We start from the raw sequence: 57671 nt of genomic DNA on the forward strand, positions 1-57671 counted from the left end.
CGATCGGCGTCGATCTACTGGCCGTGGCGGATCGTAGGGAGTCCGCCCGGGCGATGGTGGAAGAGGCCGAAGACGACCGCCCCGGTGGAAAGAAGATCAACTTGAGGTTCAACGCAGAGCAAAAGCTCATAAACAAGATGGGCGTTGTCACTTCCTTTTGTGAGGGCATGATTCGGTGCCCGGAATGGGTGAACAAGGCCAATGGTTGACATTGCTGAAGGGCTTGGCCGGATAAGAGCGGTTCTCGCGCGTGCGTACTATGACGACAGCTTCACGAGGCACATTCACGAGGTGCGAAATGAGGCGGACGCGGTCGTGGTTGTTGTTGATGCCGACCCGGGTGACCGGTTCAGTGGGCTTGACGTCGTGTTGGAGGTGGTCTCGCCGAACCCAAGAGTGTTGACGGCTTTCGACGAGCTCTGGAACGAGGTTGTGTACGATCTCTTTGCTTACACCGAGCCGCTGTCCAGCATGGGGAGACAGTTGGGCTACCAGAGGATCTCGCGCTTGGCAGACACTGTTGTCGTGGTCGTCACGGATGGTCGCAGGACGAAGTCGTACGTGATTGAGTTGACCGACTTAGGTGTCGGCTATCCGGACGACTTTGCGACCGATTTCCTCACCAGTTTTCCTGACGGCGAGGGATGAGTAAGTGCCAGGCTTCCCACTCCGAGCCCATCGAACGTGGTGAGGCCCGCGATTGGCACCCGCCTCTCGGGACCTTTGATGCGGTTCGGTCAAACTGACAACATCGGAATCAAGAGGGGGTTCACCGGTTGGTGACGTTTGACGAGGTCTTCGCTCTCGCCGTCGAGCTGGGATACGCGGATTATCAGTTGCCGAAGGAGGGCGGCAATCTCGACGCGCAGTACAAGCAGTTGAGTGCTGCTAAACACAACCTCGAGTCCTACTACGCATCGGCGTCCGGCCTCCTGCAGGAGCTCCGTGCCCTTGGTATCCCGATTCCCGAGTGGATACAGCAGGTAGCCCTTCATCCAGACCGTCGTGCCGTGCCGATCCTGATCAGGTGGCTCCCACGCATTGACGATCGCCGCGCAAAGTCCGAAGTCGTCGTGTTGTTGGGGGAGAAGTGGGCGCAGCCGGAAGGCAAACAGGCCCTCCTCGAGGAGTTCGAGCGAATCCGACCCGAGGACGACCCCGACCCTGATTCGACCCGATTCCGGCTTGTCTCCACGTTGGCTGCTCTGGCCAAGGAGTCGGACACGGACTTCTTTGTTCGCGTCGCCTCGGACCCAGCGAATGGTTCCGCGCGCCTGCCCGCAGCTGAGGCCCTGGGGCGCTGGAAGAGGCAACGGGAGAAGAGCGTTCCTGTGTTGATGGAATTGCTCCTCGATGACTCCGACTCCGTGTATTGGTGGGCGGCCCAAGCTCTGGGGCTTCTGCGTGAGCCCAGTGCAGAGGCCCCGATCCAGAAACGGTTGGATGCGGAACAAGACTCGTACAAGCGTCAGAAACTCAAGACAGCGCTCAAACGCATTCAGGCAGCTCAGTGAATCGGGCGCCCCGTTTCGATACGAGCCGAACAATCGGTTACGACCAGTGCGATCGCTATCTCGTCTCGAGCACCGGGCGGACCAACGATCACATACTGGACTGACTGGATTGGGGAATCGCGTGAAGCCGCCCGTCGCCAACACCGGACTCGCCGGGGGAGTAGCCCTCGGGTTGCTGAGATCCGTCCTCCTATGGGTCGTCGTTCCGGTCGCTTTCCTTTTGTGGCTAGTCCTCCTTCTCTGGCTTTGGGCGAAAGTTCCCCTACGCGGGTGGATCAGATGGGTCGACTACAACATGATTGTGACGCTCTGTCGAACCGTCTTGTCGCCCCTCATGCGTGAGCCCACGCTCAAATGGCTCCCGCCGAAGTACATCAATGAGATCGACACAAGGGTCGGCTATTGGGACTTCTTTTGAGTGGTCTTCGCGTGAGGAAGCTAGTACGGAGTCTCCTTGGGGCGGCCGTCTTCATTGCGGTCGTGGGAGTAGTCGTCTGCGTGGTCTTGTCAGTTTGACGCGAACGTCCCGGTACGGGTCGGTCACGCACCTAGACAGCCAAGGCGGCACCACAACCTTGGCCGAGCCAGACGGGGCTGCACGGTGAGCCTGACCCGGTTTCCCGGACACCTGAGTTGAGGCGATGATCGTCTCGGAAGGAGTCCGTGAGATTCCTGCTGCCCAGCCGCCGGAGTTCCGACCTCGAGCCCTGGATCTCGTTGCCCAGGGAAACCCTGTCGGTCCGACCGCGCATGACCTCGGGATCAGCGAATCCTGCTTGCGGAACTGGATGGTCATGACTCCGAGCCCGTCAGCAGTATCTTCGCTCGCCGAGCGGCTATTACAGGCGGCTATTACAGGCGGGAACTCATCCGCGAATTCGGGCTCTCGGCATCTTCCCGCGTTTGAGCATGCAGCGAGCGCTGATCATTGTGGGCGATCCGATGCACTCCGTGCACGATCGAAAGAGACTGCGCTGGTTCCGATTCGCGACATTCGTTGGGACACTCGGGACCAGCGTTCCGTTCGCCCCACCGGTCACCTCGACGGGCCATTCGTCTCTCCGGGACGGGGTACCGCGATCACCTGCACGTCGTCCTCGTGCACGATGCGGCCCGGGTCCGACGTCTCCACCCGCTCCCACGCCACCTGATGTGCGTCCAGGAGCTCGGCGTAGAGTTCGGTCCTCTCGATCAGATGGACGGCGGAGAGCTTGAACCAAGCGACCGCTCCGGGATTCACCGAACGGTCGTAGGCGGACGGGTCAGTCGCCGTCGGCTCCGGATAGGCTGCTTCGAACCAGTCATTGCTGCGTCTCCAGTGCGCATACTCGTCCTCACTGAGCACCCCGGCGCGCGCGAGCCCGTTGGCCAGTGCGAAGACTCCGACGTGCACACCCTGAGCATTCGGCGTCGTCGAACGGAATCGCACATACTGAGACCGCCACACGCATTCACTCTAGGGCTGAGGGCGGTCGGGAGGGTTGTTTCTCCCTCTCGCCGAACTGAACAGCGAAGCCCCCGCCGCCGTCACCAGCGCGGCGGGAAGACTCCCTGCAGCGCGATGATGTAGTTCATTCCGAGCGACGGCTGCATGTTGTTGTGCGGCTGCCCGCCGCCGGTCACCGCGAAGGCCGTCGGTGCGAGCGGGATCGTCCCGGTCGTGCCGTAGGCGGCCTCGGTCACGCGGCCGACGCGGGGGATTGCCGGCGATGCGCTGGTCGGGTTGCTGGTGGTGCCGGGGGTCGGAGCCACGAGGACGCCGTGCGTGTGAGACGGGATCTCGGTGGTCAGGAGGGAGACCGCCTCGGTTCCCGCGGTCGTGCCGACCGGGAAGGAGTCGTTCTGGTCTGTTCCCATGACCGTCTTGTCCTGCAGGTCGGGCAACGCGAACGTGGACTTGCCGTCGCCGCCGTACTGGGTGCCGAGGATCGAGAACAGGGCGGTGTTCTGCGAGATCGGGATGAGCTGGCCGCGGCAGAACGCCCAGCCGGTCGGGGCGAAGGCGAATCCGACGAGACGGATCTCGCCGACGAAAGCGTCGGACATGCGGGCCTCAGTTCTGTGACGGGAAGATGCCGGTCAGGGCGATGATGTACGACACCACGAGGTACGGCGCCATGTTCTCGTGCGGCTGGCTCTGGCCGGTGGTGGAGACGGCGGCGGCGGCGAGGGAGGTGGTGGGCGTCGGGGCGAACGCCGCCTTTCCCGGCTGCGCGAGGTATGACGAGCCGGTCGGCGTGGTGATCGTGGCCGAGGCCGCGACGGCGGCCGGGTGCGTGTGCGGCGGCAGCTCCGCCGACGTGAGTGCGTGCGCGGTCTCGCCGATAACCATGCCGGCCGTGTACTTCTGACCGATGCCGACGGGCACCCGCCCGCGCAGGTCGGGCAGTGCGAACGTCGTCTGGCCGTTGCCGCCGTAGTTGGTGCCGAGGAGCGCGAACAGCGCCTGGTTCTGGTTGATCGGCAAGAACTGACCGTTGCAGAGCGCCCAGTTCTTGGGGGCGAAGGTGAAACTGGCGAGGCGGATCTCGCCGACGAAGGGATCGGACATCGCGGCTCCTGGCTCAGGTCTGGGACGGGAAGACGCCGTAGAGGCTGATGATGAAGCTCACAGCGACGTAGGGTTGGCGGTTCTCGTGCGGCTGCGAACCGCCCGCGGGGCCGAGCTGCTGCGGGGCGAGCGCGACGGTGGGCGCGGCCGACGTGTACGGCGCGTCGGCCCATCCCGCGAGGTAGGCGCCGGACGCGCTCGGGGTCGTCGGCGAGGCCGCCGCGACCGGGGTGTGGGTGTGATTCGGCATCTGCGGGATGCTCACCGTCGCCGCGTCGACCCCCGCCGTCTCGCCGATCGTGAAGGAACGGCCGTTCAGCGTCCCCTGGTGCACCGGGAACCGGGCGCCGAGATCGGGCAGGCAGAATGTGTTCACGCCGTCGCCGCCATACGTGGTGCCGATGAGCGCGTACAGGGTGTCGTAATCGGAGATCTGAACCTGCTGACCGCGGCAGAACAGCCAGCCGGCGGGCTCGAAGTTGCCGGCGAACATGCGGATCTCTCCGACGTAAGGCTGGGACATCAGCTCTCCTCCTGCGCACGGGGCGCGGCCTGGGCGAAGACGGCCTCGAGCGCGAGCCCGTCCGCGGTGCGCCCGGTCGGGACCAGGAACACGGGCTCGGCGACCGCACCGGCGACGATCTCGTAGGTCTGCTGCTCGGGCGGGAGGTCGGGTCCGCTCTCGAACCGGACCGTGTACGCCACCCAGCCGTCGGTCTCCCGCGCGGGGGAGACCTCCACGAGCCGCAGGTCGAAGCCGGCGCCGTCGGGGGCCGTCGCGCGCACGGGCCCGCCGGCCGCCGCGGCCCAGTCGGCGTGGGTCGCGCTCATCCGTCGACCTCGGTCGCCATCAGGAGGTAGCCGAACTGCTCCGAGACCACCTGGAAGCCGAAGCGCTCGTACAGCCGGCGCGCGCCGGTGTTCAGCCGCCAGACGGTCAGCGTCGCGTGCTCAGTCGTGCGGACCAGCTCGCCCAGGATCTCGGACGCGATGCCGCGTCCGCGGTGGGCGCTCAGGACGGCGATGTCGACCAGATGCATCCGCCCGCCGTCGCGGTCGACGGTCACCGAGCCCACCGGTTCGTCCGCGGAGGTGATGACGAAGGTCTCGGCCCGCGGGTGGCGCGCGCGGCGGTCGGCGGCGTGCGCGCGGTACTGCATCGCGAGCAGCGGGTCGAGCTGGCTCTCGGGGAGGCCGGTGAACTCGGCGCGCCGGCTGTCCAGGAAGAGGTGCCGCAGGAACGGGTCGTCGGCGGGAGTCGCCGCGCGCAGCCCGGCCGTGAGCAGCGCCATCACGCCGTCCGGTCGACGACGGCCTGCAGCGTGCGCGAGAGTCCCGGGCGGCCGATGGGGGTGACGAAGAGCGCGACGTCCGGAGCGCCGGCGCGGCTCAGCGTGACGGTGCCGTCCACTGCCGCGTAGCCGTCGGTCGAGAAGAGCAGCGCGAACCGGTGCTCGTCGCCGGACGCGGCTCCCGGGAGGTCCTCGACGGCGGTGAGCACGAGACGCAGGGTCCGGTCGCCGTCGGCGGCCGTGAACGCGTGACCGACGGCGGGCGAGAACAGCGAGCGGACCGGTTCGGCGAGGCCGGAGGCACCGGTGCCGCCTGTGGCGGACGAGGCGATGGTCCCGGAGACGGAGTGCGCGAACGCGGGAGCGGCAGGGGCCAGCGCGGCGAGGCCGATACCGCCCAGGGCGGTGGCCATCACGGCACGACGCGACACCTCGGGCACGGCTGTCCTCTCTGGATGCTGAGCACCGGTCGGGTGGCGCGCAGCCTGGATGCGAGCTTAGGGCATCCCCGTTGCGCTGCTCTGGCCCTTAGAGAGGGGACAACGCGCGGTATGGGCTGCCCACTAGCATCGAGAAAGCCTGATCTCCCGAGCCCGGCGAGGAGCCCGAACCCGATGCATCGCCCGTCCGCTCGTCGTCTCCCTCTCGTCGCCTCCGCGACGGTCGCCGCGGTGATCGCGGCCCTGCTGGGCGTCGGCATCGCCGCTCCCGCGCAGGCGGCGGATCGCACCTTCGTCGTGGCGAGCAGTGCGGACGCCGACGTCAACGACGCGTGCACCACCCCGAGCGTGACCGACCCGGGCAGCCCGATCACCCTCCGCGCCGCGCTCTGCGTGGCCTCGAACCTCGGCGGCTCGACCGCCGTCTCCCTCCCGGACGGCACCTACGCGCTGCCGGACGGTGCGCTGGAGGTCGGCTCCCAGCCGGGCACGAGCGTCACGATCTCGGGTCAGTCGACGGGCGGCACCGTCCTCGTCGGCTCGGGCACGGAGCAGGTGATGACGCTCGACCCGCAGCAGGTCGGCGGCATCGCGGTGGCCCTCGACCACGTCACCATCCGCGGAGGTGTCGACAACGTCTACGGCGGCGGGGCGATCATCGGCGGCTCCGGCAACGCCGCCGTCGCGGACTCGCTGGCCGTCACGAGCGTGCTCTTCACCGGGAACCGCGCGAACACGGATGCCGCCGTCGCGTCCACCGCCAACCCGGGAGGGGCCGTCCAGTTCATCGGCGGCTCGCTCGACGTGCGCTCGACGACCTTCGACGGCAACTCGTCGGGCATCGCCTCGGGCGGGGCCCTGTTCTACCAGGCCACCGGCGCGGCCTCCGGCGAGACGTTGAACATCCAGGACAGCACGTTCTCGAACAACACCGCCACGTCCTCCGGCGCCACCGGCGGCGCAGCCGTCGTCGTGAGCGACCCGCACGGCGGAGCGGCCATGTCGATCTCCTCCACCCGGTTCACCGGCAACGCGCCGACCGGCACGGCAGCGTTCACGGGCGCCGGTCTCTGGCTCGACAACGGCGCCCTCTCGGTGACCGGATCGACGTTCAGCGGCAACGGCAACCCGTCGGGCACCGGGTCGGCGATCGCCGTCTCGGGAGGCTCGCTCACCGGCCACTACAACCGCATCACCGGCAACACGGCGCCCGCGGTGAAGCAGCTCAGCGGGACCGTCGACCTCAGCCGCAGCTGGTGGGGGTGCCCGGGCGGCCCGGCCGCCGCCGGATGCGACGCGGTGAGCGGAACGGTCTCCTCCGCCCCCTACCTGACCCTGGGGGTCACGGCCTCCCCGGCGGCCATCGTCCCGCCGCAGAGCACGGCGGTCGTGACCGCGAGCCTGCTCGCCGACTCGCAGGGCGGTGCGGTGGCCCCGGCCGACCTCGGCGCCTTCGACGGCGCAACGGTCGCCTTCTCACGCACCGGGACCACCGGCGGCATCAGCCCGTCGAGCACGGCGATCTCGGGCGGCACCGCCACCGCGACCCTCACGCTCCTGCAGCCCGGCACGGCGACCGTCTCCGCGACCCTCGACGGCGGTACCGCCTCCACCGCCGTCGCACGGTACGCGCCGCCCGCGTTCACGACCGGCGCCACCGCGACCGGCGTCGTCGGCACCGCAGGCAGCTTCACCGTCGCGACGACGGGGTACCCGGTACCGGCGCTCTCGCTTCTCGGCTCCCTGCCTACTGGTGTCGCGTTCGCCGACAATCACGACGGCACCGCCACGATCTCCGGCACCCCGTCGGGTGCGGCGCAGGACTACGCCGTCACCGTGCGCGCCACCAACGCCGGCGGCACCGTGGACCAGGCGCTGACCTACGTGGTGAACCAGTCGTCCGCGATCACGAGCCCGGACACCGCGACGTTCGTCGCGGGGACGGCCGGATCGTTCACCGTGACGACGACCGGACGCCCGACCCCCGACCCGATCACGCTCACGGGGCAGCTGCCCTCCGGCGTGAGCTTCACCGACAACCACGACGGCACCGCCACGCTCGCGGGTACGCCCGCCGCGAAGACCGGAGGCGTCCGCACCCTCTCACTGAGTGCGGGCAACGGCATCGGCCCTGCCGCCGCGCAGACCCTGACGCTCACGATCGACGAGGCGCCCGTCCTGACGAGCAGCGCGATCGCCACCGCGACCATCGGCCAGCCCTTCGCCTTCACCGTGACCACCGACCGGGGCTACCCCGTTCCCGCGGTTTCGGTGACGGGCAGTCTCCCGGCGGGCCTCTCCTACGTCGACAACGGCGACGGCACCGGCACGATCTCGGGCACCCCGACCGGCACGGGCGGCGTCGCGACTCTCGGTGTCGCCGCGGCCAACGGCGTCGCACCCGCCGCCTCGGGCAGCCTCGCGCTGACCGTGCGCGAGGCCCCGGTCGTCACGACGGCGCCCGCCGACCAGAAGGTCGTGGTCGGCGCCCCGGTGGTCTTCACCGCGGCCGCCTCCGGCTTCCCCGCGCCCGGCGCGCAGTGGTGGGTCTCGATCGACGGAGGCATGTCCTGGGCGCTCATCGCGGGCGCGACCTCCCCCAGCTACTCGTTCACCGCGGCAGCGGGCGACGACGGCAACCGATACCGCGTCACGTTCTCCAACACGGCCGGATCGGTCTCGGCCGACGCGCGACTCAGCGTCGGCACGACGCCCGCGTTCACCAGCGCCGCCGGCACCACCTTCCTCCTCGATGGCGCAGAGCACAGCTTCCCCGTGACCACGACGGGCTTCCCGGGAGCGGCGATCACCGCAGCGGGCCTCCCGGCCTGGCTCACGCTCACCGACCACGGCGACGGGAGCGGCACCCTCGCGGGCACCGCTCCGGCGGGATCGGCCGGCGTGCACTCGTTCGCGCTCACCGCCTCCAACGGCTATCAGCCCGACGCGACGCAGGGCTTCGCCCTGACCGTCGCCGAGTCACCGGTCATCACGAGCGCCGCGACGGCCGGGTTCACGGCGGGCACCGCAGGCTCGTTCACGGTCGCCACGGCCGGCGGGTACCCGACGGCCGTCGCGCTGACCGAGAGCGGAGCGCTGCCGCAGGGCCTCTCCTTCACCGACACGGGCAACGGCACGGCCGTGCTGAGCGGCACCCCCGCCGCCGGGTCGGGCGGCGAGTACAGCCTCCAGATCACGGCGAGCAACGGAGTGGCCCCGGCCACGACGCAGACACTCGTCGTCACCGTCGTCGAGGCCGCCGTCTTCAGCGGGCCGGCGAGCGTCGGCGTCACCCGCGGCGTCACCGTCGACGTGTCGTTCGGCACCGGGCACAGCTACCCGGCCGTCACGGCGGTCACGATCTCCGGCCCGGTGCCCTCCGGACTCACGCTCACCTCCGGGGCCGGGGGCACGGCGCGCCTCACGGGCACGACGACCGACCCGGCCGGCTCCGTCTCGCTCACTCTCACCGCGCAGGCGCCGGGGGCGCCGGACGTCACGCGCCCGCTGACGCTCGTCCTCGCCGATGCGCCCGTGCTCGCGCTGCCGCTCACGCCGCCGACGGCGGACGCGGCGCTCGCCGGAGTGCCGTCGAACGTGAAGCCGGGACAGACGGTGACCCTCGTCGCCGATGGCTTCGCCGTCGACTCTCCGGTGACCTTCGGCCTCTACTCGCTGCCGGTCACGCTGGGTGTGGTGCCTGCGGACGCGCAGGGCACCGCGAGCCTGACCGTGGTCATCCCGTCCGGATACGAGGGCGCCCACTCGCTGGTCGCGCTCGGCACGGCCCCGGACGGCAGCACGCACGTGCTGCGCACCGACATCCTGCTGCCGACGGCCGGGGGAGGCACCGGCAGTTCGGGAGGCTCCGGCAGCGGTTCCGGCTCGGGCGGCTCCACGGCCGGGAGCGGAGGGTCGGGTCTCGCCGACACCGGGCTCGACGCGACGCCGCTGCTGCTCTTCGCGCTCGGCCTGCTCGGCCTCGGCGCGGCGCTGGTCGTCCGGCGGCGCGTGCGCGGCGTCTGAGCGCGGCCCGACAACCAACCGCACGCGACGGCGACGCCGGAGCGGCTCGCACGCGGGGCGTAGGCTCGTCCCATGCGCGCAACCGTTCTGCACGGGGAGCGAGACGTCCGTCTCGAAGAGGTCCCCGATCCCGTCCTCTCCACCGGCGGAGACGCCCTCGTCCGGGTCGTCGCGGCCTGCGTGTGCGGTTCCGATCTGTGGGGCTACCGCGGCATCGCCCCGACCCCGAAGCCCCGTCGCATCGGTCACGAGTTCGTGGGCGTCGTGGAGGCCGTCGGCCCCGACGTGCGAACGATCACGCCCGGCGACTTCGTCATCGCGCCGTTCTACGACTGCGACATGACCTGCGTGAACTGCCGCAACGGCGTCAGCACCTCATGCCTGCACGGCGGCTGGTGGGGTGCCAACGACCAGGTCGGCGGCTTCGCCGACGGCGGGCAGGGCGAGCGGGTGCGCGTGCCGCACGCCGACGGCACTCTCGTCGCCACGCCCTCCTATCCCGCTGAGGAGCTCATCCCGAGCCTCCTGACACTCTCGGATGTCATGGGGACCGGCCACCACGCGGCCGTCTCCGCCGGTGTCACCGCGGGCAGCACGGTCGTCGTGGTCGGCGACGGTGCCGTCGGCCTGTGCGCCGTGCTCGCGTCGGCACGGCTCGGCGCCTCCCGCATCGTCGCCATGTCGCGGCACGAGCCGCGCCAGGCGCTCGCCCGCGAGTTCGGCGCGACCGACATCGTGGCCGAGCGCGGCGACGCCGGCGTCGCCGCCGTGAAGGCTCTCTTCGACGGCGTCGGCGCGGACTGCGTCCTCGAGGCGGTCGGCACCAAGGCGTCGATGGACCAGGCGATCCGCTCGGCGCGTCCCGGCGGCATGGTCGGCTACGTCGGCGTCCCGAACGGCGGCCCCGAGCTCCCCGTCCGCCCGCTGTTCAACGCCAACATCGGGGTCAACGGCGGCGTCGCCCCCGTGCGCAACTACGTCGAGGAGCTCCTCCAGGACGTCTGGTCCGGCGCCATCCATCCGGGCAAGGTCTTCGACCTCGAACTCCCCCTCAGCGACATCGCCGAGGCGTACGCCGCCATGGACGAGCGCCGCGCCATCAAAACGCTGGTGCGCCCCTAGCCCCGCCCCCGCCGCGCGCCCCCTTCCGCCGAAGTTCACGTAGTGGCCCTCATTCCGAGCGAATGAGGGCCACGACGTGAACTTCGGCGGAGGTGCTCAGGCGCGGACCCGTTCACGCACGTAGGCCATGACGACGGCGGCGCCGATCAGCACGACCCCGAGCGGAGTCACGACGCCGCCGACGATACGCGAAACCAGGTCGAACAGCACGAGGATCCCCTGGTCGACCCCGGTCGCCGCAGTCTGCGCATTTGTGAAGAACGCCGCGATGTTCGGGATGAAGACGGTCAGCACCGATCCGGCGATCGTGAGCGCGATCCCCCAGGAGAGGACCGCCTTCGGGTGGAGCCGTCGCGCGTTCATGTGGTCACGTCCTTTCGTCCCGTGTGGATGCGTTTCGGCCGGGCTATGCGCGCCAGTCATACGTCGCTCCCACGACCCCGGCCGTGGACATCCCTTGCATCTGCGTAGAGGCGAGGACATTGCCCCATGCGACCTCGAGTCGGCGCTGCTCCCGCCGCGTCATCGGAGCGCACCTGGGCGATGACCGCGGGTGCCTCTCCTTTCTCCACGCTCACAACGATCTCGTGCCCTGACGGAACGGCGACGACGATTTCTCCTTCGAAGGTGCTCGGGTCCAGCGGACCGTCGATGGCTCCGGTGGGCACCTCCGGGGCAATCGAGTTTTCGACCGGCGGTGCCGAATTCGCGGGAGGAGCGCCGGCGACCGCGCCGATACCGGCGACGACGGCTACCGCGATGGCAGAGGCGAACTTCGTTGTTCTCCACATGACCTCTCCGTGCAGAGACTCCGCAGGGACGAGCGAGATCGCTCGGAACATGTCTCGTCGATGAGAGTCTCGGTAGCCTCTGCGATCGAGGAGTCCGATCGACCTACGAGGGTTCCCACCAGGACTACCAAGCCCACGTCGACCGCCAGTGGTCTCGGGAGCACATTCCGTAATGGCGACGCACATCTCCGCAATGCATGCACGGAGAAGGCCCTCATCCGCAGGGGATGAGGGCCTTTCTCGAGAACGTCGGCGGTGCTCAGGCGCGGACCAGCACGACCTCGTCGAGGGGGCGGCGGGTGCGCGGTGCGAGCTCGCGCTCGCGGAGCTGCTCGGGAAGCGCGTCGGCGTCGCCGAGGGTGCCGAGGGCGGTCACCGACACCGGGACGAAGCGCTCCTCGAGGCCGAACGCCTCGCGGAGGCCGTCGGGCTGGAAGCCGCCCATCTGGTGGGTGTGGAGGCCGTCGTGGCGGGCCTGGATGGTGAGGTGGGCGACGGCCTGGCCCACGTCGTAGGTGGCCCAGCGGCGCGGGGTGCCCTCTGCGTCGGCGGTCTCCGCCAGGGCGACGATGAGAACACTCGCAGCTCCCGCCCACGCCTGGTTGAAGCCGAGGAGGTTGGCGGCGATGCTGTCGAACTCCGGAGTCCCGCGACGGGCGACGATGAAGCGCCACGGCTGCGAGTTGTTGGCCGACGGGGACCAGCGCGCCGCCTCGAGGGCGGCGGTGAGCTTGGTGTCGTCGATGACGGCGGCGCCGTCGAAGGAGCGCGGACTCCAGCGCTCGGCGAGCGCGGGGAGCAGGGGCGCGGCGGTCTCGGCGCGGCGGGGCGTGGCGTCGGTGAGCGACATGGGTGTTCTCCTCGAAGTGTGGATCGGTGGCCTCGAGGCTCCATTGCCCGGCTATATCGATGTAAACACATGGACGCCGGGAGTATTCCGCGCCCGTGGCCGCGGGGTGCGGCCTGATGCCCTTCGCGCGATCGTCGAACGCACGGTCCGGCCGAACGCGCGCGCCGCCGCCCGCCGTGAGCTCTTCGTTGGTATCAGCCTCTGGCCGGCGCTCGCGTGGTCACGGTCTGCTCACGGGGTGAGGCCGTTGACGAGAGGTGCATCCGTGACTGCGGCGACCTGCTGTTCGCTCATGCCGGGCGCGAGTTCGCGGAGCACGAAGCCGTCGCCGGTGACGTCGATGACGGCGAGGTCGGTGATGATCCGGTCGACGCAGCCGCGCCCGGTCAGCGGGAGGGTGCACTGCTGCACCAGCTTCGGGGTCCCGTCCTTCGCGACATGCTCCATGACCACGATCACCCGTTCGGCGCCGTTGACCAGGTCCATGGCGCCGCCCATGCCCTTGACCATCTTGCCGGGGACAGCCCAGTTGGCGATGTCGCCGGCGGCGGAGACCTGCATCGCCCCGAGGACTGCCGTGGCGATGCGGCCGCCGCGGATCATGCCGAAGCTGGTCGCCGAGTCGAAGTAGCTCGCCCCGGGCAGTACGGTGACCGTCTCCTTGCCCGCGTTGATCAGCTTCGGGTCTTCCTCGCCTTCCCACGGATACGGACCCACGCCGAGGATGCCGTTCTCCGAGTGCAGCACCACATGGACGCCGTCGGGCAGGTGGTTGGGGATCAGTGTGGGCAGCCCGATCCCGAGGTTGACGTAGGAGCCGTCCTTCAGCTCCAGCGCGGCACGGGCGGCCATCTCATCGCGAGTGCGGCCCATGCTCAGGCGCCTTCCGGTCGGGGGCGGACGGTGGTCTTCTCGATCGGCAGCTCGGCCGACTCCTCCGCTGTCAGGACCACGACGCGGTCCACGTAGATGCCGGGCAGGTGGATGTCGTCGGGGCCGAGCACGCCGGGCTCGACCAGCTCGTCCACCTCGGCGATGGTGACCCGGGCCGCCATCGCGGCGAGCGGGTTGAAGTTGCGCGTCGACTTCTCGAAGCGGAGGTTGCCGTGCCGGTCGCCCGCTGCCGCCCTCACCAGACCGAAGTCGGTGCGGATCGCGGTCTCCAGCACGTATTCGCGCGTCCGGCCGAAGACGTCGAACGGGCGCAGCTCCTTCGGCGCGGACTCCTCGGCGACCGACCCGTCGGTCGCGTACCGGATCGGCATGCCGCCGTCGGATACAGCCGTGCCCGCGCCCGTCGCCGTGTAGAACGCGGGGATGCCCACCCCGCCGGCGCGAAGCCGCTCAGCGAGCGTGCCCTGCGGCGTGAGCTCGACCTCCACCTCGCCGCCGAGGTACTGCCGGGCGAACTCCTTGTTCTCCCCGATGTAGCTCGCGATCACCCGGCGGATGCGGCCGGCGGAGAGCAGCTCGCCCAGCCCCCAGTCGTCGACGCCACAGTTGTTGCTCACGACCTCGAGACCGCCCACGCCACGCGCCAGCAGTGCCCGGATGCTCGCGATCGGCACGCCGGACAGGCCGAAGCCGCCGACGGCGAGCGAGGCACCGTCGGGGATGTCGGCGACCGCCTCGGACGCCGAAGCGAACGTCTTGTCCATGCCGCCGGTCATCGGCCCGTCGCCCGGAGCATCTGCAGCGGGTCGGGCGACTCGACGGTCTCGTATGCGCTCGCGAGGCGGTTTCTGGCCGCACGGAGGTGGTCGACGATCAGGGAAGCGAGCGCCTCTGCGTCGCCCGCGCCGATCGCGTCGATCATGCTCTGGTGTTCCGCGTCGGCGGACTGGCGGCCGCCGAGCTGCCCGATGTTCTCCTGCGAGTACGGCTGCACGGCGCTGAGGAGCCCGGCGAGGATGCCCTCCGTGCGCACGAGCCCGGACACCTGGTACATGTGACGGTGGAACTCGAAGTTGGCCCGCATCCACGCGTCGACGTCCTCGGCGGAGATCATGGTCGCCGCGAGCGATCCGAGATGTGCGATGTCGCGGCCGCGGGCTTCCGCCACCACCGCCGGTGCGATGAGGGGCTCCAGTGCGAGGCGGAGGTCGTAGATCTCCTCGAGGTCCGCCCGGGAGAGACGGCGGACGGTCGCTCCCTCCCCGGGCTGGAGGACGACCAGGCCTTCCGTGCCGAGGATGCGGAGTGCCTCGCGGATCGGGCTTCGGCTGACGCCGAAGCGCTGCGCGAGATCCTCCTGCACCAGGGGCGTGCCCGGCGCGAACACCTTCTCGCGGATGGCCTGGCGGATCAACTCGGCGATCGCTTCTGGCGGCATACGGACTCCTTCGCTCCAACGCAACGGGCCGGACCGCGCCGGTGCGTTTGACATGATCCTAGTGGCTGGATGTACTGTATCCAATGGCTACGACGTATTCACACACGTCGCCGAGGCAAAGATGCCAATGACAGGAGAAGCAATGAAGACTCACCTGACGCGAGACCGCCGCATCCGCCGGCTGCTGCCTCTGGCGGCGATCGGGGCGACGGCCGCGCTGCTCATCACCGGCTGCACCCCGGCCGCCACCTCCGTTCCGACGGGAGACCCGACCGGCAAGCCCGTCTCCGGCGGAACCCTGACGGTGGCCGTCTCGGCCCTTCCCGCGGTCATCGACCCGTACGCCACCTCGCTCCAGGCGAATTGGCTGGTCGCCCGCAACGTCTGCGAGCCGCTCTTCGACGTGGACACGTCGTTTAAGGTGAAGCCCGTCCTGGTGGACACCTCGACCTACGACGGCAAGCAGACATACGTCCTCACGCTGCGCAGCGGCGTGAAGTTCCAGGACGGTCAGCCGCTCACCGCGAAGGACGTCATCGCCAGCCTCGAGCGCTACGAGCAGACGCCCGGCAACGGCTCGATCCTCAAGTCCCTGCTCGCCTCGGCAGACGCGACCGACGACACCACGGTGACCCTTCACCTGAACTCGCCGAGCCTGCTCATCCCGACCCTGCTGACCACGGCGTACATCATGCCCGCATCCGTCGTCGGAGGCCGCCCGGCCACCGAGGCGCTCACCGAGCTGGACTGCACCGGCCCGTACACTGTGGCCTCCAACGTCGCGGGTCAGCAGATCACGCTCAAGAAGTGGAGCGGATACACCTCCCGGACCGACGCCTCGAGCGGCGGGACCGGAGCCAAGCACGCCTACCTCGACTCGATCGTCTTCAAGCCGATGCCCACCGACTCGACTCGCATGCAGGCGGTTCAGACCGGCCTGGTGGACTGGGCTATCGGGACACTGGACGACTACGCCGGCGCGTCCACCAACGCCTCCGTGTCCGCTGCCCTCCTGGCCAAACAGTCGAGTCCGACGATCGTGTTCAACAAGATCAGCGGCGTGATGGCGAACCAGAAGATGCGCCAGGCGTTCCAGGCGGCGCTGAACATGACGGATATCCTGTCGGCCGGCTTCGGCGACCCGTCGAACTTCGATGTCGACGGGAGCATCTTCACCAAGGACAACACGACCTGGCACACCGAGGCCGGCACGAAGGGCGCCTACAACGTCCACGATGCAGCCACGGTGAAGAGCCTGCTCAAGGACGCCGGGTACACGGGTCAGCCGATCACCTGGTACACCACGCAGGACGACCCGACCTGGTACGGCCCCGCCGTCCCTGCCCAGCAGGAGCTGAAGAAGCTCGGCTTCAACATCGACCTCCAGGTGGTCGACCAGGCCACCATCATCGCGAAGCGCACCGACCCCTCGAAGTACGACATCTTCTCGTCGGCGATCCCCACGTACGCGGATCCGCTTCTCCTGCCGTACCTGCAGGCGACGTTCCCCGGCGGCTGGAAGAGCACGGAGCGCGACGCACTGCTGAACACGCTGTCGACCTCCGCGAAGCAGTCCGAGCGGAAGGACGCGTGGGACAAGCTGCAGACGCTGATCTACACCGACGTGCCGTTCCTGAAGTTCGGCACGGTCGCCGGTGGCACGATCGCCGTCGCGAAGGGCGTCCACACCACCGACGGCCTCGCCAATGGCGGCAACCAGCTGTTCTTCAACTACTGGAAGTCCGCCAAGTAGGGCGGATGAGGAGCGGACCGAAGTGAGCACGAGCGCAGCGCCGACCAGCGCAGAACCCGTTGCCGGAGGTGTCGCCGAGGCGGCGCGCCGGACTGGATCCCGTCGACTGTGGCGGAGGCTCGCCCGGCGGAAGGGGGCGATGATCGCGGCGGCCTTCCTGCTGATCGTCGTGCTCGGCGCGATCTTCGGTCCGCTTCTCGTCGGCGATCCCAATGCCTTCCAGGGAACCGCACGGCTGCAGCCGCCCTCTGCCGCACACTGGTTCGGGACCGACAACTACGGTCGGGATGTGCTGGCCCAAGTGGTCTACGGGGCGCGGTCCTCGCTCCTCGTCGGGGTGATCAGCGGGCTCGGCGCCACGGTCCTGGGCACCGCGGTCGCCCTGCTCGCGAGCATGTCGCGGTGGTTCGACCTGGTGGTCATGCGGGTCGTGGACGGAGTGATGTCCTTTCCGATCCTGGTCCTGGCGCTGGCGATGGTCGCCATCCTCGGCGCGGGCCTCGTGACCGTGAACATCTGCCTGGTGATCGTGCTGTTCCCGGGAGTGACGCGAGTCGTGAGGAGCACCGCCCTGGTGGTCGCCGAACTCCCGATGCTCGACGCCGCACGGGCGGCAGGCGCAGGCAGGACGCGAATCCTGCTGCGCTATGTGCTTCCGGCATGCGTGACGCCGATCCTGGTGCAGGGCGCGATCGTGTTCACGGTGGCGATCCTGGTCGAGTCGGCCCTGAGCTTCATCGGCGCGGGCCTTCCGCCGGATGTCCCGAGCTGGGGCGCGAGCTTGGCGGCCTCACGCAGCTACCTGTCGACCGCCTGGTGGATGTGGGCGTTCCCGGGGGCCGCGCTGGTCGGGACGGTGCTCGCCACCAATGTTCTCATCGACGACGTGCGCGACCTCCTCGACCCGAGAATGACGGAGGGCTGACCGATGCTCTGGTACCTCTTCCAACGCCTGCTCGCGCTGCTGCCGACCGTGCTCGTCCCGCTGATCCTGGTGTTCCTGCTCATCCGGCTGGCACCGGGCGACCCGGCGTCGATCATCCTCGGCGACCAGGCGACTGCGGCCCAGGTCGCCGCCCTGCGCCACCAGATGGGCCTCGACCAACCGCTGATCGCTCAGTTCGGGCACTTCCTCGGCGACATGTTCAGCCTCCAGCTGGGCAACAGCACGTTCCTGCAGCGGCCGGTCGTCGACGTCATCCCGGGCTACGCCGGCGTCACGCTGGAGCTGGCGGGGCTCGCACTGATCTGGGCGCTCGTCTTTGGCGTGCTGCTCGGGGCGGTGGCCGCCTTCCAGCGCAAGCGGCCGAGCGGCCGAGCGGCGACGGGACTCGGCATCCTCGGCATCTCCGTCCCGAACTACTTCATCGCGCTCATCCTGATCATCGTGTTCGCGGTGAAGCTGCGCTGGTTCGCGGTCGGCGGGTACGTCCCGCTGTCCGCCGGCCTGATCCCGCACCTGCAGTCCCTCGTGCTCCCATCCCTTGCGCTCGGCCTCGCCGAGGTCGGCTTCGTGAGCCGGATCACCCGTGGCTCGCTCCTCGACGTGGTCGGTGAACCGTTCGTGGTCACGGCACGATCGCTGGGCGTCCACCGCTCGCGGATCACCGCCACGCACGTCTCCCGGCTGGCGGCGCTGCCCGTCCTGACGGTGGTCGGTCTGCTCAGCGCGAGTCTGATCTCCGGAAGCGTCGTGGTGGAGAACATCTTCGGAATCCCCGGCATCGGCCAGCTGATGTTCAACGCGGTCTCCAACCGCGACTACAACCTCATCCAGGGGATCGTGCTGTTCAGCGGCATCACGATCATCCTGGTCAACCTGGTGGTCGACATCCTCTACGCCGTCGTCGACCCCCGCGTCCAGTACGGAGCGAAAGCACAGTGAGCACGCACGCACCCACCCTCCAGGTCGACCGCCTGACCGTGACCGCCCGCCGCTCGGACGGCGCGTACCCCGCCGTCCGCGACGTGGGATTCCGGCTCGATGCCGCCTCCACCCTCGCGCTGGTCGGCGAGTCGGGGAGCGGCAAGACGTTGACCGCGCTGGCCATCGCCGGTCTGCTCGCCGACAACCTCGTTCCGTCGGGCTCCGTACGCTTCCGCGGCGAGGAGCTGATCGGGATGGGCGCCACGCGGCGACGCGAGCTGGCCGGCGCTGCGATCGGATTCATCTTCCAGGAGCCGATGTCGGCCCTCCACCCGGTCCTGCCGATCGGCGTGCAGTTGACGGAGGGATTGCGCGCCCACACCGACCTGACCCGCGCCCAGCGCCGGGACCGCGCGAGGGAGCTCCTCAGCCTCGTCGGCCTCGACCGGTCGCGCGACATCCTCGGCAACCGCATCGGCCAGCTCTCGGGCGGGATGCGCCAGCGCGTGATGATCGCGATGGCCGTCTCCTGCGAGCCGGAGCTCCTCATCGCGGACGAGCCGACCACCGCGCTCGACGTCACCCTGCAGCAGCAGGTGCTGGAGCTCCTCCGCGGCCTGCAGCAACGGCTCGGACTGAGCCTGTTGATGATCACCCACGATCTCGGCGTGGTGTCCGAGACATGCGCGAACGTGGCCGTGATGTATGCCGGCCAGATCGTGGAGAGCGGGCCCACGGCGGACGTGATGTCGGCGCCCGCCCACCCGTACACCGTGGCGCTGCTCGAGGCCTCGCCGCGTCTGGGCGACACGCGCCGCCGCCTGCCCTCGATCTCGACCGGCGTCCCGTGGTTGAGGGATCTGCGCGAGACGGACCCGGAGGCGTGGCCCGAGACGGCGATGCACGAGGTGGCGCCCGGCCGCTGGATCCGCGAGTCGAGCCAGGGGGCGGCGGCATGAGCGCGCTCCTCGAAGTCGACGATGTCACCAAGGACTTCGTGGTCGGACCGCCGCTGCGGCGCACGACCTTCCCCGCGGTCAAAGGCGTTTCGCTCCGTATCGAGGCCGGGAGCTCGTACGGGCTGGTCGGCGAGTCGGGTTCGGGCAAGACCACCGTCGCCCGCATGGTGGCGCAGCTGACCCGTCCGACCAGCGGCGCGATCCGCTTCGACGGCGTCGACACCACCGGGCTGAAGGGCCGCAGGCTGCTCGAGTTCCGTCGCAATGTGCAGATGGTGTTCCAGGACCCGTATGGGGCCCTCAACCCGCGCATGACCGTGCTGCAGCTCGTCAGCGAGCCGTGGGAGGTGCACCGCCTGCACACCTCCGCGGACCGGCGGCGGCGGGCGGCGGCGCTCCTCGACAAGGTGGGACTGCCGTCGTCTGCCCTGGAGCGCAAACCCGTCGAGTTCTCGGGCGGTCAGCGGCAGCGCATCATGATCGCACGGGCGCTCGCTCTCGAGCCCCGGCTGATCGTCGCCGATGAGCCTGTCTCCGCTCTCGATGTCTCCGTGCAGGCTCAGGTGCTCAATCTCCTGAAGGATCTCCAGGAGGAGCTGGGACTGTCCTACCTCTTCATCTCGCACAACCTCTCGGTCGTGGAGTTCGTCAGCGACCGGATCGGAGTGATGCTGCTCGGCGACCTGGTCGAGGAGGGGGACCGCGAGAGCATCTACCGATCCCCCCGGACCGAATACACGCGCCGGCTCCTCGACGCCATTCCCGCACTGCCCGAACCCGGCGGTCGGAGAGGCGAGGCCCGCGAGGCGGATGAGGGGAGTCTCGTCCATGACCGCTGAGCGAGTCGTGCACGCTCCGGCCGGTGACGTGGCGAGCTCCCGTCGAGGCGACGGTGTGACCGCCTTCCTCGGGATCCCCTTCGCCTCACCGCCGGTCGGCGAGCGCCGGTTCCGGGCGCCCGTCGCGCATCCTGTGTGGCCGGAGCCGCTTGTCGCCGAGCGGTTCGGCGCGTCCCCGATGCAGCAGCGGTCCGTGTTCACGGAGGGGCTCGATCTCTCGGAGGACTGCCTGACGCTGAACATCTGGGCTCCCGACGCTGCGGTGGATCTGCCGGTCGTCTTCTGGGTCTACGGCGGCGGATTCGCGGGAGGATCGTCCGCTGTGCCGCTGTTCGACGGTTCGCGCCTCGCGGCCGAAGCGGGCATCGTCGTGGTCTCGGCCAATCATCGGACCGGGGCGCTCGGGTTCGCGAGCCTCGTGCATCGTGGGCTCCCGGAGGCCAGCAACCTGGGCCTGCGCGACGTCGTCGCCGCCCTGCGCTGGACCGCGGAGAACATCGGGGCGTTCGGAGGCGACCCGGCGCAGGTGACCGTGATGGGCCAGAGTTCCGGGGCCTTCCTGTCGGCTGCGCTTCTGGCGGTGCCGGAGGCTCGGTCGGACTTCGACAAGCTTCTCCTCATCTCGGGCGGGGCGTCGCGCCTGGTGCCCGAGGAGCAGGCGGAGCGACTCGGCGACCAGCTGCTGGCGGCCGTGGGTGTCGAGAGCGGTCCAGAGCTTCTCTCCGTCGGCGCGGAGACGATCGTGGAGGCGCAGCGCCGGGTGGGGTCGCTCGAGATCGGGGCGCGGAACGCACCGGTCCCCGAATCGCTCGGGGTCGTGCTCGATCACGACATCGACGGCGTCCTCTCCGCACATCCGCTGGACGTGATCCGCTCGGGACGGGCCGAGCGCGTTCCGATCCTGCTCATGGTGACGGGCGCCGAGGTGGCGGGGCTCAGGGGCCTGGACAGCGAGTTCACTCCGCCGGACGATCGGGCCATCGTCGCAGAGATCGCGGGATGGGGAGCGGCCGATGCCGCCGGCATCGCCGCGGCCTACGGCCACGGTGAGCTGGGGGCGAAACGGGAGCAGATCCTGACGGACTTCATCTACCGTCTTCCTGCCGCGAGGGCCGCCCTCGCGCAGAATGCCGCCGGCGGCCGCGCATGGGTGGCCCAGATCGACGAACCCGACGGGTCGCTCGCCGGCCACGACCTCCCGGTTCGGGTCCTCTTCGGGAACCTCGACGGCACGGAGGGGCGGGACGGGGCCGATCCCCTGGAGGGACTCAGCGGGCGCCTGCGCGACATCGTCACGGAGTTCGTCGTGCACGGCCGGAGCGACTGGGCGCCGTTCGATCGCGCCGACGGCGACGTGCTGCGCGTGGGCGACGGGGTCCGGGTGGAACCCGGTGCCTTCGCGGACATGCTCCGACGGTGGGAAGGGGTGGTCCGCCCGTGAACGAACGCAGTTTCCGTATCGGGGTCGGCGCGGGCTTCGCGGGCGACAGGCTCCAACCCGCGGACGACCTCGCCCGGGAGGGCGACCTGGACGCGATGGCCTTCGAGTGCCTGGCGGAGCGCACCATCGGCGTTGCCCAGCAGGCTCGCCGCGAAGGCACCGGAACAGGATTCGACTCGCGCATCCTGCGCCGGTTCGCCGGGACGCTTCCGCACCTCCTCCCCGCAGGCGCGGTCGTCACGACCAACGCCGGGGCGGCGGACCCCGAGGCGGCCGCGGCCGCGACCAGGGAGCTGGTCGACGACCTGGGCCTGATCGCCACCGTCGCGGCGGTCGTCGGCGACGACGTGCTGGATCTGCTCGACCTGAAGTCGGCACGCGTCCTCGGAACCGACGACACCCTCTGGGACATCCGCGACCGGCTGGTCTCGGCGAATGCCTACATCGGCGCCGAATCGCTCATCCACGGCCTGGAGCAGGGGGCGGACATCATCATCGCCGGGCGGTGCTCGGACGCCGCGCTGTTCGTGGCTCCTCTCGCGCACCACTTCGGCTGGTCGCTCGACGACCTCGGGGCGACCGCGAACGCAAGCCTCGTCGGCCATCTGCTCGAGTGTGCGGGCCAGTTGACGGGTGGCTACTTCGCCGACCGACGACGCAAGCAGATCCGCGATCCGTGGAACATCGGCTTCCCGATGGCGGACGTCGAAGCCGATGGGTCGGCGGTCTACTCCAAGCTGGCGACGACGGGAGGGGTGCTCGACCGCCGCACGGTGCTCGAGCAGCTGCTCTACGAAATCGACGACCCGACGGCCTACAAGACGCCGGACGTGACGATCGACTTCGCCGGTGTGGAGATCACCGATCTGGGTGACGACCGGGTCCGCGTGTTCGGGGCGCGTCCGGCGGGGCGGCCCGAGAGCCTCAAGGTGAGCGTGGGTGTGCGCGATGGGTTCCTCGCGGTGGCCGAGATCGCATACTCGGGCACAGACTGCGTCGAGCGCGCCGGTCTGGCCGCCTCCATCGTCGCCCAGCGCTGGGAGCGTGTGCACGGTCGGGATGCCGGGCAGCTGTCGGTGAGCTACGTGGGCCTCGACGCCACCCGGCCGTGGTGGACCGACTCCGACCGGCGTCCCTCCGAGGTGCGCCTGCGTATGTCGGTTCGCACCTTCGAGCGCGACGCGGCGGTCACCCTCTGCGACGAGGTCGAGTCGCTGTACACGAACGGACCGTTCGGAGGGGGCGGAGTGACCACGTCGATCAAGGAGACCGTCGGAATCGTCTCGACGCTCATCGACCGCGACGCGGTCGCGACGAAGGTGCTGCTCCCGTGAACGCGCGACGGCTCGGCGACATCGCCCATGCGAGGGCGGGGGACAAGGGCGACTCCTCCATCCTGTTCCTCGCACCGTACGAGGCGGCGGACTTCGAAGCGGTGTGCGGGGAGGCGACGGCGGATCGGCTGGCGAGACACTTCCAGGTCACCGACGCGTCCACGATCACGATCCGTCGCCTCGACGCGTTGCGGGCCCTCTCGATCGTCATCCCGCACCGGCTGGACGGAGGGGTCACGCGGTCGGCCTCCGCCGATCCTCACGGGAAGACGCTCTCCGCCCATCTTCTCGAGCTGCCGATCGGCGATGGGACCACTGCACGCTGAGGTGAGACGTGATCTGTGGTGCCGTCGGTGTCGCGGCACAACGCCGAAACCGTCGAATCGGAGCTCGTCGAACCCCTACTTCGACGGAGCCGGGGTGGGCGTGAGCGTGGGAGTCATCGTCGGCACCAGGTCGCGGTACTGCGCGAGCGCGCCGTCGAGCACGGGCACCTGCAGCGTCAATGTATCCGAGCCGTTCTCGAACGTGACGTCCGCCAGGCCGCCGGGCTTCGCGTCCAGCCCGTCGAACTCGATCGTCTGGCCGTCGGGGACGCCCAGCTGGACGACCTCCGACGCCTCGAGGGCGACGGAGTCGCTGCCGGCGGTGGTGTGGATGCTCACGTCGCGCGACGAGGTCGCTTGGTTGACGAGACTGGAGACCAGGCTGGCAGGTCCAGTGCCGTCGGCGGCCGTCAGGAGCACGGCGTTCGCCACGTAGACGTCGCCGACGGTGCCGCTGACGCCGTCGCTCGTCTCGCCGATGTGGAGGGTGTCCTGAGGGGCGAAGAGGTCGCACCCGGTGAGCAGCAGGAGCAGGGCCACCGAGAGCCCTGCCGCCGCGCCGGCGCGGGCCCGGGTGCGTCGAGTCGTCACAGATCGTCCTCCTCGGGGTCGTCCCGCCAGGCGGCGATGTCAGCCACGTTGCCTTCGGGATCCGCCAGCGACCGCCAGTGCGGCTCGCGCGTGTGGTCGGTGAGCCGCCCTCCCGCGGCGACGAGCGCCGCACCCCGGTCGAACGACCCGGTGGCGAAGCGGGCGACCGCGCCGTCGAAGAGCACGCTCCAGCCGTCGACGCCGTCGGCGTCGTGGAATCGACGGGGTGAGATGCGGTCGTCCTGGCCCACGGCGCTCAGCTTAGACCCGGGGCCGGGCAGCGGAGAAGGGTGCTCTCGCGCGGGCGATTCTGTTAACGCGGGATGACGCACATGTAAAGATTCGTAACATTCGCAGCGTGCGTCCAGGCCGGCCATTCGGGGTACACGGCTCGTTCTACGGGGTACAAAACCCGAGTGTCCGTCAGTTCGGGTGCGCCGTCCAGCGATTTGGCGTCTGATCTGCTTTTCAATTCGCGACGCGCCCGGGATCTCCCCTCGTCTGGCGGCGGCGGAAGGGTGTCCGCGTGTCTGCGGACAGGACCCAGCGGCGGCGGCGGCCGACGCGCCGACCCGGCTTGTCCACCCCTACTTGCGGGCCATGCCTGAGAGCCCGTAGAACTTGATCCACCCGAACCAGACCAGGTCCCCACCGTCGCGGATGCCACCCCCCAGCTCACCGTGAGAGGTCCGTTCGTGTTCATCTTCCTGCTGCAGATCCGCCACATGTTCGGCGGCCATCCCGAGATCTATCTCTTCGCCGTCTACTCCGCCCTCATCTGGGTCATCTGGATCGTGAAGGTCCTGATGTCCCGTCGCTACCGGCCGTACACGGACGACTTCCACGGCACCACCAGCGTCGTCGTCCCGGTCGTCGACGAGCCGCTCGACCTGTTCCGCGACGTGCTCGGCCGCATGGTCGAGCAGCGGCCCGGCGAGATCATCGTCGTCATCAACGGCGCTCCCAACCCCGAGCTCGCCGAGGTGTGCGAAGAGTTCGCGCCTCTCGTGCGCTGGGTCCACACACCCATCCCGGGCAAGCGGAACGCCGTCATGATCGGGACGCGGATGTCCACCGGAGAGATCACCGTCCTGGTCGACTCCGACACCGTGTGGACGCAGGACACGCTCTCCGAGCTGGTCAAGCCATTCGCCGATCAGCGCGTCGGCGGCGTGACGACCAAGCAGCGCATCCTGGAGCCGGAGCGCAGCTGGATCACCCGCTGGGCGGACTGGCTGGAGAACTCGCGGGCGCTCTACTCGATGCCCGCCCAGAGCGTCGTCGGGCAGATCGGCTGCCTCCCGGGCCGCACGATCGCGTTCCGCCGCTCGATCCTGATGCGCGTCATGGACAAGTTCATGAACGAGAAGTTCCTCGGCGTCTTCCTCGAGGTCTCGGACGACCGCACCCTCACGAACCTCACACTCAAAGAGGGCTACCGCACCGTCTACCAGCACACGAGCCTCTGCTACACGGACGCCCCGCTGAAGGTGAAAAAGCTCTTCAAGCAGCAGCTCCGCTGGGCGCGCGGCAGCCAGTACAACACGCTCCGGATGCTGCCCTGGATGCTCGGGCACGCCCCGCTGCTGGCGTTCTTCTTCGTGATGGACATCATCCTGCCGTTCGTGCTCGCGGGCGTGCTGGGCGGCTGGGTCTACCGGTCGATCACCGGCCAGGGCTACAACTTCTACCAGGGCTTCCTCAAGGAGTACGGCGTCTCGGCGGGCGTCGTGACGGTGGTCGCGCTGATGGTCGCCTCCTCGGTGATCAGCATGTCGATCCGTCAGATCCGGCACCTCTCCGAGAAGCCCTCCGACTTCTTCCGGCTGCCGATCTTCATCATCGTCTCGACCTTCTTCCTCATGCCGATCCGGCTCATCGGGTTCTTCCGCATGGCGCACGCCAGCGGCTGGGGCACCCGTGCCGGCGCCTACGCGGGAGGCCCTGCCGAGATCTCGTCGGACGACGAGATCGCCGCTCTCGACTCGACGGCCGCCGGGCCGGCCGGTCCCGGCTCGTCGGCGGGTTCCCCCGCAGTCCTGCCGGACGCCGTCGGCGGTGTGACCACGGCCACCGCCCTGCAGACGGGCAGCCTCACCGCGGTCGCCACGCGTCCCGTCGTCGCGCCGACCACCACGCGCGCGGCGGCCAGGGCGGCGAAAGCCACGAAGACCCCGAAGCGGCGCCGGCTCAACCCGTACGCCGCCATCCCGTACCTGATCGGTTTCGCGATCCTGACCCTGGAGGCTCTGTTCCTTGTCTAGCCCCTCGATCACCACGAGAGCCGCGACCTGGTGGTCGCAGTCCCGGTCCCGTTCGCAGGCGACGGCCGCCGCCGCCATCCTGCTGACCGTCACCCTGGTCGGCCTGTCGGCGTTCGTCTGGGCGTCGCCCACCGGTGCGCCGCTGCGCAAGGCCGTCGCCGAAGCCACCGAGGCGATCACCCCGTACGCCGCCCAGAACACCGAGCTGCGTCGCAACCTCCAGCGCGCGACGGAGACCATCGCCTCCCAGAAGGGCAAGCTGACCGCGATGGAGCAGGAGGCCCTCGCCGCGCAGGCGTCGACGGCCAAGCAGCTCGCCACCGCGCAGCAGCAGGCCACCGCCGCTCAGAACCAGCTCGCGAGTGTCAAAGCCCAGCTCGCCGCCGCGAACGCCAAGGCGTCGGCCGGGTCGAAGGGTTCGGGCCAGAGCGCCTCCGGCTCCGGGAGCGGCGACGGCGGCTCGTCCGGCGGGACCGGAGCGGCGCCGATCACCGCACCCGCGCGCGCCGACCTGATCTCCCCGTCCAGCCGCTACTACGGCATGTACACCGAGCAGGCGCCGTTCAACTGGGCGACCTTCGACGCCACCAGCGCGAAGGTCGGCGTGGCGCCCAACATGGTCGGCTACTTCAGCGGCTGGGACGAGACGTTCCGCGCCAACGCGGTGACCCGCGCCTGGGCCCAGGGCCGCATGCCGATGATGACGTGGGAGTCGCGACCGATCAGTGACGGGAACGACGTGCTTGACGCGCCCGCCTACTCACTCCCCAAGATCATCGGAGGTGACTTCGACGCGTACCTACACCAGTACGCGAAGGACATCGTCGCGACAGGCCTCCCGCTCGCCATCCGTCTCGACCACGAGATGAACGGCATCTGGTACCCGTGGGCCGAGAACGACGGTCAGGGCAGGTCGATCAACGGGAACAACCCCGGCGACTACGTCAAGATGTGGCGGCATGTCCATGACATCTTCCAGCAGGAGGGGGCCAACGCCCTCGTGGTCTGGGTGTGGTCGCCGAACATCGTCAACAACCTGCCCGCGTCGCACAAGGCCGACGGCTACCTCGAGGGCCTGTACCCCGGCGACGACTACGTCGATTGGGTGGGCCTCTCCGGATACCTCCGGCCGCCGTACAAGTCCGACAACGACTTCAGCTTCGACTACACCTTCACGCCGAGCCTCAACAAGCTGCGGGCGATCACCGGGAAGCCGATCATCCTGGCCGAGATCGGTGCATCGGAGACCGACGGGCACAAACCGGCCTGGGTCACGTCGTTCTTCCAGGCCCTCGGCAAGCCCGAGAACGACGACATCATCGGCTTCTCCTGGTTCAACCTCGCGATCACCAGCTATGTCGAGGGGGTGCGCGCCACCAACGACTGGCGCATCGACTCCCGCGCCGACACCCTCTCCGCATTCATCGCCGGTCTCACGAGACCGGAAGACCGCTTCACCCTGACCCCGGCGCCCTGAGCGGCACCGCCTCACCGGAAGGACACGACATGACCACCGCGAAGAAGTCCCCGAAGGAGCAGCCTGCTCCCCGAATCAGCGTCATCGGCACCGGATACCTCGGGGCCACGCACGCCGCCGCCATGGCCGAACTCGGCTTCGACGTCGTCGGCGTCGACACCGACCCGCGCAAGGTGGAGGAGCTGCGGGAGGGGCGCGCACCGTTCTTCGAGCCCGGCCTCCCGGAGCTGATCCGCGCGAACGTCGCCGCCGGGCGGCTGGCGTTCACGACGGACGTCGCCGAGGCGGTCGCCACGGCCGACGTGCACTTCATCTGCGTCGGCACGCCGCAGCAGTCCGGCTCGTTCGCCGCCAACCTCGCCTACGTGGAGGCGGCGGCGCGCGGTATCGCCGAGAACCTCACGCACGACGCCCTGATCGTCGGCAAGTCGACCGTCCCGGTCGGTACCGGCGCGCGCCTCCGTGCGATCGTCGCGGAGGCGGCGCCCGCCGGCGTGAAGGTCGAGCTCGTCTGGAACCCGGAGTTCCTCCGCGAGGGCAAGGCCGTCGACGACACCCTGCACCCGGATCGTCTCGTCTTCGGCGGCACGAGTGCGGCCGCGGAGGCGCTCCTGCGCCGTGTGTACGCCGCGCCGATCGCCGAGGGGACGCCGGTCCTCGTCGCCGACCTCCCCACAGCCGAACTCGTGAAGGTGAGCGCGAACGCGTTCCTCGCGACGAAGATCTCGTTCATCAACGCGATCGCCGAGGTCTGCGACGCGGCGGGAGCGGACGTCTCGCTCCTCGCCGACGCGCTGGGGCACGACAAGCGCATCGGACGCCAGTTCCTCAACGCCGGCCTCGGCTTCGGCGGAGGCTGCCTGCCCAAGGACATCCGGGCCCTCATGCACCGCTCGAGCGAGCTCGGCGCACATGCCGCCGTCGGCCTCCTGCAGCAGGTCGACGAGATCAACATGGGCCGTCGCCAGCGGGTGATCGACCTCGCGCTGAAGGCGCTCGGCGGCTCCGTGCTCAACCGGAGGATCGGCGTGCTCGGCGCGGCGTTCAAGCCGGAGACCGACGATGTGCGCGATTCGCCCGCGCTCAACGTAGCCGCCGCCCTGCACCTGCGGGGCGCGCAGGTCGTCGTGTACGACCCGCAGGCGCGGCAGACCGCACAGCGGCTCTACCCGACCCTCGGCTACGCCGACTCGATGGCCGACGCCGTCGCCGGTGCCGACGTGCTCGTCGTGCTCACGGAGTGGGACGAGTTCACCACCGCCGACCCGGCCGCGCTCAAGGCGCTCGCCGCCGGCCGCACCGTGATCGACGCCCGCAACTGCCTCGACCAGGCCGCCTGGAGCAGCGCGGGCTGGGATGTGCTCGCCATGGGCACCGTCCCCGTCGTCGCTCCGATCGAGCGCGACCTCGCCTCCCTCGCCCCCGTCCACTAGCCCTCCGATCGAAGGAACCGACATGACCAGTTACGTCACCAAGGCTGTGATCCCCGCGGCGGGCCTCGGCACCCGCTTCCTGCCGGCCACCAAGGCCATGCCCAAGGAGATGCTCCCGGTGGTCGATAAGCCGGCGATCCAGTACGTGGTCGAGGAGGCCGTCTCGAGCGGCCTGCACGACGTGCTCCTCATCACCGGCCGCAACAAGAACGCGCTCGAGAACCACTTCGACCGCAACACCGAGCTGGAGGACACGCTCGTCCGCAAGGGCGACACCGACAAGCTCCAGAAGGTGAGCCACTCCACCTCCCTCGCCGACATGCACTATGTGCGCCAGGGCGACCCCAAGGGGCTCGGGCACGCCGTTCTCCGCGCCAAGATGCACATCGGCCACGAGCCCTTCGCCGTGCTCCTCGGCGACGACATCATCGACGAGCGCGACCCGCTGCTCGCCCGGATGCTCGAGGTGCAGCATGCGCTCAACACCACCGTGGTCGCCCTCATGGAGGTGCCGCCGGACTCCATCCACCTCTACGGCGCCGCCGCGGTCGTGGAGACCGACGAGGACGACGTGGTGCGGATCACCGGCCTCGTCGAGAAGCCGAGCCGCGAGAACGCCCCCTCCAACTACGCCGTGATCGGACGCTACGTGCTGCGTCCGGAGATCTTCGACATCCTGGAGAAGACGGAGCCGGGCAAGGGCGGCGAGATCCAGCTGACCGACGCGCTCGAGGGGCTCGCGACCGCGCCGCCGTGGACCGGGGGAGTGCACGGCGTCATCTTCCGCGGACGCCGCTACGACACGGGCGACCGCCTCGACTACATCAAGGCGATCGTGCAGCTGGCTTCCGCCCGCGACGACCTCGGCCCCGGCTTGCTGCCGTGGCTGCGCGAGTTCGCCGACGGGATCGCGCCCGCCGCTGCGCAGGAGGTCGTCGCGCCGGCCGCGGTGCCCGCCGCACCGGTGCGCCCCGCCGCCAAGCAGCCGAAGCAGGCGCCTCAGCGCGAGCGCGAGCTGCTCCCCATCGCCGGGGCCTGACCCCTCCCGCCGCCACGCCCCTCCGTCACGCGCCCCGTCGCACCACAGTCCGAACGACCGCGGTGCGACGGGACGACGGCGGTGCGGCGCCCGGCCGCGGACGTCCCGAACCGCAGCTGTCGCGGGCGGATGTCCGTCGCGAGACGGACGCGCCGTGGGCATGCGGGTTCCTAGAGTCGGGGCATGACCAGTGCGACACGGCCAGTGACGGTTCCGGCTCGGGGCGCGTGGTCGCCGTGGATCCGCGGAGCGACGAGCGTCGCGGGAGTGGCGATCGGCTCGCTCGCGGTCGGCGGCCTGACCAGCTTCGGCCAGCAGTACCTTCCCGAGTGGACCTCCTCGTTCACCAACTCCGCTGGGGGCTGGACGATGCTCGCCTTCGGGATCGTCTGGCTCAGCCGGGCGCGCCCGGCCCTGGGTGCGGTACTGGGAGCAGTCTCGTTCCTCCTGATGGTGGAGGGCTACGGCGTCGTCTCGGCCTGGCGCGGATACTTCTACGCGGATCCGTTCACCAGCGTCTGGACGATCATCGCCCTCGTCGCCGGCCCGGTGATCGGGCTGTCCGCAGCGATCGCCCGGCATGGTTCCCGGCTGCGCTCCGCCCTCGCGACGGTGCCGTTGTCCGCGGTGCTGCTCGGCGAAGGAGTGTGGGCGCTCGTCGCCATCGCCGACACCACGAGCCCGGTCTACTGGATCATCGAGATCGTGCTCTCCGCGGTCGTCGTCGCCGTGACGATCGGGCGCAACCGCCTCACCGTCCGCCAGGCGGCCGCCGTCGCCGGCGCGTCCCTCGCCGCCAGCGCGGTCTACGTCGCACTCTGGACGCTCCTCGACATCTGGCGGTGACGACGCCGACCGGATGCGAATGCGCTCCACGGTCCGTTCGCCGCACAGCGACCCGGCGCAGTCGTACCGCGACGGCGCAGGCACTGCGGGGGCGGCTCAGTCCAGCCCGAGCCGCTTGAGCGTGTGCTGCTCGCTGCGACCGGCATCGGTCTCGATCTCGTCGACGGCGATCGGAATGCCGGGACCCACGACGAGCCATCCGAAGCCGTCGCGGTGCACGAGCGGGACGAGGTCGGTGGTGCCGTCGCGCAGCAGCGTGCGCACGCGCTTGAGCAGGGCGTATCCCTCGGAGGGCCGCGTAACGTACGTCTTCCGACGGTAGGGGACGACGTGGGCGACGGTCTTGGGCCGGACCGTACGCCGTCCCCGGCCCTGCGGGCAGGGGCGCCGGGTAGCGTGATCGGATGGAACTCCCTCTGCCTGCCACCCTCGACCGCCTCGCTGACAGGGGCTGGCCGGCGCTCGAACGCGAGGAGCTCGGACCCTGGGCGCTTCGGGCGGCCGGTGGTGTCACGAATCGGGCGAATTCGGTGCTCGCGATCGGCGACCCGGGCTCCGGCGACATCGGGGAGGCCGTGGATGCGGCCGAGCGCTGGTACGCGATGCGCGCCCTCCCCACGGTGTTCCAGGTGAGCCCCGCATCGTCCGACGCGTTGGTCGGAGAGCTCGAGAGGCGTGGCTACCGTGAGCACTCCGAGACGGGCATCCTGGTGGCGGAGCGTGCCGCGGTGGCCGCGACCCTCCTGGAGACGGCTTCGGGCGATGCTCTGGACGCTCCCTCCGACGTCTCCGTGGCGGCCTCGCCGCCGCGCGGCTGGCTGGACACGTGGTGGGCCGTCGACGGTCGCGGTGGCGCATCGGAGCGCGCCACGGTCGAGAGCATCCTCGCGGGTGGTCCCGCGCTCTACGCGTGGGCCGGCGCGAGCGCGGATCCGGATGCCGTCGCGCGCCTCGCCCTCGCCGAGGGCTGGGGTGGCCTCTACGCGGTCGCCACCCTCCCGCGCGCACGTCGACGCGGTCTCGCCCGCAGGCTGGCGGTCGCGCTCGCCGAGGCCTCGGGGTCGGCCGGTGTCGAACGGCTCTGGCTGCAGGTCGTCGCCGGCAACGCCGCAGCCCTCGCACTCTACGAGGGACTCGGCTTCACGCCGTCGTCCCGCTACTCCTATTGGGAGCAGGGGCGCTGATCCCGCATCACACGGCCGTCGGCCAGACCCGGTCCTCGCCGTCGGCCACGATCGTGATCGCGATGTTGTCATCGAAGTCGGAGGCCGCCATGACCTGGTGCACGACCCCCTCCACGCCGAACCGGTCCCGGAACCACGCCGACAGCGGGCGTCCGCGCATGCCGCGCCAGCCGAAGAAGACGTTCTGCTTCTTGTCGCGCGTCTTCCACGCGGCCTTCTCCTCCGCATGGATGAGGTCGCGCGGCAGCTCCGCCACGACGGCGTACGCGATGGCGTCGAAGTCCGGTGTGGTCACCGCCGGATCCCAGTAGAGACCGACGAGCAGCCCGGTGCCCGTGCCGCCGGGCAGTGGGAGGGCGCGATAGGCGAGCACCTGTCGCGACGATGCGCTCCGCCAGAGCTCGTGCGCCCGCGCTGCCTGCTTCTTCGCCCCGAACACCCCGCTCTCGGTGCACAACTCGAGGAACGCCTCCGGCGAGGTGAGCGAGTCCTGGATGGCGGTGAGATCGGTCATGGGGTCCCCTCGTGGTCGCGTGGATGCGGCATTAACCATACGATAGTCAGGTAATGAGCGACACCTCCTCGTCCCCCGTGGGGCGCCCGCGCAACGCGGCGATCGACGACGCCCTGCACCGGGCACTCGAGGAGCTCGTCGCCGAGGCCGGCGTGACGAGCGTCACGCTCCAGGACCTGATCGGGCGGGCGGGTGTGACGCGCGATGCCTTCTATCGCCGGTACAACTCGGTCGGGCACTTCCTCGTCGCTGTCGCGACCGCGCGCTATCGCGTCGACCCGTCCGAGGACACGGGGTCGCTGCGCGGCGATCTCCGTGTGGTCGTGGCGGACCAGGCGGCGATGTACACCGACGGCGTCTCGCGCGATCTGCTCCCGCTTCTGCTCGACGCCTGCGCACGCGACCGCGTCGTGGCCGACCTCTTCGAGACGCGGTTCCTCCGATTGCAGCGCGAGTCGACGGCCCGGGTCATCGAACGAGCCGTCGGGCGCGGCGAGATCCCGCCCGTGGACGACCTGCCGTACGTGCTCGATCTCGTCTACGGCCCGGCATTCCTGCGGGCGGCCCTCCCGGGCAACGCTCCGCCCGATGACGCGTTCGTCGATCGCGTCGTGAACACCGTGGCGCGTGAGCTCGGAGCCGCTGCGCCTGACGGGCGAGCGCCTTGACCACGATGCCGGGCGGTATGGACACTAGGGTTAGTCCACACAGCCCGGCAGCGTTTCGGGGTTACGGCCGCTGGATATTCGGGTCTCCCCGGCCGCATCAGCAGACTAGCGGAAAGTGCGTCCTCCATGTGGGCCAAATGGAGGACAAAACCTGTACCCCTCTACCCCAATTCGGGGGCGTCGGCGGGACTCGGCCCCGCGCCGCGGTTCGGCTGGCACGACCGATTTAACCCACGATGCCGGGCGACACGGAGACTAGGGATCATTCGTGCTGCCCGGCATGCGTTCGGGGTTACGGCCGGTGGATATTCGGGTTCCCCCGGCCGCAGTTCGAGAATAGCGGACTTGTGGGTCAAATGGAGGACATTTCTGTACCCCGACCTCACCCCAGACCGAGGGGCACCGCGGCGAGCTGAGGAGGCTCAGGCGGCGCCGAGCTCCTGCACCAGTGCCGCGACGAAGTCGTCGATATCCTTCTCCGAGGTGTCGAACGAGCACATCCAGCGCACCTCGTTGCGGGCCGCATCCCAGTCGTAGAAGCGGAAGTGCTCGCGCAGCCGGTCGGCGACGCCGGCGGGGAGCGTCGCGAAGACGCCGTTCGCCTGGGTGTCCTGGCTGAAGCCGACGCCCTGGATGCTGCCCTCGGCGATTCCGCGCTCGAGCGCCGTGCGCAGTCGGGTGGCCATCGCGTTGGCGTGGCCGGCCGAGCGCAGGTACAGGTCGTCGCTGAGCAGCGCGATCAGCTGGGCCGAGATGAAACGCATCTTGGAGGCGAGCTGCATGTTCAGCTTGCGCAGGTAGAGGAGCCCCTCGGACGCCTCCGGGTTCAGGACGACGACGGCCTCGCCGTAGAGCATCCCGTTCTTCGTGCCGCCGAAGCTGAGAACGTCGACGCCGGCGTCCGTCGTGAAGGCGCGCAACGGGAGGCCCAGGGTCGCTGCCGCATTGGAGATGCGTGCGCCGTCCATGTGCAGCCTCATGCCGAGCGCGTGCACGTGGTCGGCGATCGCACGGATCTCCTCGACCGTGTACGCGGTTCCCAGCTCGGTGGTCTGCGTGATCGAGACCACCAGCGGCTGCGCCCGGTGCTCGTCTCCCCAGCCCCACGCCTCGCGGTCGATCAGCTCCGGCGTCAGCTTGCCGTCCGGCGTCTCGACCGGGAGCAGCTTCAGCCCGGCGACCCGCTCCGGTGCACCCGCCTCGTCGGTGTTGATGTGCGCGGTCTTCGCGCAGACCACGGCGCCCCAGCGCGGCAGCATCGACTGCAGACCGACGACGTTCGCGCCGGTGCCGTTGAAGACCGGGAACACCTGGACGCCCTCGCCGAAGTGCTCCCTGAAGACCTCGTGCAGCCGCTCCGTGTAGACGTCTTCGCCGTAGGCGATCTGGTGGCCCTGATTGGCCGCGGCGATCGCGTCGAGGATCTCGGGGTGGACTCCCGCGTAGTTGTCGGAGGCGAAGCCGCGCAGGTTCAGATCGTGGAGTTGTAGCGTCACCCGTCCATCCTAGATTCCGGGGCCACGAGCGGGATGCGCGCGCCGTTGATCTCAGCGGGGGAGCGTGCCCAGAGTCGCACGACCTCCTCGCCGAGCCGGTCCTCCAGGCCCGCGAGGGTTTTCACGACGAACACGGTGGCCGCAGCATTCGGGGCGTCCTTCCCGAACCCCTGGGCGACGGCCCGGGTCCAGGCATCGGCCGCCGCCTTCGCCGCGGCGTAGTTCGATCCCCCTGCGTAGGGTCTCTCGACGGCGGTCGACGAGATGATCGCGAGCCTCCCCGCCTCCGACCCGGTCAGGTCGTCAAGGAAGACGCGAGTGGTGTTCCGCAGCGTGCGGAAGCCGCGCTCCAGGAAATCCCAGTCCTCATCGGACTGGCCGGCGATCCCGCCGCCTCCGCGCCAGCCCCCGACCAGGTGGATCAGCCCGTCGATGGCACCGAACTTCAGGTGGATGCGCATGGCCAGCTCGGCCACGGCGTCCCGGTCGGCCAGGTCGCACACCCGGGTGTCGACTCCCGGGACGGCCGCGGCGAGGGCGGAGAGAGCCTCCTCGCGCGTGCCGACCGCGAGAACCGTCGCGCCCGCTGTCGCCAGCGCTCGAGCGACGGCCTCGCCGCTGGTGCTGGTCGCGCCCGCGATCAGCACCAGCCGGCCGTGCAGCGGCAGAGCGTCCGTCACGCGGCGCCCGCCGGGGCGTCATCCGTCGTGCCGGTGATGCCCGCGGTGGACTCGATCACCGCCGCCATCTTCTTGTTGAGCGCCTCGTAGAACATCGACAGGGGGAACTCGTCGTCGAGCACCGCGTCCGTGTAGCCCTTGGGCGCGCCCGAGAGGATCTCGTCGGACAGCCCGCGCGCCCACGTCGAGGCGGGATGCGGCGTGAGCGTCTGCGTCAGCATCTCGTACGCGGCGAGCCAGTGCGCGACTTTCGGCCGGTCGATCGAGCGCCAGTAGAGCTCGTTGATCTGGTCGCTCAGCGCCACCACCACGTCCGGGACGGCCTCCCAGTCGATGGTGAGCTGGGTGTCCGTCCAGTGCAGCACATCGTGCTGGTGCATCCACGCGAAGAGCAGCTGACCGCCGAGCCCGTCGTAGTTGCGCACGCGACTGCCGGTGATCGCGAACCGGAAGATGCGGTCGAAGATCACCGCGTACTGGACGAGGTGCGCGTGGTCGCGGATCGCGCGCTGCGCGTCCGAGAGCTCCGAGTCGGGCAGCGCGCTGAGTTCGCGCTCCAGCTTCACCGACTCGCGGAACGCCGTCAGGTCGCAGCGCAGCTCCTCCAGCGAGTAGAGGAAGAACGGCATCCGCTGCTTGATCATGAACGGGTCGAACGGCAGGTCGCCGCGCATGTGGGAGCGATCGTGGATGATGTCCCACATCACGAAGGTCTCCTCCGTGAGCTGCTGGTCGTCCAGCATCGCGGCGGCGTCGGCCGGCAGCTCCAGCTTCGTGATCTCGGCGGCGGCGCGCACCACCCGGCGGTACCGGGCGGCCTCGCGGTCCTGGAAGATCGCGCCCCAGGTGAACTGCGGGATCTCGCGCATCGCGACGGTCTCCGGGAACAGCACGGCCGAGTTGGTGTCGTAGCCGGGCGTGAAGTCCACGAAGCGCAGCGCGACGAAGAGCTTGTTGCCATAGTCGCCGGCCTCGAGCTCCGCGACGAACTCCGGCCAGATCACCTCGACCAGCACGGCCTCGACGAGGCGGTTCGCGCTGCCGTTCTGCGTGTACATCGGGAAGACGACCAGGTGGCCGAGCCCGTCGATGCGGTGCTGCTGGGGCTGGAACTCGTTCAGCGCGTCCAGGAAGTCGGGAACGCCGAAGCCCTCGTCCGACCAGCGCACGAAGTCTCGCTGCGCGGCGGCGAGGTAGGCCGCATCGTGCGGGAAGAACGGGGCGAGCTCGCCGATCGCGTCGACGATGGCGTCGACGTGCGCGGCGGCGGAGGCGCGGTCCGACTCCTGCTCGACCGAGCCGTCCTTGACCTGCAACGCCTGGAGGGCGACGGCGGCGTCCTTCAGTCGCAGCCATGCGGGGTGCGTCGCGACCTCGCGCACCGGGCGGGCGTCCTCGACGACCTCGGGCTCTCCGACAATCGCGTCCTGCGTGAAGTGGGGGACGAACTGAGACATGACGAACCTCCCGTCGTGGGTCGGCCGCGCGTTGCGGCGGGTGCGGGCGCGCGAAATCGCGCCTCCACCCGAGCCTAACCGCGGATCGTGGACATTTCTTTGCCCACTTCTGCGAATTCGTGCGCGAGATGGCGCCCCTGCGCACATTTCCCCGCCTGCTTATTCCGGAGATCCATCCGGAATAGCGCCGATGCTCCGTCCCTACGGCGTCCTGAGCGGCGTGTCGCGCCTATTCTCCGGAATCGGCAGGCACGGGAACCGAGCGCGCGGCCCGCGGACGCAGCGCCGGCGCACTGACGAACGCCGCGGCCATCAGCGCGACGACCAGCCAGAGAGCCCCGAGCAGCCCCGTCGAGTGCGCGACGACGCCGAGCACCGGCGGCCCGGCGAGGTTCGCGACGTAGCCGATGGAGGCGACGACGCTCACCCGCGCGGCCGCGTTGCCACCGCCCTCGGCCGCTGCGGACATCCCGAGCGGGAAGCCCATCGATACGCCGACCGCCCACAGCACGACGCCGACGAGCACCATCCAGAGGGCGCCGCCGAGGATGAAGAGGAGGAGGCCGGCGATGCCCAGCGCGGTCGTCCAGCGGATCGTCGCGACGCGGCCGAGCCGGTCGACCACCGGCCCCCCGAAGATGCGGGTGGCCGCCTCGCTCGCCGCGAAGATCGTGAAGAACAGGGCGGCGACGGCTGCGGTCTGCCCGTGGTCGTCCTTCACCGAGAGCGTGAGCCAGGTGTTGGCGGAGCCTTCGCCGAGCTCGACGCCGAGCATGACGACGCCGATGACGAGCAGCCGCACGTCCAGCCAGCCGCGCAGCCACTGCTTCACCCGCGCCGCCACGGGCGGCCGGGCCGGGGCGTCGGGAGTCTCGGGAGCGGCGGCGGGGATGGCCCGCGCCATCCCGAGCGTGACGACCACCACCACGACGCCGAGCGCTGTGAACTGCGCCGACGGGGCGATGCCGAGGGCGGCGCAGGCTGCGCCGATCCCGGAGCCGATGGCCGCTCCGACGGACCACGCGGCGTGCATGAGCGGCATGAGGGTCTTGGCGGCCGCCTGCTCGATCGCCGCGCCCTCCACGTTGATGAGCACGTCGAGCGTCCCGATGCCGAGGCCCACCGTGACGAAGCCCACCGCGACCAGCGGGACGGACTGCAGCAGCAGCGCGCCGCCCAGCAGCACCAGCGAGCCGGCGATGGTGAGCAGCGCCGTCGAGACCGCCCACCGACCGCCCAGGCGCCCGAGCAGGGGAGTGGAGATCCCGAGCCCGGCGATCGACCCGACCGTCGAGCAGGCGATGAGCACGCCGACCGTGGGCGTGTCGATGTTCAGCTCGCGCATCAGCTCGGGCAGTCTCGGGCCCCAGGTGGCGATGGTCACGCCGCCGAGTCCGAAGGCGGCGGTGATCGCGTTGCGCCAGCGCACCAGGGCGCGGCGGTCGAAAGCGGTCTGCGTCGTCACAGGGACCTCGCATCGGGGCAGGCGGGCGGGGGAACAAAACCGACTGCTGGTCGGTGTTCACGTCGATGGTACACGCCGCACCATTCTCCTCGCGCCTGCGATGATGGACAGATGGCGAGAACGGTTCGGGGCGCACGGGTTCTGATCACCGGGGCCGCGTCCGGCATGGGGCGGCTCTACGCGGAGCGGGCGGTGCGCGAGGGCGCCCGCGCGGTCGTGCTGTGGGACCGCGACGCCGCCGCCCTCACAGCTCTGACCGACACGTTGCGGTCCGAGATCCTCACCGGCCGCACCGCCGCCGCGTGGGGTGCGCCTCCGCGCTCGCCCTCCTCCGCTGCGGGCGGCGCGGTGACGAGCGTGCACCCCTACTTCCTCGACCTCGGCGAGCTGGGCGCGATCGCGCAGAGCGCCCAGGCGGTGCGCCGCGAGCTCGGCGGGATCGACGTGCTCATCAACAACGCGGGCATCGTGCGCGGCAAGTTCTTCTGGGAGCACGACAACGGCGACGACACCCGGCCGACCATGCAGGTGAACGCGCTCGCTCCGATGTACATCACCCGGGAGTTCCTGCCCGGCATGATCGAGAGCACGCGCGAGGCCCGCATCGTCAATATCGCCTCCGCGGCCGGCACTCTCTCCAACCCGCGCATGAGCGTCTACGCCGCCAGCAAGTGGGCGTTGATCGGCTGGAGCGACAGCGTGCGGCTGGAGCTGCAGCAGCAGGGCTTCGACCATGTCAAGGTCACCACGGTGGCACCCAGCTACATCGACACCGGGATGTTCGAGGGCGCTCGCGGGCCGCTCCTGACGCCGGTGCTGACACCCGAGTACGTCGTCGACAAGGTCTGGCGGGCGATGCTCGCCGGGCGTCCTCTTCTCATGCTCCCGTGGTCGGTCGGCCTCGCTCGCCTGCTCAAGGGCGTGCTCCCGACGCGGGCGTGGGATGCGGTGGCCGACCGGCTCGGCGTCTACCACTCGATGGATTTCTTCACGGGCCGACGGCCGTAGGCGCGGCGCACCGGCGTGCTCAGCGCAGCGCGCTCCCGACGGTGGCGAGCGGGCCGGCCAGGAGGTCGGTGAGCAGGCGCGCGAAGCGCCCGTCCGGATCGAGGTCCGGGTCGAAGACCGTGATCGACGCGCCGGCCGCGTGGGGTGCCAGCTCCCGCAGCAGGTCGCCGACCTGGTCGGGGTCGAGGCCGTCGGGGTCGGGGCTGTCCACCGCGGGCAGCACGCTCGGGTCGAGGAGGTCGACGTCGAGCTGCAGCCAATAGCCCGGCCCCGCGATGTCCCGGAGGCGCGCGACGAGTGGCGTCGGTGCGGCCTCCAGAGCCTCGCGCGCCTCTCGTGCCGAGACGACGGCCCCCAGTATCTCGCGCGCCTCCACCGCGTGCTCGTCGTCCTCCCGGTGGCCCAGGTGCGCCACTCGGCCGGGAGCGAAATACGGCGAGAGCCCGTCGACGTCGGAGATCGCCGGCCAGTGCAGTCCGACGGCCGCCGCGAGGTCCTCGCCCGCGACGCTGGCGCACGCGGCGCTGTTGCCCGGGTGCCGGAAGTCCGTGTGGCCGTCGAGGTGGACCAGCCCGGTGCCGCCGCGTCGCGCGAGCGCGAGGCCGATCCCGACCAGCACGCTGCAGTCCCCGCCGACCACCACGGGTGCGTCGCCGGCGTCGAGCACGGACCCCACTCGGTCGGCGAGCCGGCGGGCGTGACCGACCAGCGCCTCCTCGTTGCGCACATGACCGGGCGCGCGCGTCTCGTCGTCGTCGACGTAGCGCCCGGCGACGATCGCGCCGGCATCCCGGGCCCCCGAGGCGAGCAGGCGCCCGAACAGCCCGGCCTCCCGCAGGGCCTCCGGCGCCTTGTCCGCACCGGGCACGCTCCCGGGCTGCGGGGGCCGCAGGCCCAGGTTCGTCGGCGCCGACACGAGAGCGATCATGTCGGCCAGCCTGCCAGGGTTCGGTCGAGGTGTGCAGGCCTGTCACAGTGGGGCGTTGATCCGAAGCGGGTGAGGAGGGCGAGATAGGGGACGATGGAGCTGGAGCTGGAGCTGGAGCTGGAGCTGGAGCTGGAGCTGGAGCTGGAGCTGGAGCTGGAGCTGGAGCTGCAGCGGCGTCGTGTGTGCCACTTCGCCCGTCCTCTCACCGCCGGTGTACTGCGCCTCGCCCCGCACTCGTCGCCTCGGCGGGGGGTGGAATGCTCGCCTTCGACGTCCGACCGGCTGGCCGATTCCACCCTCGAACGGGTGGCAAATCTGAGAGAACTCACATACAGTGCCCCGTACACGCCGCACCGCGGCCGCGCCGAAGGGAGCACTCGTGAGCGATCCGTCCTGGACCCAGGTGGTCAAGACCGTCGAGCCGGAGCAGCCCGAGCTGAAGCGGGCACTCGGGCCCGGTCTGCTGCTGCTGTTCATCGTCGGCGACATCCTCGGCACCGGCGTCTACGCCCTTACCGGCCAGGTGGCGGCGGAGGTGGGAGGCGCGGCCTGGCTGCCGTTCCTCCTGGCGTTCGGCGTCGCGACGCTCACCGCGTTCTCGTATCTCGAACTGGTGACCAAGTACCCGCAGGCGGCGGGAGCCGCGCTCTACACGCACAAGGCGTTCGGCATCCACTTCCTCACGTTCATCGTGTGCTTCGTCGTGATGACCTCCGGGATCACGTCCGCCTCCACAGCCTCCCGTGCGTTCGCGGTCAACCTGGGGATCGGCTTCGGCCTGCCGGATGACAACCTCGCTACCATGCTCGTGGCGCTCGCGTTCATCGTGCTCATCATGCTGGTGAACCTGCGCGGAGTGACGGAGAGCGTCTGGCTCAACGTCGTCCTCACGCTGGTGGAGCTCTCCGGTCTGCTGCTGGTGATCTTCATCGGGCTGTGGGCGATCTCCGGCGGCAACGCGGACTGGTCGCGGGTCGTCGCGTTCGAGACGCCGGAAGACAAGAGCATCCTGCTCGCGGTGAGCACGGCGACATCGCTGGCGTTCTTCGCGATGGTCGGATTCGAGGACTCCGTGAACATGGCGGAGGAGACCAAGAACCCGAGCAGGATCTTCCCCAAGATGATGCTGAGCGGGCTCGGGATCGCAGCGGTGATCTACGTGCTGGTGTCCATCACGGTGGTCGCGCTCGTCCCGATCGGGGAGCTCGCCGGCAGCGAGACACCGCTGGTGACGGCGGTGGAGGCCGGCGCCCCCGGCTTCCCGATCAACGATCTCCTGCCGTTCATCTCCATGTTCGCCGTGGCCAACACCGCGCTCATCAACATGATGATGGCGAGCCGTCTGCTCTACGGCATGGCCAAGCAGGGCGTGCTGCCGCCGTTCCTGGCGAAAGTCGCGCCGAAGCGCCGCACCCCGTGGGCGGCGATCCTGTTCACCAGCGCGCTGGCCGTCGGCCTCATCGTCTACGTGTCGCTCGACCCGCAGGGCTCGATCGTGGCCCTCCTCGGAGGCACGACCTCGCTTCTCCTCCTCATCGTCTTCGCCGTCGTGAACATCGCGGTGCTGGTGTTGCGCCGTCAGCCGGTGGAGCACGAGCACTTCCGCACCCCGACGGTGCTGCCGGTGATCGGTGCGGTCACCTGCCTCTACCTGGTCTTCCCGTGGACCTCCGGACGTCCGGGAGGCCAGTACGGCATCGCCCTGGCTCTCCTTGCGATCGGCGTGCTGCTGTGGGTGGTCGAGCGGATCTACGCGGCGGCGAAACGGAGTCGGATCGACCGCTGAAGTGACGCGTGACGGGGGGATTCCCAGCGTCCCTTTCGGGGGATTCTGCCCTCGCGCGGGCACCGCTAACGTGAGGCGTCGTCGGACGGGACGACGCGACCTCACGGAAGGATCGGCACGATGGCGCACCACTCACGGCGACGGGCAGGACTACTGCTGTCGCTCACTCTGACCGCCCTGCTGGGAGCCGTGGGAGTCGCCTCGGCCGCGCCCGCGGTCGCGGTCGCGGCGACCGTGCACGACGGTTCCTCCGTCTACGTCGGTGCGCGCCAGGGATACGGCGGCACCGGCGTGTTCCCGATCTACGCGACCACTCCGGCCGACCCGTCGAACCCGGGCGAGCCGGACCTGTGGGCGTATTGCATCGAGCACGACGTGCACGCCGAAACCCGTCTCGAGGGCGTCGTCGGCAACGCCTCCGGCTTCCTCGGCACGAACTACTTCACCGACCCGGCTGTGCAGAGCAAGGTGTATTGGGTGCTCGCCCACAGCTACCCTGCGCTCAGCCTGGCGGACTTCGGTGCCGCCGCCGGAGCGCCCGGCATCTCCCGCAACGATGCGATCGAAGCCACCCAGTACGCGATCTGGCGCTACACCGAACTCACCTGGGACGCCGCGTGGAGCTTCACGACGCCCGACTCTGAGGCGGCGTACTGGTATCTCCTGGCCGGCGCCAACGCGAGCACCGGCACGGTACCGGTCACGGCGGAGGTCGCCGTGAGCTCCCCGTCGGCCGCCCCGTCCGCGGGCCAGCTCGTCGGACCGTTCGTGGTCACCTCCGACGCGTCGACTGTCGAGGTCTCCGTCACGCCCACCGTCCCGGTGACTGACGCCGCCGGAGCTCCGGTCGACCTGAACGCCGTGACCAATGGCCAGGAGCTCTATCTCGACCTGCGTGGCAGCACGGCTGCGGGAAGCGCGACGATCACGGTTACCGTCCCGGGCTCATCCGTCAACGGGCACATCGTCTCCGTCCCGACGGCGGTGGGCGGAACCGCGACGGCCGACTCCCACGCGCAGTCGATCGTCCTGGTCGCCGGCGCCTCGGCGACCACCGACGCACAGGTCCCCGTCACGTGGGCGGCGGCCGCCGTCCCCGCCATCGGCACGACCCTGACCGACGCCGCGGACGGCGACCACACCCTCCCCTGGAACGGCGGCGCCGCAGTCGACGAGATCGCGTACAGCAACCTCACTCCCGGCATCGCGTACACCGTGACCGGCGAACTGGTCCGTGCCTCCGACGGCTCGTCCACCGGCATCGCCGGCAGCACCACCTTCACTCCGACGACGCCCGATGGAACCGTGACCGTGAGGTTCGACATCCCGGACGGCTATGCGGGGCACAGGCTCGTGGCGTTCGAGTCGCTGTTCGAGGCGGGCGGAACGACACCGATCGCCGTCCACCGCGACCTCACCGACGCCGGACAGACGATCGTCGTCGCTTCGGCGCCGATCACGGGGACGTCGGGGTCGACGGCCGGAGGGTCGACGACGTCGGGGTCGACGGCCGGAGGGTCGACCGCGCTGCTGGCCTCGACCGGCTCCGGCTTCCCGGCCGGTGCCGCTGCCGCCGGGGTCGTCACGATCCTCGCGGGTCTCGCCGTCGCCGTGCTGAGCCGGCGCAGGTGGACTCGACGGGAATCCTGACCCGACGCGGGGCCGATCGCGTCACATCGCGCTCCCGCCGGACTCCTTAGGGGGAGAGATCTGCGAAGTGCCTCCCCCGCCTCCACGATCTCTCGCCAGTGCGGCCCCGCGTGCGTCGAGGGTGGGACGGGAACCCCTTCGGTCGCGATCGAGGCGTGTGGGCCGCACCGGCATCCCGGAGGCTGCCGCGTCACTTCTCGCCCCGATCGGACTCCTTAGGGGACGGCGCCGTATTCCCGTGCGTGCGCCGGGCCCCTTCTTCCTGAGAAGGTAAGTTCCTGGGGAGGGAACGTGGACGAAGACCGTACCGATGCGGAGTTGCTCGAACGCCTGCGCGACGGTGACAACGAGGCGTTCGCCGCGCTGTGGGAACGCCATTCCCCGGCGGCGCGTCGATACGCCCGGCATCTCGCCCCCGGGCACGTCGACGACCTCGTCGCCGAGTCGTTCCTGGCGATCTACCAGCAGGTGACCACGACGGAGAAGGGCCCGGCTTTCGCCTTCCGGTCCTACCTCCGGGCGGTCATCCGAAACACCGCGATCCGCTGGGGGAAGGACGCGGGCCGGTTCATCGATCACGACGAGATCGAGGAGATCGAGCCGCGCGACGGCCTTGCGCACGCGGAAGAGGCGTCCGAGTCCGCTGAGGTGCTCGCGGCGTTCCAGGAGCTCCCCGAGCGCTGGCAGCGGGTCCTCTGGCTGACGGAGGTCGCCGACATTCCACGGCCCCGGATCGCGCGTGAACTGGGGATCAAACCGAACGCGGTCTCCGCACTGCACCGGCGGGCGCGGTCCGGCCTCCGGCTGGGCTGGCTCACCCGGCAGGTGCCCGCGTCGCTGCGCACGGACGCGGCCCACGTGGCGCGTCTGTTGCCGCAGCATCTCACCGAGCCGAAGAACGCCGTCCTCGCCGCGGACGTCACAGTCCACGTGGCGGCGTGCACGGTCTGCAACGACCTCCTCCAGAACATGCGCATCACCGCGCGGCGAGTGCAGGCCCGCACCCTGGCCGTGCTGCTGGGTGCGGGAGGCGTGGGCGGCGCGGCGACGGCCGCGACCGTGACGACGGGGACGACCGCTGTTGCGACGGGTCTTTTCGGCACCGGCCTGGCCGGCCTGCTCGCCGCGGGCGGGCTCAGCGTCGCGGCGATCGGCGGGAGCCTCCTGTTCACGACCGTCATCGGTGTGACCGCGGCGACTCCCGAGCCCGCGACCACGCCGTCGCCCGTCGCGGCGGCACCCACGGCACCCGCGTCGCAGGCACCCGACATCGTGACCGGCGCCGTCCCCGTCGCGCAGCCGTCGCCGGCTCCGTCGCACACGCCCGAGAAGAGTCAGACCGGGCGCAACGTCGACGACCCGTCCATCCCGACCGTCGTCCTGGCCAGCGGGTCGGACGCGGACACCCCGGCCTGGCCGACCCGCCCTGCGCCGGCGGACCAGAGCGTGCCCGACCCGGCGACGAGCCCCGGCGCCGCGCTGTCGCCCGGCCTGATCGCGCCCGCCACGACCACGGGCTACTTCGCTCCGGTTCTCACGGGCAGATCCACGGCCGGCGCGAGCGTGGTCGTGGAGATCGATGAGCAGCGCTTCACCCCGGCAGTCGCCGCCGACGGCAGCTGGTCCTTCGACGCCCGAGCTCTCACGCTGAACGCAGGCACCCACGACTATCGGGTGTGGGCGTACGACGCGCAGACGCAGTCCGCCGCCGCCACGGGGAGCATCACCATCCTGCCGCTCGTCGTCACCGGGTTCGAGCAGCTGAGCGGCTTCGAGGACATGACGGTCAAGGAGGCGCAGACCACGGGCCTCGTGGTGGAGATGACGGGACCGGCCGGTGGACAAGTCTTCATCAACTCGATGGCCGGCCCCACCGCGGTCGTCTCGCTCGGCGCCACCGGCCACGTCCGGCTGCGACTGCTGATGAACTCGCGCGGCTGGTATTACTTCACCTTCCGCGCGCTCGACGCCGACGGGTTCTGGGGGCCTGGACTCGAGGACGCCGTCGACGTGTACGATCCCGACATCATCTTCGATCCCTACGGTCCGGATCCGGACGACATGACCTTCAGGTTCACCGCGCCCTGACCGCTCTCCTGGATCTCCCGATCCGACGTCACCTTCGCGGCGTCGACGTCTCCTTTGCAGATGAAGGCGGCATCCCGGCCGTCCGCACACCGTGAGCATGTGGTGCCCGGTGGCATCGAAGAGGGAGTTCGACGTGAGTACACCCACCGGAGGCGCGGCCATGCCCAGCGGCCGGCGTTCCCGCCCGCGAGGGAAGCACCTTGCTTGGACCGGGCAGACACAGACGGGCAGGCGTCTTCTGCCGTCCGGCCGCACGATCGCGGGGCTACTGACCTCGCTGCTGGTGCTGGCGTCTCTGCTCGGCCTCGGGCAGGCCGCCCAAGCGGATGCCCCGGGAATCGCGTCGACGATGCTCTACAACGGCAGCGCCCTGCAGCCCGGGACCGTGCTCACCGCCGGTGCGACCCTCGACCTCAAGGTGCAGTACGACAACACCAAGGTCGCCCCGGGCTCCACGGTCGTCTTCGATGTCGGCTCCAATGTCCGCGTGACCAGTCTCCCGGCGGCGAACACGTCGATCGCCTCGGTCGTGCAGACCGGGACCGTGGTGTCGGTCACGTTCAAGGATCCGCTGCCGGCGGATGTGAACCAGGGCGTGTTCGACATCGGGCTTTCGGTGACGAACCCGGCGCAGAGCGGCGCGGACGTGATCGCGTGGAAGATCGATGGCAGCGGGCCGTCCATTCCGGTCACGATCAAGCGTACGGGGGACACGCCACCGCCGACGCAATCGGCCGACGCGAAGAGCGTCAGCCCGACGGATCTGAACAAGTATGTGCACGTCGCCGAAGGTGGCACGGTGACGATGGACTCGTCGCTCGCCGGGCAGGCGATCAGCTACACCCTGACCCTGACCTCGACCCAGGCGCAGACCGGATTCCCGATCAACGACCAGCTTCCCTCCTACCTCGGCTACGACACCGGCTCCTTCACCTTCGCACTCACCACCTGGGATGCGAACGGGCTGAACAAGACCACGACGACGCCGGCCCCGTACCCGGTGACCGTGTCCGGGAACTCCTTCACCAGCACCACCGACGTGCCCGGCCCCTCGATCCTCACGATCGCGTACACCGTGCACGTGACCGACCCGGACGGGCTCGCCGCCGCGTTGCAGGCGCAGCTCCTGGGCAAGGCCGCCGGAACCAGCTACACCCTCCCCCTCCAGAACACGGCGACGTTCAACGGCAACCAGGACAAGGCGACCGTGAACGTGCGCGGGATCGTCCCCGCCGCACCCTGCGTCGGACTCTGCACGCACACGCTGACCAAGGCGTCCAGCTGGGACACCCGAAACGTGCTCACCGATCCGACCGGCGCGCTCACCCCCGCCCAGGAGGTCGTCTACACGCTGAAGGCGAGTGTGGGCACCACGGATGCCGCACTGCCGGCGAACGTCGTCCTCAGCGATCCGCTTCCGACGGGCATGAGCTGGAACACCACGGACCCGCAGTTCATCACCGGCCTGGCATTGACACCAGCGGCGGACTGCCCCGGCACGTCGGCTTTCGCGGCGGACGGTTACGTCGGCCAGTGGTGCGTGAGCGACCGGACGCTGCAGGTGAATCTCGGCGCCGACAAGAGCACGAACGCCACCGTCAACGCCAAGGCGCTGGTCACCAGCGTCGCCGGACTGACCTCGAGCGGCACCGCCGGCGCGCAGGGTGGCACCCCGTACCAGCTTCCGAACACCGCCAGCCTGTTTTACGGAGGAACCACCCCGCAGACCGCGAGCAAGACCATCACCGTGACGGCGCTGCCCGGCGCCGACGGTACCCCCTACACCGACGAGACTGTGTTCAGCAAGACGGTGAGCAACCCGCCGACAGCGGTGAATGTGGGGGAGACCGCCACGATCCCCTATGTCTTCAGAGTCGGCGCGGGCAAGGGGATCGACCTCAGGACGAGCACGATCACGGACTTCCTCGACAAGGACATCTACGGCGACATCGACCTCGGCGCGGTGAACCCGACCGGGAGGTACAACGGCCAGCCCCTCACGGCGGCGAGCTTCTCGCTCACAACGGATAGCGAGGGGAACCTGCTCGTCACCCTCAGCGATGCGGGCAAGGCCGTCGTCGTCGCGCAGGGAGTCGACAAGGCCTTCGAACTCGACCTCTCCCTCACGACGCTGCCGTTCGACGGCAAGGTGACGAAGACCATCTCGAACCGCGCCGAGCTCACGGGAGCCGCAGGACAGCCGCCGTACACATCGACCGTGAGCAACGTCACCACGTCGTTCGGGAGCGAGGTCGAGATCGACAAGACGTTGTACGACTCCGAGACCGGTACCTACACCGACACGCTGCAGGCGAAGGCGAACGGGCCGTCCACCTATGTCTACAAGATCGACTTCATCCCGCACGGCGGATACAACGCGGTCGCGATCAGTGACATCGTGGACCGCCTCCCTGCCGGAGTGGAGTTCGTCGGATTCGTGGCGGCCGATGACACCGGGGCGGCGCATCCCCTCAGCGGGCCCGTCGACATGGGCGGCAATCTCGAGGCCGTCCACGATGCCGCCACCGGCACGGTGACCATCAGGCAGAAGGCGGGAACCGTGCTCGAGAACCCCGACGGCCACACTCTGTCCACCTACTTCGCGGTCGGTGTGACGGCACTCACGAACCCGATCGTGAACAGCATCGGCGGGAGCTCGGCGACACTCCTGCCGGCGGGGAAGGTCTCCGTCGGCGACCGGGTCTGGCTCGATTCGAATCGCGATGGCCGGCAGGGCGACGGCGAACCGGGAATCCCCGGCGTCGTCCTCACCATCGTCGGACCCGACGGCACGCCGGTGACGGACGTCTACGGCCACCCGGTCGGCCCGGCGACGACCGATTCCGACGGGAGGTACTCGTTCGACGACCTGCCCGTCCTGAGCGGTGACGAGACCTACACCGTGCGGATCGACCGGTCGGCTTCGGCGATCGTGCTCGCCCCCTACACTCCCACCACGGCCGGCGCGGGCGACCAGGCCGGCGACTCGTCCACCTGGACCGCTGAGACGCGGCCCGGAGACCTCCACACCGATGGCGAACGCGACTCCACCCTCGATTTCGGCTTCGTCACCGAGACGGTTCCGCCGATCATCGGCAATCCGAACGGCCCGCTGGATCCTCCGGCCTCCGCCCTCGCGAGCACCGGGAGCAACGTCGGCCCCGGCCTCGCGGCCTCCGCGATCACTCTGCTCGTGGGCGCGGCGGCGATGACCATCGGCGGCGTGCGCCGGAGACGGCGGCAGCCTCTCTCGGGCAAGTGAGGAGCCACGCGGAGAAAGTGATCGCTCTCGGGCTGCTCGCGATCGGGATCCTGCTGTGGGTCGTCGAGCGGATCTACTCGCGGAGGGCGAGTCGGAGCGCCGCCCTGGAGCGAATAGACCCGGAGCGCTGACCGGGAACGCTGACCGGGAGCGCTGACGCGGAGAGCCGATGCGGAGACGGCGCCGGTGCGACTCGCACCGGCGCCGTTCCCTCGTTCCGGAAGCGGAACGATCAGACGGTCGTGCCGCGGTCGACCTCGCCGCGCCAGGCACCGGACTCGGAGCCCTGCGACTCGATGAACTTCTTGAAGTTCTCGAGGTCCTTCTTGACCGCGTGGTCGTCGAGGCCGAACACGGCTCCGATCTTCTCGAGCGCGTCGGACGGCGCCCATTCCAGCTGCACGGTCACCTTGGTCTCGGTGTCGGACAGCCGGTGGAAGGTCACGACGCCCGCGTGCTCGGTGTCGCCGGCGACGGACTTCCACGCCACGCGCTCGTCCGGGAGCTGCTCGGTGATGACGGTGTCGAACTGACGTTCTGCGCCGCCGATCTTCACCCGCCAGTGGTTCGTGGTGTCATCCACCTGACGGATCTCCTCGACCTCGTCGAGGAAGTGCGGGAACGACTCGAACTGGGTCCACTGGTTGTACGCGGTCGAGACCGGCACGTTCACGTCGATGGAGGTGGTCACTGCAGCCATCGCTGCTCCTTTCGCTGTCTTCGGATTCCCGTGGGACGGTAGGCCGGCCAGCGTTCAGGTACAGGGCCTGGACATCACAGGTGGATGGTGCGAAGGGGGCGACCGAGGTTCGGGTTCCTGCTCAGGCCCAGCGCCGGTTCGCCCACCGCTCGAACAGGCCGACGAGCGAGTCGGTGAGCTTGCCGAGCAGGGCGAGCAGGATGATCGCGAGGAAGAGGCGGTCGGTGCGCCCGTTGTTCTGCGAGTCGCTCAGCAGGAAGCCGAGGCCCATCGAGGAGGCGATCAGCTCGGCGGCGACCAGGAAGAGCCAGGCCTGCGCGAGCGCCAGCCGCAGGCCGGAGATCACGGACGGAAGCACCGATGGGAGCTGGACCGTCGTGAACAGACGGATGCCGTTCAGCCCGAACGCGCGGCCGGCCTCCACCAGGTGGCGGTCGACGTGCTTCAGCGAGGCCGCGACCGTCGTGTAGACGGGGAAGAACGATCCGATGGCGATCAGGATGATCTTGGAGTCCTCGCCGATCTTGAACCACAGGATCAGCAGCGGCACCCACGCCAGAGAGGGCACGGCCCGGATGGCGGCGAGGGTGGAGCTGAACAGGATGTCCGCCAGCCGCGACAGCCCGACGACCGCCCCGAGCACGAGGCCCAGGGCGGCGCCGCAGGCGAAGCCGAGGAGGACGCGCTGCGTCGAGATCGCGACGTAGAGGCCGAGCAGGCCGCGCTGCGCGAGGTCGATCGCGGCGTTCCACACCATCGCCGGCGACGGCAGCTGGGCGGACGTGAACGCACCGGAGGTGCTGGCGACCTGCCAGACCACCAGGATGATCGCCGGCAGCACGAGGCCGCCGGTGATCCGCACCCACCGGCGCGAGAGGAACGGGGTGTGCGCGACGACCGCGCCCGTTCCGTCCGCGACGATGGTCGGCGCCGCGGCCTCGCGGGGCCGCTCACCGGCCACCGACGTGGCGCTGCCGACCTCGCCGCCCGGGCCGCCGACCACGATCAGCGGGCCGTCGCCCTCCGGTGCGTTCTGGTAGGACATGGTTCGATCAGCCGCCGATCGCGCTCGGGTCGGCCTTCTTGGCGAAGGACGGGTCGAGCAGGTTCTTCAGCGCTGCGTCGATGTCGGACTGCGCCGCGACGTCGCCGGTCTGCACGAAGATCGGGCCGACCTTCTTGAGCACCTTCAACTGAGCATCGCCGGGGATCGGCGAGACGTCGAGGTTGGTGCGCTCCGTGATGACGGTCGTCGCGACCGGGAGGGAGATGCTGGCCGCGTCCGCGAGGATCTGCGAGGTCTCGTCCGGGTGCTTCAGCGCCCACGCCCGCGCGTACTCGTAGGTGTTCACGACGGTCTGCGCGACGTCGGGCTTGCTGGAGATGAACGACTCGGTCGCGTTGAGGAACCCGTAGGTGTTGAACGCCACGTTGCGGTAGATCAGCTTCGCGCCGGCGGCCTGCGCGTTCGCCATGATCGGGTCGAGCCCGGCCCACGCGTCGACGGAGCCGTTCTGCAGGGCGGCCCAGCCGTCGGCGTGCTGGAGGTTCTGGATGGTGACGTCGTCGGCCGAGAGCCCGTTCGCCTCCAGAGCCTGCAGCAGGAAGAAGTAGGGGTCGGTTCCCTTGGTCGCCGCGATCTGCTTGCCCTTGAGCTCCTTCACGTCGGTGATCGACGAGTTCGGGCCGACGACGAGGGCGGACCACTCCGGCTGGGAGAAGATGTCGATGGTCTTGATCTCGGAGCCGTTCGACCGCGCGAGGAGCGCGGCGGAGCCGGCCGTCGAGCCCACGTCGATCGCACCGGAGCGCAGCGCCTCGTTCGCCTTGTTCGACCCGGCGGACTGCACCCAGTTGACGGTGATGTCCTGCTTGGCGAGGGCCTTCTCGAGCCAGCCCTCCTTCTTGATCACCAGGCTCAGCGGGTTGTACGTCGCGAAGTCGATGTTGAGAGTGCCGCCCTTCGTGACGGCGCCGGGGGTGCTGCTCGCCGCGGCGCCGGAGGCCGAGCCCTCGCCGGCCACGCAGCCGGTGAGGAGCAGGGTCGCTGCTGCGGCGGCCGCCGCGAGGGCGGTGACGATGGTGGGTGTGCGGCGCATGGGGCCTCCTGGTCCGGTGCTCGATGAGCGGTGCTGTGTGAGTGCTGCGGTGCGGGTGCTGCAGTGCGGGTGCTGCGGTGCAGACGGGGCGGTGCGAGTGGTGCGATGGAGCGGTGGTGCTGGATCGAGCCTCGCGGCCGGAGCAGGCTCGCGGGGCGGGGCCGGCCGATCTGTGGAATCAGACCAGAGACGCCTCGGCTGTGGAGGGCATTCGCCCGCTGCCGGTCTCGGTGGTGCCGTGCGCGTTCCCGTGCCGGTCGATCCCGAGCCCGTCGAGCAGGTCGGCGCGCAGTTCGGCGAGCTCCGCCGATCCGCGATCGCGAGGTCGTTCGCCCGGAACGGTCGTGACGCTGCGGATGGTCGCCCCGACGCGACCCTCCTCGGCGCCGAGCAGGATGATGCGGTCGGCGAGCTGCAGCGCCTCGTCCACGTCGTGGGTGACGAGCAGGATGGTCGTCGGGGCCGCTGTGTGCACGTCGACCAGGAGGTCCTGCATCTTCAGCCGGGTCAGCGCGTCGAGGGCGCCGAACGGCTCGTCCAGCAGCAGCACGCCCGGGTTACGGGCGAGTGCTCGCGCGAGGGAGGCGCGCTGGGCCATGCCGCCTGAGACCTCGCGAGGACGCAGCCCGGCGGAGGCGGAGAGCCCGACGAGGTCGAGCAGCCGGGCGACGCGCTCGCGACCCTCGGACCGGTCGATGCCACGCGGGAGCCCGAGGGCCACGTTGTCGGCGAGCGAGCGCCACGGGAGCAGGCGCGGCTCCTGGAACCCGACAGCGCAGCGTGGGTCGACGCCCGCCACGGCCGAGCCGTCGATGAGCGCGGATCCCGCGGTGGGCCGGTCCAGGCCGCCGGCGATGCGCAGCAACGTCGATTTGCCGCAGCCGCTGGGGCCGAGGATGGCCACCACCTCTCCGGCGTCGACGCGCAGGGAGACATCGCGCAGAACGGGCCGCACCTCGCCGGCGCTCCCGCGGCGCTTGGGCGTCGCGAAGGCGCGCCCGACCCCGGCGAACTCGACGGGGTAGGCGGACGATGTCTCGGACATGGTGCTCCGACGCTACCGAAGCGCACGCGCTCACGCCCGCCCGACGAAACGTGACGTAACGAAAGGTTGCCCGCCGGACCGCCGGACCGCCGGACCGCCGGACCGCCGGACATCCGAAGGCGGCGTGGCACGCGGTCGGCGGAGGCGCGTCAGCCGAAGATCATCGGCCGGTCGTCGTCGTCCTCGGCGGCGGCCGTATCCGTCAGCTCCACGAGCACCGGAACGTGATCGCTCGGCGCATCGCCCTTGCGCTCCTCGCGGTGGATCGAGGCCGAGGCCACGCGGTCGGCGAAGGCCTGCGAGCCCAGGATGAAGTCGATCCGCAGGCCCTCGTTGCGGGGGAACCGAAGCTGCTTGTAATCCCAGTACGTGTAGCCGGTCGGAACGAGGGGGCGCACCACATCCGTCAGGCCCACGGCCTCGAAGGCCGAGAACGCGGAGCGCTCCGGCGGCGATATGTGCGTGGAGACGCCCGGGATCAGACTCGGGTCACCGACGTCCGAGTCGAGCGGCGCCACGTTCCAGTCGCCGGTCAGCGCGAGCGGGAGGCCCGGGTTCTCGGCCAGCCAGCGGCGCGTGTCCTCCGCGAGAGCGGCCAGCCAGTCGAGCTTGTAGTCGTAGTGCGGGTCGCCGAGGGCCCGTCCGTTCGGCACGTACAGGCTCCAGACGCGCACACCGTCGACGGTGGCGCCGATGGCACGCGCCTCCTTCGGCAGGTCCGGCCCCTCGTGGCCCTTGAGGAAGCCGGGCATGTCGCGGAAGCCGATCTGCACGTCCTCGAGGGGCAGACGGCTTGCGATGGCGACCCCGTTCCACTGGTTGAGGCCGTGCAGCACCACCTCGTAGCCCGCGTCCTCGAAGGGCGCGTACGGGAACTGCTCCGGCTTGCATTTGATCTCCTGCATGGCCAGCACATCGACGTCCTCGCGGACCAGCCAGTCGACCACCCGGCCGACACGGGTGCGGATGGAGTTGACGTTCCAGGTGGCGACACGCATGCACCGATCGTATCGAGAGGCCCGCCCCCATAGAATCGGGACGTGACCGACGCACGACAGCAGCTCATCGACTACATCTCGGCCGAGGCCGTCTTCCACGGGGACTTCACGCTCACGAGCGGGAAGAAGGCCACCTACTACGTCGATCTGCGCAAGGTCAGCCTCGACCACCGCGTCGCGCCGCTCATCGGCCAGGTCATGCTCGATCTGATCGCCGGCATCCCCGACGTCTCGGCCGTGGGCGGGATGACGATGGGAGCCGACCCGGTCGCCGCCGCCATCCTGCACCAGGGTGCCGCCCGCGGCGCCGGCTATGACGCGTTCGTCGTGCGCAAGGAGCCGAAGGACCACGGCCGCGGCAAGCAGGTCGAAGGCCCCGACCTCGAGGGCAAGCGCGTCGTCGTCCTTGAGGACACCTCCACCACCGGAGGCTCCCCGCTCAAGGCCGTCGAGGCCCTGAAGAAGGTGGGGGCCGAGATCGCCGCCGTCGCCGTCGTGGTCGACCGTGACACCGGCGCGCGCGAGGTCATCGAGGCCGCCGGCTACCCGTACTACGCCGCCATCGGCCTCAAGGACCTGGGGCTGGAGTAGTGGCCGACCACCGCGATCCCGGCACCGGGGACGGCGACGCCGAGGCGCCGCCGAGTTCCGCAGCGCCCGGCGCGGAGGAGGCCGAACCCGAGTTCGGAAGCAGCGAGTGGCTCCTCCGCGAGCTGGGAACGTCGGCCGAGGATGCGGCCACGGATTCGTCCTTCGAGGACGACGACGAGCTGGAGCCCGCGCCGCGCGGACGGCGACGGTGGCGCAGAGGGTCGACCGCTCCCGATGCCTCGGCTGAAGCGGATGCGGGCGCCGGCGACGAGGATACGCCCGGATCCGCCGAATCGACCGGACCGACCGTGTCGGCGATATCGTCGGCGTCGCCCGCCGAGTCGAGCCCGCCTGTCTCCCCGGTCGCCCCGGCCGGTTTCACCTGGCATCTGACACCCGGCACCGGCGCGGACCCGTTGGTCGCCGGGAACCCGGAGGCCCGGGCGCAACCCGGATCGAATCCCGCTCAGGATGCCGGATCGGGTTCGTCGGAACCCGCCGAGCCGGATCGTGAACCCACGCTGCAGGAACCGTCTGCACCCCTCATCCCTGCCCTCCCCGAGCCGTCGGTGACACCGGACCGGCCGGTGGTTCCGGAGCAGCCGGTTGTCGCGGAGCAGCCCGCGCTCCCGCAACCGCCGGTGTACACCCTTCCGGTCACAGGGCCGGCTGCCGAACCGACCGTGGAGGCCTCGCCCGCAGCGGAGCCGCCGTTGTTCACGGCGCCGGTGGCGGGGCCGCGCGCCGACGCGCCGGCGGAGCCGCCACTGTTCACCGCGCCGGTGACCGCGCCCTCGCACCGTGCACCGTCGGAACCGGCTCCGCCCGCCGCGGAGGCGTCCGCGACGGATGACGGCGCGCCGTCCTCCGAACCGCCGAGCTTCCTCGCTTCGCTCCGGATGCCGGAACCTCCGGAGTGGGATGACGCGTCGGCCAGTGCGCGCCGCGGCGCGCCCCCTGCGTCGGCCGACGCGCCCGAGCAGCCGGAGCCGTCCCCGGCCTCTCGTGAATCGGTCGCTCCTGAGGAGGCGCAGAGCCACGGCCTCGCCGCCCTGCTCGGGTACGGTCCACCCCCGTCCGATGCGCCGTCGTCGCGCTCGATCATCGGCGACACCACCGGGATCATCCCGATCGTGCGGGGGTCCGAACCGCCACCCGCGACGCCGGTCGTCCCGTCGCCTCCCGTCGCCACGCCGCCCCCGGAAGACGCCACGACCGCCACAACGCCTGCGGCCACGACGCCTACCGACACGACGCCCCCGCCTGCGGCAGCGCCGCTCTGGACGCCGACACAGCCGTTCGCACCCACGCCCGCGCCATCCGCGTTCGTCGCGCCCCAACCTCCCGCCGAGCCCGTACTTCCGCCGCCGCATCCGTCCGCGCTGTTCGAGCCCGCAGTCGACGGCGCGGATGTGCCGACCACGAAACTCGACACCGCGGAGATGGCCGCCCTGCTCGCGGCCCGAGCCGACGACCCGGATCCGCTGGCGTCGCCCGAGATCGCCCCGTCGACGGCGGCGACGGCCCCCACCGCGGTGTCGGAGCCGACCGCGGCACTGCCCCAGGACACGGTCACCGCCGACGACCCCGCGACGGGGGAGACGCCGACCGATGGCCCGGATGAACCGCAGTCCGGCAGTGCGGATCCCGGCGACGCGGACCCGGACGACGGCCTGGCCGCGCTCTTCGGTGAGGTCGCCGAGCCGGAGCCGGAGGCCCAACCGGAGCCGGCACTCGCGCCCGAGCCCGAGCCCGACCCGGAACTCGTTCCCGAGACGACTCCAGAGCCCGAAGCCGACGCGACCGCCGACCCCGCAGCACCCGCCGACCTCCCCGCCCCCGTCGAGCCCCCGCTGTTCCGGGAGTTCCCGCCCGTCGAGCCCAGCGCGGCCGTCGAGGGCCCGCAGTTCACGGAGCCCGTGACCGTGCCGCAGGAGACGCTGCCCGCTCCGGTCTTCGCCGCCGACCCGACGGTCGCGATCCCGTCCGCGGCCACACCGCCGACGGCGCCGCCCCCGGTCGACGGCGCGCCCACCACCGTGCTCCCTGGACCGCTCGCAGAACCCGCCGGCCCGGGCGCACCCGGCGCGGGCGACGGCTCGACACCCCCGTCCCGGCCGCGGGATCCGCGCAAGACCCGCGTGCTCTTCCTCGTCGCGGGCATTCTCGCGGTGATCCTCGTTCTCATCGGCCTGTTCGCCCTCGGCACGCGTCTGCCGTCGCTTTTCGGCGCCGCGTCGTCCACGGCGAAGGCGACGTCGGCCTCCACCCCGTCGAAGACGCCCACGCCGACGCCCACCCCGACCCCCACGGTCACGCCCAAGCCGGCGGCCCCCGCTGCGGCGGGCGTGCAGGCCTGGGATGTGCTCGGCGGCGGCGAGTGCATCGAGCCGTACACGACACCGTGGGCGGAGTCGTTCACGGTCGTGGACTGCGCGACGCCGCACACGGCGCAGATGGTCTACACGGGCATCCTGAACCCCGACATCGCGGCAGCCTATCCCGGTGCCGACGCCCTCGCGCAGCAGATCAACGGCCTGTGCACAGCCCCGGGCGTGATCGACCTGAACGCCGCGGGCGCATACACCGGGCTGCAGGTGCAGGGCACCTTCCCCGCGACGGAGGAGCAGTGGAAGGACGGACAGCGCTCCTACTACTGCTTCGCGAGCCGGTCGACGGGCGAGCCCATGACATCATCGGTGGCCGGGCCGGGCCCCGCGGCCTGATCGCCGGTCGTGGCGCTCACTCCGACCAGTCGGCCTCGTAGCGGCCGAGCGCCGTCGGCGGGTTGAGGGCCCGCGCGGACTCCAGCACGTCCTCCGCCTCGTCGTGACCGGGCATCGTCACGTTGACGACCACGGCGTCGCGGGCGGAGCCGGTACCGAAGAACCCTTCCGCGTCGAGGTCGGCGAGTGCGCCCGAGATCGCCTCGAACAGGGCCTCGTTCACGGCGCGGGGGCGGTCG

Annotated in this window: 54 protein-coding genes (2 of these 54 only partly in view); 27 read left to right on the plus strand and 27 right to left on the minus strand. The window is 70.2% G+C overall.

The window, feature by feature from the left end; all coding sequences use genetic code 11:
• The 3 genes from LLS1_RS02425 to LLS1_RS02435 all read left to right on the plus strand — a co-directional run.
• Window positions 1-209, plus strand: partial view of a hypothetical protein gene (locus LLS1_RS02425; RefSeq protein WP_226653432.1) — the 3' portion only. 10 nt of this gene lie to the left of the window's left edge; the window shows 209 of its 219 coding nt (coding positions 11-219); its start codon lies beyond the left edge, outside the window; its stop codon occupies window positions 207-209.
• Complete coding sequence (locus LLS1_RS02430) at window positions 202-648, plus strand: hypothetical protein (RefSeq protein ID WP_226653433.1); 447 nt, start codon at window positions 202-204, stop codon at window positions 646-648. The genes LLS1_RS02425 and LLS1_RS02430 overlap by 8 nt, the downstream gene beginning before the upstream one ends.
• Before the next feature lie 131 nt (window positions 649-779).
• Window positions 780-1514: a HEAT repeat domain-containing protein gene (locus LLS1_RS02435; protein WP_226653434.1), complete on the plus strand. Its 735-nt coding sequence runs from the start codon at window positions 780-782 to the stop codon at window positions 1512-1514.
• Window positions 1515-2550: 1036 nt separating this feature from the next.
• Here the strand turns inward: LLS1_RS02435 and LLS1_RS02440 are convergent.
• From LLS1_RS02440 to LLS1_RS02470, 7 genes are all read right to left on the minus strand, one after another.
• A complete protein-coding gene (locus LLS1_RS02440) occupies window positions 2551-2907 on the minus strand; it encodes a hypothetical protein (RefSeq protein ID WP_226653435.1) in 357 nt (118 codons plus the stop codon).
• Between the two features lie 134 nt (window positions 2908-3041).
• Entirely contained in the window at window positions 3042-3560 is a 519-nt protein-coding gene (locus tag LLS1_RS02445) for a phage tail protein (protein ID WP_226653436.1), read from the minus strand.
• A gap of 7 nt (window positions 3561-3567) precedes the next feature.
• Window positions 3568-4065 (minus strand): phage tail protein, encoded by a 498-nt coding sequence (locus LLS1_RS02450; RefSeq protein ID WP_226653437.1) that lies wholly within the window; start codon window positions 4063-4065, stop codon window positions 3568-3570.
• A gap of 13 nt (window positions 4066-4078) precedes the next feature.
• On the minus strand, window positions 4079-4588 hold the full coding sequence (locus LLS1_RS02455) for a phage tail protein (protein WP_226653438.1): 510 nt from the start codon (window positions 4586-4588) through the stop codon (window positions 4079-4081).
• Complete coding sequence (locus LLS1_RS02460) at window positions 4588-4896, minus strand: DUF6916 family protein (RefSeq protein WP_226653439.1); 309 nt, start codon at window positions 4894-4896, stop codon at window positions 4588-4590. Before LLS1_RS02460 ends, LLS1_RS02455 begins: the two co-directional genes overlap by 1 nt.
• Window positions 4893-5357, minus strand: a complete 465-nt coding sequence (locus LLS1_RS02465) for a GNAT family N-acetyltransferase (protein WP_226653440.1) — start codon at window positions 5355-5357, stop codon at window positions 4893-4895. Before LLS1_RS02465 ends, LLS1_RS02460 begins: the two co-directional genes overlap by 4 nt.
• Entirely contained in the window at window positions 5357-5797 is a 441-nt protein-coding gene (locus LLS1_RS02470; RefSeq protein ID WP_226653441.1) for a DUF6916 family protein, read from the minus strand. The genes LLS1_RS02465 and LLS1_RS02470 overlap by 1 nt, the downstream gene beginning before the upstream one ends.
• 174 nt (window positions 5798-5971) lie before the next feature.
• Here LLS1_RS02470 and LLS1_RS02475 point away from each other — a divergent pair, with 174 nt between their 5' ends.
• Window positions 5972-9823: an S-layer family protein gene (locus LLS1_RS02475; RefSeq protein ID WP_226653442.1), complete on the plus strand. Its 3852-nt coding sequence runs from the start codon at window positions 5972-5974 to the stop codon at window positions 9821-9823.
• A gap of 72 nt (window positions 9824-9895) precedes the next feature.
• Window positions 9896-10945, plus strand: a complete 1050-nt coding sequence (locus tag LLS1_RS02480) for a zinc-dependent alcohol dehydrogenase family protein (RefSeq protein WP_226653443.1) — start codon at window positions 9896-9898, stop codon at window positions 10943-10945.
• Between the two features lie 96 nt (window positions 10946-11041).
• Here the strand turns inward: LLS1_RS02480 and LLS1_RS02485 are convergent, their stop codons facing one another.
• From LLS1_RS02485 to LLS1_RS02505, 5 genes are all read right to left on the minus strand, one after another.
• Window positions 11042-11308, minus strand: a complete 267-nt coding sequence (locus LLS1_RS02485; RefSeq protein ID WP_226653444.1) for a hypothetical protein — start codon at window positions 11306-11308, stop codon at window positions 11042-11044.
• Window positions 11309-11995: 687 nt separating this feature from the next.
• Entirely contained in the window at window positions 11996-12586 is a 591-nt protein-coding gene (locus LLS1_RS02490; protein WP_226653445.1) for a nitroreductase family protein, read from the minus strand.
• A gap of 231 nt (window positions 12587-12817) precedes the next feature.
• Entirely contained in the window at window positions 12818-13459 is a 642-nt protein-coding gene (locus LLS1_RS02495; RefSeq protein ID WP_226653446.1) for a CoA transferase subunit B, read from the minus strand.
• A 2-nt stretch (window positions 13460-13461) separates the two neighbouring features.
• Window positions 13462-14244 carry a CoA transferase subunit A gene (locus LLS1_RS02500; protein WP_226653447.1) on the minus strand — a complete coding sequence of 261 codons (783 nt, stop codon included), beginning with the start codon at window positions 14242-14244 and terminating at the stop codon, window positions 13462-13464.
• Window positions 14245-14252: 8 nt separating this feature from the next.
• The gene (locus tag LLS1_RS02505) at window positions 14253-14918 is read right to left on the minus strand and encodes a GntR family transcriptional regulator (protein ID WP_226653448.1); all 666 of its coding nucleotides are present in this window, start codon (window positions 14916-14918) and stop codon (window positions 14253-14255) included.
• Window positions 14919-15060: 142 nt separating this feature from the next.
• On the opposite strand from LLS1_RS02505, the gene LLS1_RS02510 reads away from it, so the two are divergent.
• The 8 genes from LLS1_RS02510 to LLS1_RS02545 are packed head-to-tail and all read left to right on the plus strand — an operon-like array spanning window position 15061 to window position 23437.
• Complete coding sequence (locus tag LLS1_RS02510; protein WP_226653449.1) at window positions 15061-16671, plus strand: ABC transporter substrate-binding protein; 1611 nt, start codon at window positions 15061-15063, stop codon at window positions 16669-16671.
• Window positions 16672-16693: 22 nt separating this feature from the next.
• Window positions 16694-17596: an ABC transporter permease gene (locus LLS1_RS02515; protein ID WP_226653450.1), complete on the plus strand. Its 903-nt coding sequence runs from the start codon at window positions 16694-16696 to the stop codon at window positions 17594-17596.
• Window positions 17597-17599: 3 nt separating this feature from the next.
• On the plus strand, window positions 17600-18556 hold the full coding sequence (locus LLS1_RS02520; RefSeq protein WP_226653451.1) for an ABC transporter permease: 957 nt from the start codon (window positions 17600-17602) through the stop codon (window positions 18554-18556).
• Window positions 18553-19497: an ABC transporter ATP-binding protein gene (locus tag LLS1_RS02525; RefSeq protein ID WP_226653452.1), complete on the plus strand. Its 945-nt coding sequence runs from the start codon at window positions 18553-18555 to the stop codon at window positions 19495-19497. The genes LLS1_RS02520 and LLS1_RS02525 overlap by 4 nt, the downstream gene beginning before the upstream one ends.
• On the plus strand, window positions 19494-20336 hold the full coding sequence (locus LLS1_RS02530; RefSeq protein WP_226653453.1) for an ATP-binding cassette domain-containing protein: 843 nt from the start codon (window positions 19494-19496) through the stop codon (window positions 20334-20336). The genes LLS1_RS02525 and LLS1_RS02530 overlap by 4 nt, the downstream gene beginning before the upstream one ends.
• Entirely contained in the window at window positions 20326-21777 is a 1452-nt protein-coding gene (locus LLS1_RS02535; RefSeq protein ID WP_226653454.1) for a carboxylesterase family protein, read from the plus strand. The genes LLS1_RS02530 and LLS1_RS02535 overlap by 11 nt, the downstream gene beginning before the upstream one ends.
• Window positions 21774-23111 carry an acyclic terpene utilization AtuA family protein gene (locus LLS1_RS02540; protein WP_226653455.1) on the plus strand — a complete coding sequence of 446 codons (1338 nt, stop codon included), beginning with the start codon at window positions 21774-21776 and terminating at the stop codon, window positions 23109-23111. Before LLS1_RS02535 ends, LLS1_RS02540 begins: the two co-directional genes overlap by 4 nt.
• A complete protein-coding gene (locus tag LLS1_RS02545) occupies window positions 23108-23437 on the plus strand; it encodes a hypothetical protein (RefSeq protein ID WP_226653456.1) in 330 nt (109 codons plus the stop codon). The genes LLS1_RS02540 and LLS1_RS02545 overlap by 4 nt, the downstream gene beginning before the upstream one ends.
• Window positions 23438-23512: 75 nt before the next feature.
• Here the strand turns inward: LLS1_RS02545 and LLS1_RS02550 are convergent, their stop codons facing one another.
• Both LLS1_RS02550 and LLS1_RS02555 read right to left on the minus strand, forming a co-directional pair.
• On the minus strand, window positions 23513-24028 hold the full coding sequence (locus tag LLS1_RS02550; RefSeq protein WP_226653457.1) for a hypothetical protein: 516 nt from the start codon (window positions 24026-24028) through the stop codon (window positions 23513-23515).
• On the minus strand, window positions 24025-24279 hold the full coding sequence (locus tag LLS1_RS02555) for a hypothetical protein (protein ID WP_226653458.1): 255 nt from the start codon (window positions 24277-24279) through the stop codon (window positions 24025-24027). The genes LLS1_RS02550 and LLS1_RS02555 overlap by 4 nt, the downstream gene beginning before the upstream one ends.
• Window positions 24280-24723: 444 nt before the next feature.
• Here LLS1_RS02555 and LLS1_RS02560 point away from each other — a divergent pair, with 444 nt between their 5' ends.
• From LLS1_RS02560 to LLS1_RS02580, 5 genes are all read left to right on the plus strand, one after another.
• On the plus strand, window positions 24724-26292 hold the full coding sequence (locus LLS1_RS02560; protein WP_226653459.1) for a glycosyltransferase family 2 protein: 1569 nt from the start codon (window positions 24724-24726) through the stop codon (window positions 26290-26292).
• Complete coding sequence (locus LLS1_RS02565) at window positions 26285-27769, plus strand: glycoside hydrolase family 26 protein (RefSeq protein WP_226653460.1); 1485 nt, start codon at window positions 26285-26287, stop codon at window positions 27767-27769. Before LLS1_RS02560 ends, LLS1_RS02565 begins: the two co-directional genes overlap by 8 nt.
• A 29-nt stretch (window positions 27770-27798) precedes the next feature.
• Window positions 27799-29202, plus strand: a complete 1404-nt coding sequence (locus LLS1_RS02570) for a UDP-glucose/GDP-mannose dehydrogenase family protein (RefSeq protein ID WP_226653461.1) — start codon at window positions 27799-27801, stop codon at window positions 29200-29202.
• A 22-nt stretch (window positions 29203-29224) separates the two neighbouring features.
• Entirely contained in the window at window positions 29225-30241 is a 1017-nt protein-coding gene (gene galU / locus LLS1_RS02575) for a UTP--glucose-1-phosphate uridylyltransferase GalU (RefSeq protein WP_226653462.1), read from the plus strand.
• A 183-nt stretch (window positions 30242-30424) separates the two neighbouring features.
• Window positions 30425-31087: a DUF6518 family protein gene (locus LLS1_RS02580; RefSeq protein WP_226653463.1), complete on the plus strand. Its 663-nt coding sequence runs from the start codon at window positions 30425-30427 to the stop codon at window positions 31085-31087.
• Between the two features lie 96 nt (window positions 31088-31183).
• On the opposite strand, the gene LLS1_RS02585 is transcribed toward LLS1_RS02580, so the two are convergent.
• Complete coding sequence (locus tag LLS1_RS02585) at window positions 31184-31351, minus strand: hypothetical protein (RefSeq protein ID WP_226653464.1); 168 nt, start codon at window positions 31349-31351, stop codon at window positions 31184-31186.
• A 140-nt stretch (window positions 31352-31491) separates the two neighbouring features.
• Here LLS1_RS02585 and LLS1_RS02590 point away from each other — a divergent pair, with 140 nt between their 5' ends.
• On the plus strand, window positions 31492-32271 hold the full coding sequence (locus tag LLS1_RS02590; protein ID WP_226653465.1) for a GNAT family N-acetyltransferase: 780 nt from the start codon (window positions 31492-31494) through the stop codon (window positions 32269-32271).
• A 7-nt stretch (window positions 32272-32278) separates the two neighbouring features.
• Here LLS1_RS02590 and LLS1_RS02595 read toward each other — a convergent pair whose 3' ends face one another.
• Complete coding sequence (locus LLS1_RS02595) at window positions 32279-32785, minus strand: hypothetical protein (protein ID WP_226653466.1); 507 nt, start codon at window positions 32783-32785, stop codon at window positions 32279-32281.
• Between the two features lie 53 nt (window positions 32786-32838).
• Between LLS1_RS02595 and LLS1_RS02600 the strand changes: the two genes are divergently transcribed.
• Window positions 32839-33453 (plus strand): TetR-like C-terminal domain-containing protein, encoded by a 615-nt coding sequence (locus tag LLS1_RS02600; RefSeq protein WP_226653467.1) that lies wholly within the window; start codon window positions 32839-32841, stop codon window positions 33451-33453.
• A 422-nt stretch (window positions 33454-33875) separates the two neighbouring features.
• Here LLS1_RS02600 and LLS1_RS02605 read toward each other — a convergent pair whose 3' ends face one another.
• From LLS1_RS02605 to LLS1_RS02620, 4 genes are all read right to left on the minus strand, one after another.
• Window positions 33876-34949 (minus strand): low specificity L-threonine aldolase, encoded by a 1074-nt coding sequence (locus LLS1_RS02605; protein WP_226653468.1) that lies wholly within the window; start codon window positions 34947-34949, stop codon window positions 33876-33878.
• Window positions 34946-35629, minus strand: a complete 684-nt coding sequence (locus LLS1_RS02610) for an SDR family oxidoreductase (RefSeq protein ID WP_226653469.1) — start codon at window positions 35627-35629, stop codon at window positions 34946-34948. Before LLS1_RS02610 ends, LLS1_RS02605 begins: the two co-directional genes overlap by 4 nt.
• A complete protein-coding gene (locus LLS1_RS02615) occupies window positions 35626-37086 on the minus strand; it encodes a DUF6421 family protein (RefSeq protein ID WP_223358312.1) in 1461 nt (486 codons plus the stop codon). The genes LLS1_RS02610 and LLS1_RS02615 overlap by 4 nt, the downstream gene beginning before the upstream one ends.
• Window positions 37087-37315: 229 nt before the next feature.
• Entirely contained in the window at window positions 37316-38551 is a 1236-nt protein-coding gene (locus LLS1_RS02620; RefSeq protein ID WP_226653470.1) for an MFS transporter, read from the minus strand.
• A gap of 111 nt (window positions 38552-38662) precedes the next feature.
• Between LLS1_RS02620 and LLS1_RS02625 the strand changes: the two genes are divergently transcribed.
• The gene (locus LLS1_RS02625) at window positions 38663-39559 is read left to right on the plus strand and encodes an SDR family oxidoreductase (RefSeq protein WP_226653471.1); all 897 of its coding nucleotides are present in this window, start codon (window positions 38663-38665) and stop codon (window positions 39557-39559) included.
• 19 nt (window positions 39560-39578) lie between these two features.
• Here the strand turns inward: LLS1_RS02625 and LLS1_RS02630 are convergent, their stop codons facing one another.
• A complete protein-coding gene (locus tag LLS1_RS02630; RefSeq protein WP_226653472.1) occupies window positions 39579-40487 on the minus strand; it encodes an arginase family protein in 909 nt (302 codons plus the stop codon).
• Window positions 40488-40866: 379 nt separating this feature from the next.
• Here LLS1_RS02630 and LLS1_RS02635 point away from each other — a divergent pair, with 379 nt between their 5' ends.
• From LLS1_RS02635 to LLS1_RS02650, 4 genes are all read left to right on the plus strand, one after another.
• A complete protein-coding gene (locus tag LLS1_RS02635; RefSeq protein WP_226653473.1) occupies window positions 40867-42273 on the plus strand; it encodes an APC family permease in 1407 nt (468 codons plus the stop codon).
• Window positions 42274-42393: 120 nt separating this feature from the next.
• Window positions 42394-43923, plus strand: a complete 1530-nt coding sequence (locus tag LLS1_RS02640; RefSeq protein WP_226653474.1) for a VaFE repeat-containing surface-anchored protein — start codon at window positions 42394-42396, stop codon at window positions 43921-43923.
• Window positions 43924-44214: 291 nt separating this feature from the next.
• On the plus strand, window positions 44215-46011 hold the full coding sequence (locus LLS1_RS02645) for a sigma-70 family RNA polymerase sigma factor (protein WP_226653475.1): 1797 nt from the start codon (window positions 44215-44217) through the stop codon (window positions 46009-46011).
• 133 nt (window positions 46012-46144) lie between these two features.
• Window positions 46145-49273, plus strand: a complete 3129-nt coding sequence (locus LLS1_RS02650) for an SdrD B-like domain-containing protein (protein WP_226653476.1) — start codon at window positions 46145-46147, stop codon at window positions 49271-49273.
• Between the two features lie 232 nt (window positions 49274-49505).
• Here LLS1_RS02650 and LLS1_RS02655 read toward each other — a convergent pair whose 3' ends face one another.
• From LLS1_RS02655 to LLS1_RS02675, 5 genes are all read right to left on the minus strand, one after another.
• Window positions 49506-49973 (minus strand): SRPBCC family protein, encoded by a 468-nt coding sequence (locus LLS1_RS02655; protein ID WP_226653477.1) that lies wholly within the window; start codon window positions 49971-49973, stop codon window positions 49506-49508.
• Window positions 49974-50094: 121 nt separating this feature from the next.
• Window positions 50095-51018: an ABC transporter permease gene (locus tag LLS1_RS02660; protein ID WP_223358300.1), complete on the minus strand. Its 924-nt coding sequence runs from the start codon at window positions 51016-51018 to the stop codon at window positions 50095-50097.
• Window positions 51019-51025: 7 nt separating this feature from the next.
• Window positions 51026-52072 carry an aliphatic sulfonate ABC transporter substrate-binding protein gene (locus tag LLS1_RS02665; RefSeq protein WP_226653478.1) on the minus strand — a complete coding sequence of 349 codons (1047 nt, stop codon included), beginning with the start codon at window positions 52070-52072 and terminating at the stop codon, window positions 51026-51028.
• 178 nt (window positions 52073-52250) lie between these two features.
• Window positions 52251-53117 (minus strand): ABC transporter ATP-binding protein, encoded by an 867-nt coding sequence (locus LLS1_RS02670; RefSeq protein WP_226653479.1) that lies wholly within the window; start codon window positions 53115-53117, stop codon window positions 52251-52253.
• A 149-nt stretch (window positions 53118-53266) separates the two neighbouring features.
• Window positions 53267-54115, minus strand: a complete 849-nt coding sequence (locus LLS1_RS02675) for an exodeoxyribonuclease III (RefSeq protein WP_223358297.1) — start codon at window positions 54113-54115, stop codon at window positions 53267-53269.
• A gap of 42 nt (window positions 54116-54157) precedes the next feature.
• Here LLS1_RS02675 and pyrE point away from each other — a divergent pair, with 42 nt between their 5' ends.
• Together pyrE and LLS1_RS02685 are read left to right on the plus strand one after the other, a co-directional pair.
• On the plus strand, window positions 54158-54706 hold the full coding sequence (gene pyrE, locus LLS1_RS02680; protein ID WP_223358296.1) for an orotate phosphoribosyltransferase: 549 nt from the start codon (window positions 54158-54160) through the stop codon (window positions 54704-54706).
• Window positions 54706-57432 (plus strand): septum formation family protein, encoded by a 2727-nt coding sequence (locus LLS1_RS02685; protein WP_226653480.1) that lies wholly within the window; start codon window positions 54706-54708, stop codon window positions 57430-57432. Before pyrE ends, LLS1_RS02685 begins: the two co-directional genes overlap by 1 nt.
• 16 nt (window positions 57433-57448) lie before the next feature.
• Here LLS1_RS02685 and LLS1_RS02690 read toward each other — a convergent pair whose 3' ends face one another.
• Window positions 57449-57671: the 3' portion of a DUF4303 domain-containing protein gene (locus LLS1_RS02690; protein WP_226653481.1), read on the minus strand. Its footprint extends 329 nt past the window's final position; only the last 223 of its 552 coding nucleotides appear in the window; its start codon lies off the right edge, out of view; the stop codon is at window positions 57449-57451.

It is taken from the genome of Leifsonia sp. LS1 (assembly GCF_020521355.1).
Taxonomy (GTDB): Bacteria; Actinomycetota; Actinomycetes; order Actinomycetales; family Microbacteriaceae; genus Leifsonia.

Coding starts and splice junctions, on each gene's coding strand:
- LLS1_RS02430 (WP_226653433.1), top strand. CDS start 202: ATGGTTGACATTGCTGAAGGGCTTGGCCGGATAAGAGCGGTTCTCGCG.
- LLS1_RS02445 (WP_226653436.1), bottom strand. CDS start 3,560: ATGTCCGACGCTTTCGTCGGCGAGATCCGTCTCGTCGGATTCGCCTTC.
- LLS1_RS02450 (WP_226653437.1), bottom strand. CDS start 4,065: ATGTCCGATCCCTTCGTCGGCGAGATCCGCCTCGCCAGTTTCACCTTC.
- LLS1_RS02455 (WP_226653438.1), bottom strand. CDS start 4,588: ATGTCCCAGCCTTACGTCGGAGAGATCCGCATGTTCGCCGGCAACTTC.
- LLS1_RS02460 (WP_226653439.1), bottom strand. CDS start 4,896: ATGAGCGCGACCCACGCCGACTGGGCCGCGGCGGCCGGCGGGCCCGTG.
- LLS1_RS02465 (WP_226653440.1), bottom strand. CDS start 5,357: ATGGCGCTGCTCACGGCCGGGCTGCGCGCGGCGACTCCCGCCGACGAC.
- LLS1_RS02475 (WP_226653442.1), top strand. CDS start 5,972: ATGCATCGCCCGTCCGCTCGTCGTCTCCCTCTCGTCGCCTCCGCGACG.
- LLS1_RS02480 (WP_226653443.1), top strand. CDS start 9,896: ATGCGCGCAACCGTTCTGCACGGGGAGCGAGACGTCCGTCTCGAAGAG.
- LLS1_RS02485 (WP_226653444.1), bottom strand. CDS start 11,308: ATGAACGCGCGACGGCTCCACCCGAAGGCGGTCCTCTCCTGGGGGATC.
- LLS1_RS02490 (WP_226653445.1), bottom strand. CDS start 12,586: ATGTCGCTCACCGACGCCACGCCCCGCCGCGCCGAGACCGCCGCGCCC.
- LLS1_RS02495 (WP_226653446.1), bottom strand. CDS start 13,459: ATGGGCCGCACTCGCGATGAGATGGCCGCCCGTGCCGCGCTGGAGCTG.
- LLS1_RS02500 (WP_226653447.1), bottom strand. CDS start 14,244: ATGGACAAGACGTTCGCTTCGGCGTCCGAGGCGGTCGCCGACATCCCC.
- LLS1_RS02505 (WP_226653448.1), bottom strand. CDS start 14,918: ATGCCGCCAGAAGCGATCGCCGAGTTGATCCGCCAGGCCATCCGCGAG.
- LLS1_RS02510 (WP_226653449.1), top strand. CDS start 15,061: ATGAAGACTCACCTGACGCGAGACCGCCGCATCCGCCGGCTGCTGCCT.
- LLS1_RS02520 (WP_226653451.1), top strand. CDS start 17,600: ATGCTCTGGTACCTCTTCCAACGCCTGCTCGCGCTGCTGCCGACCGTG.
- LLS1_RS02530 (WP_226653453.1), top strand. CDS start 19,494: ATGAGCGCGCTCCTCGAAGTCGACGATGTCACCAAGGACTTCGTGGTC.
- LLS1_RS02535 (WP_226653454.1), top strand. CDS start 20,326: ATGACCGCTGAGCGAGTCGTGCACGCTCCGGCCGGTGACGTGGCGAGC.
- LLS1_RS02570 (WP_226653461.1), top strand. CDS start 27,799: ATGACCACCGCGAAGAAGTCCCCGAAGGAGCAGCCTGCTCCCCGAATC.
- galU (WP_226653462.1), top strand. CDS start 29,225: ATGACCAGTTACGTCACCAAGGCTGTGATCCCCGCGGCGGGCCTCGGC.
- LLS1_RS02580 (WP_226653463.1), top strand. CDS start 30,425: ATGACCAGTGCGACACGGCCAGTGACGGTTCCGGCTCGGGGCGCGTGG.
- LLS1_RS02590 (WP_226653465.1), top strand. CDS start 31,492: ATGGAACTCCCTCTGCCTGCCACCCTCGACCGCCTCGCTGACAGGGGC.
- LLS1_RS02595 (WP_226653466.1), bottom strand. CDS start 32,785: ATGACCGATCTCACCGCCATCCAGGACTCGCTCACCTCGCCGGAGGCG.
- LLS1_RS02600 (WP_226653467.1), top strand. CDS start 32,839: ATGAGCGACACCTCCTCGTCCCCCGTGGGGCGCCCGCGCAACGCGGCG.
- LLS1_RS02615 (WP_223358312.1), bottom strand. CDS start 37,086: ATGTCTCAGTTCGTCCCCCACTTCACGCAGGACGCGATTGTCGGAGAG.
- LLS1_RS02625 (WP_226653471.1), top strand. CDS start 38,663: ATGGCGAGAACGGTTCGGGGCGCACGGGTTCTGATCACCGGGGCCGCG.
- LLS1_RS02630 (WP_226653472.1), bottom strand. CDS start 40,487: ATGATCGCTCTCGTGTCGGCGCCGACGAACCTGGGCCTGCGGCCCCCG.
- LLS1_RS02640 (WP_226653474.1), top strand. CDS start 42,394: ATGGCGCACCACTCACGGCGACGGGCAGGACTACTGCTGTCGCTCACT.
- LLS1_RS02655 (WP_226653477.1), bottom strand. CDS start 49,973: ATGGCTGCAGTGACCACCTCCATCGACGTGAACGTGCCGGTCTCGACC.
- LLS1_RS02660 (WP_223358300.1), bottom strand. CDS start 51,018: ATGTCCTACCAGAACGCACCGGAGGGCGACGGCCCGCTGATCGTGGTC.
- LLS1_RS02665 (WP_226653478.1), bottom strand. CDS start 52,072: ATGCGCCGCACACCCACCATCGTCACCGCCCTCGCGGCGGCCGCCGCA.
- LLS1_RS02670 (WP_226653479.1), bottom strand. CDS start 53,117: ATGTCCGAGACATCGTCCGCCTACCCCGTCGAGTTCGCCGGGGTCGGG.
- LLS1_RS02675 (WP_223358297.1), bottom strand. CDS start 54,115: ATGCGTGTCGCCACCTGGAACGTCAACTCCATCCGCACCCGTGTCGGC.